Genomic DNA, 57,671 nt, shown 5'->3' with positions numbered 1-57,671 from the left:
GCGCTATCTGCGAGACCGCTACTGCGGGCTTCTCCAACTGCTCGCACCGCACACCGTCCTCGACTTCGGGCGATGCTGGGAGGACGGCTGGGAGCAGAACGTCGCAGAAGAGAACACGAGTAGTGGAAAGGCTGCGACCGAGCTTGAGTTCGAAGCCTTCTTCGTCACCCCCGAAGAGCTTGAGGCCGTCCTGAAGGACAGATCGAGCAAGCCGCACGCCAATCGCGCGCAGATGATCTGGAAGCCGCATGCCGAGGCGCTCGGCCTCTCGCTCTCGATCGACCTGCGTCAGATCCGCCGGCAAGACGCAGCGCAGCCGACCCATCTGATCTCCGGGCGCATCCACCAGAACCGGGCAAGCCGCAGCGCAGCGCCAAGCACAGTTGACCTCGCGCAGCGAAGTTCCGTATCGGACGCGTTTCAACAGAGTGAAGGCCTGCTCGCAAACCCCGGGCGCGAGGAGAACCGGATCGACATCACCTGGCCTAGGTCACTCGCTGCCATCGTCGACCAGGGTGTAATCACCCCAGATCAGGGGCAGGAACTTCGTTCCGCATACGACGCGTTCGTGGCATCCTACGGAGCCGCGCTGGATGCATTAGTGCGTGGCACCGGCATCGGGGCCGAGGAGATACTGCTCCAAGCCGAACTCTACGGCGACCTGCTACGAAGCGTCATGACCATAGCGCCGCAGGAGCTATGCATCCGGGACCTTCTCTCGCCGCTGGTGAGCATCGGGCTCATCACCGTCGAGGGCGAGACGCCATCGGCCATCTTGACTGCCTGGCACCCGCTGCGGCTCGCTGAGATTGGCGCCAAGGCCCGCCAGCTGGCAGACGCCATGACCGCAGTCGTTATGAGCGATCCCAAACAGCGGAGCGGGATAGAGGATTTCGTCGGTGACCGAATCGCAACGCTCGGCCGCACATACTATGGCGACATTGCCTTGTTGCCTGGCCTCGATGCTCAGCTTATCGCCGAGACCCAGGCGATCATGGGCTATAGTTTGCTGGAGCCGATTTCTGGCGGCATGCAGCACGGTGTTACCAACGAACCTGCAGATGCGGCTATCGCGGCGTTCGACCGCGTTGCCGACGAATACCTCAAGCTTCGCCCACATGAGCGCGCAAACTTCTCGGTGGTGATTCTCAACGCCGATTCCGAGAACCTTCCACTCGCCATGGCCAACGGGCTGTCGAGGCGCGTCGAGGACGATAGCGAGATCAGATGCGAACTCGTGGTAACTGATGACGACCCGATTAGACTGCGCCAGGTTTACGAGCGGCAGAACCGCCGCATAAGTCACGAGATCGACACCAGCCTCGCCAGCGAGGCAGCCCGTAACTTTCTGTCGCGCCTGCGCGTGGGAATCTTTAGCCCCGAGACGCTCGCGCAGGAAAGCCAGAAGGCGAACGACGTCGTCGTACTGCAGGACGTGATCGCGCGGAGCAGCAAGGTGCGCTGGACGAAGGGGTTCGACGACGGCACCAGTGAGGAAATCGCCACCTTCGTCCCGACGGCCCGCTCGAAGCGGCGTCCGTTTCGGAAAGGGAACACAACTTCCGCATTGTACCTCACCGCGCCGAGGCAGCCACTCGCTGGCCGGATATACGTCGACGCGCTACGCACGATCATGATGCGGGACGTGGCGACCAACCCGGAACCATGGCTGCCCGTCCAGGAAGTCGAGTTCAAGGCGGGAGAGGTCAGCCAGATCCTTGCCAAGGCCCACAAGCTCGGCAACTGGGTGATGACCTTCGACCGCGTCGCGGATCGGCGACTGATCGCCACCGACGAACGCCGCATTATCCGCTACTTCAGCGTGCCGGGATCAACGCACAACGTCATCGTGTCGACCGAGATCACCGAGCGCGAACTCGGCGACTGCATCGACACAGACGTCGGCGTCCTGCTCCAGGGGCTGGACTCAGACACGTTGTCGGCTCTTCGCCACGAGCTGTTCACACGCGCGGCACAGCTCTCGGGCGGTGTGGTGATGCGTGGCGCGCAGTGGGCTAACTACGCGCACGAACTCCTCGGCCTCGTGCTCTCCCAGCGCGAACTCGACCGCCTGCTCCGCGTGCATCGCGAGAACAGGACCGCGTGGTTCTTCCTTGACGACTACCGGGAGTGGCTGGATTTGACCGGCGAGATGGCCGACATCCTCGCAATCGACTTAGCCGTCGGTGCGAATGGACCAGAGATTCGTGTTGTGGTTGCCGAGGCCAAGTATGTCGGCCAGGACGGCATCTCCGACCACCGGAAGCGTTCGGCCAGCCAGCTCGAAGCGACGTGGACGGCGCTCAACCATCGCCTGCTCGGCGGTTCGGCCAATCTAGATCCCGCCATATGGCGGCACCGGCTCGCGGACATGGTCCTTGAGCATATGGAACCGTTCGACCAGGTCGGCGGGATCGGACAGGACCGATGGCTTGAGGGGTTGCGAGAGGGCACGTTCCCTATCTCAGTCGACGGGTATTCGATGGTGTTCAGCCACGAGCTCGACACCGTCTTCGAGCCGATGCCCCATCTACCCGACGAGGCAAAAGTGATTGCGGAACGCCGACGTCTAGCTCAGTGGGTGTTCTCAAGAGCAGAGACGGCTGAGGCTCTTCGGGGCCTCGCGAACGACACGCTGCCCGCAATGATTCACGTACCAGCTGGCTGGCCTCAGCCGAACACGGGAGCCGAATCTGGCGAATCGAAGGTGGCTTCGACGCCGCAAGGTAACTCGAGCCATGGGAGCAATAGGCCGTCGGGCGATGCACCGCCGCCACCAACGCCCGAACCTGAACCCAACAAGCCTTCGCCGACGAGCGGTGAAGCAACCGCCGAGTCGGACGATGTCAAAGTCGCGGACGAGCCGCGCGCAGCCGCTGGCCCCTGGAGCCCGCAGATCATGAAAGTCCTTGACCGTCTGCGCAACACTGGCGACGAGGCGGAAGGCCGCACCTGGCTGACCGGGCAGATCGACGCGCTGCGGGCGGCACTGCAGGCTGAGGGTATGGACGCACCAGTCATGGGTCAGCGGCTCACTCCTAATACGGGCCTTGTGTACGTGGGTGGCCGTACCCTGACGGTGGCCTGGCTTGAGCGGAAGCGCACAGATCTGCTCACGCGCTACGGCCTCGACATCGTCCGCATATCGCCTATGCCGGGTCAGATCGCCATTGGACTGCGCCGGCCAGCACGCGCGATTCTGCACCTTGCCGATGCTTGGCTTAGGCGCGCGGCGGATCCGGTCGAAGCTCAACGCACCTCGCCGCTGCTCGGTGAGAAAGAGGATGACGGCACACTCTGTTACCTGCCGCTGGCCAGTTCCTATATCGCGCAGGAACGTGCGGCCCCCCACAGCCTAATTTCGGGCACAACCGGAAGCGGCAAGGGTATCCTCGTCACTAACCTAATGCTCGATCTTTGTGCGCTCAACAGCCCGGGCGAGCTGGAGATGCACCTGATCGATCCCAAGCGCGGCGTCGACTACGCTTGGGCCCGTCGCCTGCCGCACCTCAAGGGCGGAATCATCGACGACCAAGAAGAGGCGATGCGGCTGCTCGAACGGCTGGTCGGCGACATGGACCGGCGGTACGACGAGATTAGCCGGGAGAACTGCCGGAACATTGATCAGTACAACCGCAAGATGCCGCCCGGCCGGCGGATGCCCCGCATAGTAATATTCTTCGATGAAGTCGCCAACTGGATGCAGGACGACGATTTCAAGAAGGTGGTCGATGGCCTGATTAACAAAATTGCGACCAAGTCCCGTGCCGCCGGTTTCCATCTCTTCATGGTATATCAGAGGGCCGACAACCACGTCATGACTATGCAACTGAGGACGAACCTTGGCAATAAGATGATCCTACGCCTAGGCGACGAGGGAAGTTCGCGGATCGCCCTTGGCGAGGCAGGTGCTGACCGCTTGCTCGGCAAGGGGCATCTGATCGCCAAGCTCGACACCGACGACAAGATCTATCTGCAGGTTCCGTTTATCGGCGACGACGAGGTTGAGGAGCTGGCCGACGCCGTAATCGCGACGTGGCTGGAGGCGCGCCAGGAAGCGGGGGGGTAGATGGCGCTCGGAAAGTTCGTCCGTGGCGCGCTATACGTCCACCGCGAGGCGATCGACGGTCTGGCGGAAGAAACGCGGGCGAAGGTCGACCAAGCGGTTGCGGCAGCATGTCCGCCACGGTGGAATGTTGCCCGGGTCGAAGGGGATGTCGTCGGACTGCTCGAGTACGAGGACTTCGACATCGCCGCATTCCCGTGTCTGATCGCTTCGACGCGCGTGGACCTTGCAACAGGCCGTCACACTCGGACGGACTTCAGCCGATCTAACAATCCGCTGGTGCTCCATCGCAAGGAGCAGTTGCTGATGCCGCACGATCCGCGGGTGGCCCGGTGGACCGAGAGGACTCGAAAACTCGTGGCGAAGGGCATGTTCAAGGACAGCCACGCCATCGGGCGACACAAGGCGTGGACCGAGCGGCTCGCTCAGGCGGGCCTCGCCGTCGTTGGGGATGAGGTGGTGCCCGCATGACCAGCGCGACCGTCTATCGTCATCGCACCGCGATGGTACGGCACACGTTGTCGCAGCCCATGTCCCTCGCCGTGCGGCACGGCCTCATCCGGCCAGGCGTCACGGTGTTCGACTATGGGTGCGGGCAGGGCGACGACCTTCGGGCGCTCGCCGTAGCGGGTGTGGAAGCCACCGGATGGGATCCCCACTTCGCGCCTGGAATAAGCCTGCAGGATGCCGAGATCGTCAACCTCGGCTTTGTCCTGAACGTGATCGAGGATCCGGCCGAGCGGGTGGTCGCCCTCAAAGCGGCGTGGGAGCTCGCTCGCCGTGTATTGCTCGTCTCGGTTCTGATCGTCGGTGCAGCACCCGTGGACGGCCTACGGCGATTTGGGGATGGCTACCTGACCGCCCGCGGCACCTTCCAGAAGTACTTTGAGCAGTCTGAATTCAAAGTGGTCCTGTCCCAAACCGCCGGAGTGGACCCGATCGCCCTGGCGCCTGGCATCTTCGCGCTGTTCCGCTCACCTGAGGACGAGCAGGACTTCCTGCTCGAACGACGTCGTGGGCGGCGGACATCCACGAGCAAATACCGGACCGACCGTCGGGCAAAAGTGTTCAGCGCCAAACCCGATCTTCCCGATAGGATAGGGAATGCGATCGACGCGATAGCTAAGTTCGCGCTGCAGCGCGGGCGGCTGCCTCATCCCGACGAAGTGCCGTCCGATGTGCATGATCTGCTTGCGGCGGAGCGCGTCTCATTCGCCAGAGCGCAAGGCGTCAGCCAGGGCACTCGCATCGACGAGCGGCTGTTCGAACGGGCGGCAACCGACCGTCGTGAGGACTTGCTGGTTCACCAGGCGTTGAATCTCCTTAACGGCTCACGATCGGCCTCCCGTCCTAGCCCGTCAATGGTGCGGGACATCCGCCATCACTTCGGCAGTCAGCAGCAATTTGCCGAGCAGACGCTCGAATACCTTCATGCTCTTGCGGATCCACAGCGGACCGCAGCCGCCATGCGCCGCGCCGCTGATAACGGCCTCGGGGCGATCGACGAGGATGGTCGCCTGGTTATCGACAGCAGACGCGTCGTCGACCTAGAGGGTGTGCTCAGGTGCTACGTGGGGTGCGCGGTGCACCTTTCGGGTGACATCGACCACGAGCATATCGTCCGGCTAGACCCATTGCGCCGTCGCACGACACTCTTTTCTCTCACGGCCAAGCGCCAGCCGTTTCCGGAGACGAGCACGTCGATCACGATCGACCTGAAGCGGCAGGACGTGATAATCCGCGACGACCCCCGCTTGTTGGTCCGCAAAGCGGACGTCTTCGGGATGGCCCCTCTATCGCGGCAGCGGTCGGCCGAAGCGGATCGGCGCAAATTAGGCGGTTACGATGAAGATCGAGTGCTAGTCCGAATGTGACTTCGGGGCGCCTTACTGTGCAAAGTTGGGCTATTATCACCAAAGTCTGCGACACTTCTCCCACGTGCGCTAAGCACCTCGCACACGAGCGTGGTAGAAGCAGGGCTTACGACCAAATATCCTGGACATTGTCCGATTCTAACCCGCCGATCCTAGGAAGGTCGGCTGCTACTTCGTCGCCGTCACGGCAGGATATGCTCCGAAGTGACATAACATAGTCTGACGCTGACCATGTAGGATCTGGGTAATGATAGCGGTTGCGACGGTGTAGTCCCGGGCCGAAACCTTAAGGTGACACCCTTACGAGCGAAATCGGTTACGCGTCGTAGGTCCCCGTCCAGCATCGTATCCGTCGCCCTGCTACCCCATGTGTGCCGAAACACTGCACCGGTCGTTCCAAGGAAACTCCGTGTTTTCCGACAACGGTTCCAGTGCGGAATTATTCTTTCAGACTAATGCCCTTCAGGCCGCCTGCCAGACTTGGTTCAATATCCGCGCAGCAAGTGCGGCTTTGTCTTGCGGCAGAAAACGACCGTAGTGGTGCGCCACCATGTCGGGCGTGTCCTGGATCGCGTAGCTTGCCTGCTCATATGAACCGGTCTGTTTCAGTATGTGGGTCGCCAGAACGTCACGCACATTGTGCGGCCCGTGAGGGAGAAGGCCGGCGATCACGCCGCGCTGCGTATATGGATTGTAGATGCCATATCGCTGGATGACTGCGTGTTTCGGTAAATCCCGGACGCCGATTTCACTAAGTCCCGGACAGTGATTTCAGTAAGTCGCGGACAGCATTTCCGCTAAGTCCCGGACAGTTTCCGGGGCGGATTTGACGGTCGGTTCTCGGCTGCGCCGTTCTGGCATTTTGACCTCTCACGATGACGTTGAGAGGGGCCATGCCAAGACGGAAGCAAACGAGACAGACGACGGTGAAGGACATCCGAGCGATCTTGCGCCTGACGCATGAGCATGGCCTTTCGGTGCGTGCGGTATCGGAACGGCTGAAGATCAGCAAGACGACGGTTTCGACCTATCTGTTACGCGCGAGCGAGGCGGGGCTTTCGCGTTGGCCGTTGCCGCCCGGCTACGACGACGATGCCGCGCTCGAGCGGCTTCTGTTCCGCCGGATGGGCCGGCCGCCACAGGATCTGAGTGAGCCCGACTGGGCGCTGATCGTCCGGGAGCTGAAGCGCAAGGGCGTGACGCTGACGCTGTTATGGCAGGAGTATCGCGCTGCCCATCCCGACGGTTACGGCTACACCTGGTTCTGCGAGCACTTCGCCGCTTTCGAGCGCCGGACGAGCGCAACGTTCCGCAATCGGCATGCGGCGGGCGCGGTGATGCAAACCGACTATGCCGGGCAGACGGTGCCGATCATCGATCCTGCTACCGGCGTCATCCACGCCGCCCAGATCTTTGTCGCGGTGCTGGGCGCCTCCAATCTGACCTTCGCCTTTGCCAGCTCCAGCCAGAAGCTGCCGGACTGGATCGAGGGCCAGATGCGGGCGCTTGCCTTCTTCGGCGGAGTCACCAAGGCGATCGTCTGCGACAACCTGAAGGCTGGCGTGGCCAAGGCGATGTGGTTCGAGCCGACGCTGAACACGACCTTTGCGGCGATGGCCGAGCATTACGACACCACCATCTTGCCGACCCGCAGCCGAAAGCCGCGCGACAAGGCCAAGGTCGAAGGCGCGGTGCTGATCGTCGAGCGCTGGATTCTGGCCCGGCTCCGGAATCGCTCTTTCTTCTCGCTGGCTGAGCTCAATGCGGCGATCGCCGAGCTGCTCGAGGAGCTGAACAACCGGCCGATGCGCCATGTCGGCAAAAGCCGCCGCGAACTGTTCGAGGAGATCGAGCGGGTGGCCTTGAGGCCGCTGCCGGCGACGCCGTTCGAATATGCCGAGTGGAAATCGGCGAAGGTGCATCCCGATTACCATGTCGAGATCGACAAGACCTTCTACTCGGTGCCGCACCGGCTGATCGGGCGCACCGTCGACGTGCGGCTCACCCACCGGGTGGTCGAGATCTTCCACGATCACCAGCGCGTCGCCTGCCATGTCCGTCGCTCGCAGCGTTCCGGCCATGTCACCGTCAATGAACACATGCCCAAGGCGCATCAGCGCTACGCCAACACCACGCCGGCCAGCCTGATTGGCCGGGCGGTCAGGATCGGCCCCAACGCCGCCATCCTGGTCGAGCGCATGATGCGCGACCGGCCGCATCCGGAACAGGGATACCGCTCGGCCATGGGCATTCTGTCGCTGGCTCCACGTTATGGACCGGAGCGTCTCGATGCCGCCTGCGAGCGGGCGCTGCTGATCAACGCGATCGCCTACTCCTCCGTCACCGCCATCCTCAAATCCGGCCTCGACCAGGCAAGACCGCAGACCGAGCCGGCAAAGCCGACACCGCCGCACACCAACATCCGCGGCAGCACCTATTACCAGTGAAGGAAAGGAAGAAAGAATGCTGACAAACCCCACCCTCGACCAGATGCAGACCCTCGGCCTGGCCGGCATGGCCACCGCCTGGCGCGAGCTGGCCGAACAGAACAACGCCAATGAGCTCAGCCGCGACGAGTGGCTCGGCCTGATGCTCGACCGCGAGGTCGCCATGCGTGCCGACAAGCGCGTCAAGAACCGGCTCGCCTCAGCCAAGCTGCGCTTTCCCGAAGCCTGCATCGAGGACATTGATTTTGCCGCGACGCGCGGGCTCGACCGGCGCAGCACCATGGCGCTCGCCCAAGGTGAATGGCTGAAGGCGCATGAGAACCTGATCGTCACCGGCCAGACCGGCACCGGCAAGTCATGGCTGGCCTGCGCCTTCGGTCGGCAAGCGGCGCGGCTTGATCATTCCGTGCTCTATGTGCGCGTGCCGCGCCTGTTCGAGGATCTGGCGCTCGCCCGCCTAGATGGCCGCTTCCCGCGCCTCATCGACAAACTCACCCGCGCGCAACTGCTCATCCTCGATGACTTTGGAACCCACAGCCTCACCGACCAGAAGCGCTTCCATCTGTTCGAAATCGTCGAGGAACGCTATCGGCGCAAATCCACCCTGATCACCGCCCAGGCCCCCGTGGCCAAATGGCATGACCTGATTGCCGACCCCACCGTCGCCGACGCCATTCTCGACAGGATCGTCCACAACGCCCACCGCATCGTGCTCCAGGGCGACAGCATGCGAAAGCAAAAAGCCGCGCCCCTCTTGACCGGCGCTGAAAACGGCGAAATCAATCATCCATGAACGCAACAAGGCACCCGAGAACCGACACCGCCAAACTGTCCGCGACTTAATGAAACAGCTGTCCGCGACTTAGCGGAATCACTGTCCGGCTTTTGCGAAATGCGCAGGATGACCAAGCGCCATGCCTCATAGAACGTATTTCGATCGTACGAAGCGTTCTTGCTGGTCGCCTTCACCGTCTTGATGAAGAAGGTACCGTGGTCCTCCGTCCCTCCAAGCAGCACTTGGCGGTGGCGATCGATATATGCTTCGATATGCTCGTATAGACCACCTAGGTTCGGCAGGATGAGCCGAAATGGTTTGCTCCCAAAAAAAGATGAATTCGCGTTCTTGAATGCTACCGAAGGAATAAGCACCTCCCAGCCTTTTTCACGTTCGCTCCAGCGGAGTTCCCCGCGCTTCATGTCGGCAAGCTGGCGCTCAGAGCGAGGCAACCTCCCGCGTTCACTGACCATCAGTTGACGCAGGTTCTTCTGCCGCAACCCAAGATGCAGTCCGAACCGAAGCATTAGGAACGAGCGGACAGCTTCTGCGGCAGGACGGCGATAAATGCGTTCATCTGGCATGAGCCGGAGGATCTCTTCTGTGATCTTTCGATACTCGCCGACTGGGCTATCGGCCTCGAGCACCGGCATGATTGGTTCAAAAGGATCGCGATGTACGCGCGCGACGCGCTGAATCTCTTTCACGCGGGAGGTGGCGTGCTTGAAGTAGACATTGCAGGCGTCCTCCCAGTCTCCGCAGGCGCGATCAATATCGGTCTGTGAAACCAGTCCGTTAATGGGGCGGATGCGCGACGCCATATGCGGTTGCTGCCTAAGCCAGCCCGTCTCCTTGCGGGTCAGCGCAAGCGAGATTCGCAGCATGTCCACCTCCCATGAGGTGTAGAATCCCCGCCGCCTCTCGCGCCATTGGACATACCAGTCCCACACAGACGGGAAGACGAGCAGACCAAACGTCACATGCTGCATCGGAACGCCACAGCCGCGTACTGGTCCGCGCGGATGCGCGGCCAACGCGCCGAACATCAAACCGAGATGCTCAACTTTCTGCGATGCGGTCTCCTCGCCCCAAACACCGTTGCGCTGCAAACCAAACGCAGTGAGCGTCGCCGTCTCGAAGCGGATCAAATCCGCCATTTCCATGCCAAGCACAGGCGGCGCCTCTATGACGCCGGACATCAGGTCGGGGTCCGTGAACTGGGCACCATCATCATCCTGTTGCTCGCGCCGAACTCGATAGCCGTCATTTGCGGCATCCGACTGACCATAGGTGATACCCGGGAAACGGATGGCATAACGCTGTTTCAACGCGGCCGCCTGGAATTTCCGGTAATCAGTTGACCCACTGATAATCACGCGCCGAACCCATTCCAAGATTTCTTCCTGCTCCTCGGAACGACGCGTGTTGAAGTCGTCAGGCAAGTGCCACGCAAGCCGCCGGCGTTCAGCCGAGCCGATGTCATCGAGAAATGTGGCCGGAGGCGGAGCGCGTCTGAAGCGGGAGTCTCGCTTTAAAATAACCTGCTGAAAGACGATAACGACGCTCGATTCGAGCTAGTACTTCCATGCTCGCCACGCTGCGCGGCGATTTTGATCCCTGCAGCCAGTGACGAATTGTCGAGCGGTCTAGACTTTCGTCGTCTCGCACAACAGCGCGATGAAGATGCCAATAGCTATCGCCATGGCGACGCATCTGAAAATCCAGTGCCGCCTGGAAGCTCGGGTGATCGAACGTTTCCTCAAAAAGGGGTTTCGGGAACTCCTCAACAGCGCGCGGCTTAATACCAGGCTTCTGCTGGTCCACTGCAGCCTCCCGCTCCGACCGATCGAGCTTCTTATGACGATTAAAAGTTGGCGCCTTCCCTGCCGGCGACTGCGGACGTTCCCGCTCATGACGCTGCGGTTTAGTGTTGCGACGGCCCGCGATGGTCGCCCGCTTCGGCACAGTTTTCGTATTTCGAGCGATCATCGCGTCCAATGCTGGCTCGATTGCGGTTCGAGCAGATCGAAGCGTTTCACCGTCGAGGTCGCAAAGAGTGCCTATTTCGTGCCAATCATAGCCGCGCAGTTTTCGCGGTGGTGTGTTCGCACGGGAGATAAGGTCGAGAAGAAACGCTCTGATGCGAGCGCTTTCTTGAGGGTGGAACAGAGGGTCGAGACGAAGACGGCAGTAATCAGAGATTTTGCGAGAGAGCAGTCTGGTATGCGAAGTTTCAGTCATGCGAGCAAGCGATGCGGTTCGTCAGCGACGGTGAGTGGAGGAGTGCGCGCACATACGCGATTCTTGTCGCTGGGAGGACCAAAGCGCATGCATCTGACAGAAATATTGCAAAAGCGTTATATGAGCAGGAGCTGGAGCTTAAGGGCGCCACGCCGGACCCACTTCCGAATCAAACCCGCAGTGGAAGGCGTGATCAGATCCCGTCGTGGCAGCTCTTTCATGCTCCGACCTCGCTTGCGAGCACGCGCAATTCGGTTGGTGCAGCATGGCAGAAAGTTCGAAAAGCTTCCAGGAACCCCAGCCAAATTGGATGCCTCGTCAGCGACACATCCCCGCGAGCTCGGCAGCGGCTACAGCCTTTGGGACCAGTTTGTTCAATTGGTCTACAGATATAGACAGCGGACGCTTCATGGGTTCCTCCTCGCTATTTTGCCAAAAGACGTTTTGCGACGACATGCTCGGCCGGCCAAAATGAAATGCGGTTTCTGAATCGTGACGCGTCCGAATCCTTCTAAAAAGGAAAGGGCCACGGCGATGGCTGGCCGTCACTGAGCGTTGCAACTGTCGGATCGCCGGCAGGAATACTGGCTAGAGGCGCGAATCCAAGCTGCATGGCCTTGTGGAGGTCCGGTGTAGGAATCTCGTAGACGTTGATCTGGCCGGTCAGAGCTCCGCACAAGGCAATGTGCAACAATCCGTCGGAGGATTTGTGGCTTGAAATGACCAACACGCCGGCATCGACCAACTCCTGGGCCATCTCTGTCAAAGGGATTTCCTGGCCGAGTCCGCACTGTAACGTCCCATCATATTTATAGACGCTGGTCGCAGGCGTATCGTAGAGCCACTCCGCGAAGCCAGCCGGCCCGACGAAGCTTCTTAGGATGAATTCCCATTCTGCTGCTTTGATGACATAGGTATTTGCACGCCCGGTCGGCGCCCCACAAACTTCAGGAACGCGCACCGGGATTATGCGTTTTTCAGCGGATATTGCGTGCCCGCCAAGTGCTGACAGGACCTCCTGGTCTTCCTTAAGCGTTCGGGCTCGCCCGAGTCCGCATTGAAGGCTTCCGTCCGGACGATAAACACGAACGACTTTATCGGGCATCGTTTTTGTCCTTTCTGGAAATATCGATTGTGGCCAGCAGCGCTTCGCGAGATTGGCTTCCGCCATTCGATGCGAGGCTTTGTGGGCCTTCCTTCGTGCTATTTGCTGGTGCAGCTCTTGTCTGGATTAGGCTTCCATTCTGCGGCCTTGAGCAGATCTCCCTGCTGGCACGGGTCGGCGTCGCTGGATACCGTTCCGGTTGCCGTCCCATATGTCCCCACCACGGGCTTCGGGGCGGCATGGGTTATATTGTAGAGCTTGTCACCGTCTTTGAGGATAACGCAGCCGGCTTCAACGCCAGCTTCAGCGCATCCCGATGCTGTGACTTGCTGGGCATGTGCGCCAGTCATTTGGCCGAATAATACAACTGCAGAGGTAATCACCAGTGCGTATCTCATTATTTTCTCCCAATTTAGTCGTTGTTATGCCGATGCGTGTCGCTTGTTATTTGTGCTTTCGATGAACGGCAGTTGAATTCCGCGGTGAACCAGCAGCGAATGGTCGATGCCAAGGATCTTGCGGACGCTCGCCAGCGCCGCCTCGTTCACATCGATGTAGGCGACGATGTACCATTCGCCGTTTTCTTCGCGCTCCATGCCCATCGGCTCGGCCCGCCATTTGAGCGCACCGTGATGGGGCATGAAGTAGGTTTCCTGGACACCGCCCACCGCGCTGAGACCCTCGTCAAGCGCGTATTCCATCACCGCGCAGCACAGCTGCGTCAGCGTGCCCCGTAGCCCGGTCGAGCGTTTGTCGGGGACGACGAAGGTGCGCGTCCATTCGCCCCAATCGGGACGTCTTGGGACGCCCGATCTCTCGCACATGTGAGAAAAGACCTCCGAGACCATGTGCGGCTCGCTTGTTGGGATCAATCGAGCCGAGGTCACCACGCGACCGTCTTCGGCAAATGCTGAAATCCATGCTCTAAGGGCCGTGGGCTGCCCAATCATGCGAACGACGAGATGAGCAGTAAAATTCCGACCATGGCCTTTTAATATATTTCCTTGAATACTGTGCAAGAACGCCTCTGCGTCAGGTTCATCGAGATCAAGCGGCTGGTCCAAGGAGATCATCTTATTTTACCGTATGTAAAAAGAGGTTTCACAATTCTTACTCTATCTCAAGGAGCTATTGACGGTCCCCGGCAAAGCTATCGAAGCCAGAAAAGGGTCTTCCGCCGTTCCAGAGGTGACAATCTGAGGACATCTGAAGCACGCCGCAAATCCCTCCTGTAAGAACCACCTGCAGCTTCTGCGTATCGTACGCGCCGGAAGCTTCTCGGTTACCGCTGGGAGTTGCGTGGCAATACGAGATGCCAAGTTACATTTGCCGCCATTGAAATGGAGGCATCTGTGCTCCTCGCAAACGGCCGCAAGCCGAAAAATTTGTGTCGCCGGTATCGGTGCGGCAGTCGCGAGCACCTCGTCCGTCGCAGGAAGAGGCTCATTCAGATAAGCTACTTCGCTCCCACCTTCGATCGGAAGAACGACGCCCAACACGAGCGCTTCCCTCATGCCCGGCTGTGTGCTCGGACATCTGGTTACCGCGACAGAGTACTGGCTCGACATCACAGCGCCTAATCACGTTCGACCGGAAAAAATCCTTATGGATATTGAGCTCGCACGTACCATTTGCGCCTCCATGGCAGAGGTTATGACTACAAGGCGGTGTATCCGTGTTCCCGGATCAAGAACGTTTGCTGCGAGGCGCCCACCAAGGAAACGGCCATGGCAAGGGCATACCCTCTCCAGCGAGCGCGGCCTGCGTAGGCTTCTCTGCACGCGAAACCATCTCCTCGATTTCGTTAGTCGAACTGTGGACACGGATGCCGACGACCCACGCAGGAATTGCAAAGGCCTTGGTCACGCTGATGGGACAAATGACCTGGAGTACTAAACCGGTCGGATGGGTCGCAACGAAATCAAGATCGAGGATGCCGTCTTTGGGTGGAACTATGTACACCCACGGCGCGAGATCGGGCTGCGTCCATCCGGTTGTAGGGACAGTCCCCCGCGCCGATACCGCTATTGCAGGAGGATTCTCGGGGATCACTATCAAGCTTTCGACGTGGACTTCGTCAACGGAATAGACGCGCGACTGCATAACTTCCTCCCTGTGCGATTATTGTGTTACCCACCTCTATGCCGTTTGTTTTTCCAGTCTATCGACTTCCATGAACGGCAGTTGTTTCCCGCGGCGAACGAGCAGCGAATGATCGATACCTAGTATTTTTCGGACACTTGCAAGAGCTCGCTCATCCACTTCAATGTATGCGACGATGTACCATTCACCATTCACTTCTTGTGCCATCCCCATTGGTTCCGCTCGCCATTTGAGCGCGCCATGATGCGGCATGAAGTAGGTTTCTTGCACCCCGCCCACGGCTGTGAGGCCCTCATCGAGGGAGTACTCCATCACCGCGCAGCAGAGCTCTGTCAGCGTCCCGCGCAGCCCGGACGAGCGCTTGTCGGGTACGACATATGTGCGGGTCCATTCTGCCCAATCCGGTCGCCGTGGGACGCCGGATTTCTCACAAAGATGGGGAAAGATTTCGGAGACCATGTGCGGCTTGGTCGTTGGGATCAGCCGGGCCGAGGTCACCACCCGTTCATCCTCAATTCCAAGGATGTATGTGGCCGCGCCGGTATCGAATTGATCTACTTCCCGACCATCTGGGCTTGGCGGGCGCCAACCTTTCTGATGCACGAAGAAGTCGTGCCGACGCCGCAGAAATTCATCGAACTCGGTCTCGTAGAGATGCTTGTTCTGCGCATTGACAACATGAGCCGCTATCATCGCGCAATCCCCCACATAGTTGCCGGGGGATAATCGCAGTGGCGCTAATATGCGTCACCTGTCCGATCGAACAGTTGACAGTATTTAGGGATGGATGAGGCGGCGACGCACGGCCTCGACAACTGCCTGCGTCGTTGTCGCGACACCGAATGCTTCGCGCGCTCTTGTAGCGTGCCATTTGATCGTGCGCTCAGCGAGACCAAGAATCTGCGACGTTTCCGACGACGTTTTGCCTGCTGCGGCCCACAGCAGCACCTCTTTTTCCCGATCTGTCAGGATATCATCAACGCCGTGTTCATCGGTATTGGACAGCGCCTGAATCGACATCCCGGCATACACCGCCATCGTCACCAATTGGACCTGGTCGCGCGGGGACACGCTGCATGCTTTTGCAGAGGATGCGAACGACAGCACCGATTGCCAATGATTCACGCTCAGCATCGGCACTGCAAATCCACTCGAGATGCCAAACTCCGTCGCCTCACTCGCAACCCGTCTCGATGCATCCGTATCAGACCATTTCGGTGGAACGTCAGCCCAGAAGAACGGCTTCAGCGTCTTAGCCGAGTAGATGCACACGCCATCAACGGCGGCGTGCTCTGCTTCAAGGTAGCGCTCAAACCAGCCGGCGGGCCAGCCATTCAATTCAACCATGGGGGCAAGCTTCTGTCCGCCCAAGGGAACTCCGCTCAGAATGAGGTGTTCGAAGCCCAGATTTCTTGCCATATCGAGCAGATCAGTCAACAAAGGCCCTGTCGCCTTGTGCTTTTGACATCGCTCAACAAAGTCAAACACGTCTGAATCAATCATCAGGAGACTCCCCTCGCCTCCACGCTCACAACAAAACACATACTAAATTAGAATAGTCAAATATGTCATTAGCGAGATCTCTCGTCAAAGGCGGGGCGCTCCTTCGAAACTACAAAGAGAGCACGAAGCCTCGGGCGTGCCTGGATGCCGCTGCAACGAGGGATGCGCATCGATTGAGGCTCTCGCGGGAGGCGTGCCGCGCACTTGCAACGCCAAGGCGAACAATGTGGCGCTGCGCTCCGCGATACACGACCGCAATCAAAAGGGACTGCGCGCGATTCACAGCCATCCCTTCGAAGGAATCGACCTTCCCACCCGGCAGTCCCCTATACCCCACCTTGGGGCGTACGTCGGCGCTTAGCCTGCAGGAATTTGCCTCCATAGTTGCGGCGCCGCAGCGACGCAGGGGAAAAGATGATCAGCGCTCATCGCGAGCGATCCACTTGGTTTCGGTTGGAACAAGATAGACGGACAGCAAATCGATCAGCGCTGCCGGATTGTAGGACGCCAGCAGCATTTCCCGGTGCACAGGCTTCAGGAAGGATTCACTTACTACGTGATCGAGGAATTCGAGGAGCTTGTCGTAGAAGCCGAGGACGTTGAGGAGTGCACTTGGCTTACCGCGTTACCGTAATCTTTGTCGTGCTCTTCCTTACTGGACTGGGCTGGACCGGTTTAAATGTCGTTTTCGGCCGTCAAGCTGCAGCCACTGCAATCTACGGGAGTTCTAAGTACCGGTGCCTTGCTGCTGCACAGCCAACAGGGTGCAGATCAAGTGGAATACCCTTAAGAATTTGCGATATCCAAGCACCGGCTTTACCGTAGGCACACTAAGCGAAAAGCCGGGTGCAAATTGCATTCCCGACGGAGATGCGGTCTCGTTTGTGATGCTCCCTTTGAGCGATGGCAATTCACTGTCTGCTATTCGGATAAGGGGAGCCGAGGTAAAAGTTGAGTTCCGGTACGCGCAATGGGCCGACTTTACCGACACCGCAGAAACTCAACGTTGGCGCAATGACGGGATTGGCTACCGTAGGGTTGCGCCCTAGGTTCACGACCCATTGATGTCTGGTGCGCTATAGGTTCCATAGCTGACCTTGATGAGCGGGCCCTCATCACACATGCGAGCTAGATCGCAATGGGGAATACCAATGCTTGTGAAATCGCGCGTTCGCACTAGCCCCCGCTCTTGGGCGAGTACGACTGCCCGTTGTCTCAGCGATGGTCTTGGGACACCTGCCAATTCTATGCGCTCCGCACGCTCGCGGTCACGCTTGCGAGTCTTGACGGAGGGTTCTGGCGTAGTCTCGAGGGGGATCGGCAGCTCGTAGTTCGCGGTTTCATTCGGTCCGGGGAGCCGTATCGATCCAAAACTGCGAACGTCAAGTCCCGCCCTATGCACCCAGGGCTTGCCCCTGATTCGATGAGGTGTTGCCGCCCTATATCAATGGCGGGTGAGCGCGTCGATCAAGCTTGTCCCGTACCGGATTCATGCATCCCGACTTCTCTCACAAGTGCCCACAATTCAGCTGGCGGCGCGAAGCAGAAAGTTCGAAAAGCTTCCAGGAACCCCAGCGCGCGCCCTGCCGGAACCTGGCCGAGAATGATGGCGGAGCCGGCAGCAACGAAATTGATGGCCACGCCGGAGACAATCTGGTCCTCCCAATGGGTGAGCGAGGCGAAACTGTGCACCAGCGCGAACAATGACGTCGGTGAACCGCGGCCGCCCAGGCGCCGCAACCGCGAGGCAGGCGAGCAGCAACGGCCCGGAGAACACCAGTTGCTCGGCGGCGATGGTGCGGGTCGCATCCTGCACCGCCATCATGACGGCGCCCGCCGAAGCGAGCATCGCGAGCAATCGGACAGCATGCACAGCATTCAATCCCCGAAGGGTGCAGTCGACATTCGACAAGAGACATATGGCGCGGCGCGAGCGCTGGCGCTGTACAATTGACGAAAGCGGCTCTCAATCCGGGGCGACGCCGTTCTTGATCCGTGTGAGACGGCTTTCGCCTTCCTCCGGGCCGAAGCAGCTTTCGAAATCATTGCATTCCCGGCAACTGGGCGCGCTGCACAGCGAAAAACCTTCGGCCTCGCAGAGCTTGCGGTAAAAGTATTTCTTCCATTTCATGTTTTGGGTGTTGCCGGCCGCCAGCGTCGGAAAATGCCAGGCGAGCAGGCGGCCGAGGTCGGTTCGATTGAAAAGGCCAAGGTCCTGCCAGAGGTGGTCATTGCGCATGGCACGCCGGGCGATGATCTTGGCGAAGCGGGCGCTCGCCGGGTCGCCATGTCGGGCATGCGCCAGCAGCAGTCCATGCAGAAGTTCTTCTTCCAGATCCGGCTCGGGCTCGCTCACCTCTTTCAAGGCAAACGCGTTGATAGGAAAAGCAGGGAAACAGCGGATCAGGACATCGCGCAACTCGGCGCGCGAAAGTCCGGTTGCCTCCGTCGCCGTCGCCTCGCCGGCCTCGATCTCCTCGAGCGCACGTGAAAGCACACAGGCAAGCACATGCTGGTCGAACCTCCTCTCCAGCTCAATGTGCGGCCATTGGCCGGTGCTGAGCCGGGCATAATGTTGGGCAAATATGGTGCGTTCTCCTGGTTTCGTCCTATCAATTCATGCAGCGACCCGGCCTGCCGCAACATGGGTCGGGCAGTTCTTCGGGTGTACGCAGTCGCGGATCGCCTCGCGGTCGAGTAGTTCGGCAATTCTCGTCTGGTCCACTCGGCTCTGTCGCAAATTCTGTGATTGGAAGGAGGCGTTTCGCGAACCGCGGGGCCCTGCCGTTTGCGCCTCACGGGGAACACAGGCGCCGGAAATGCCCCCGCGGGGTGGGACGTGAACCGTGCGGGACAGAGTCGCGTGCTGAGTGCGGCCACATGGTCGGCCCCATTCAAGCCCGCCAGACTCACGGTTGAATGACGTCTGATTCAGAGCGTCAGAGAGTGAGTTCCAGCGCACGTTCAGGACAGGATCGCGCGCCTCGCGATGCAGGCAGCTCCTCCCCTTCCGCAACTTCAATGTCACCGGGCAGGATGTAGCCCTCGTCATCAAGCTTGAAGATGTCCGGCGCTTGCGCCGCGCATCGCGCGTGACCCTGGCATTTGGCCTTTTGGACGATGATGCGCATGGCGCTGCCTCCATTGTCTGTGCCCCGGCTCGGGGCCGGCCTAAGACCAGTCCAGGATCAAATTTTCGATCCCGAACACATGGCCGCCAGAAGCTATCGGCGCCGTACCCTGCTTGATCCTGAAAGCCGGGACGCGCGCCAGCCACTCCTCCAGGCCAATGACAATCTCCCGCCGGGCAAGGTGTGAGCCAAGGCAACGGTGGGGACCATAGCCAAACGCTGCGTGGCGGTTGTCCTCCCGCTCTAAATCAATCGTGTTGGGGCATTCGAATTCCGCCGGATCACGATTGGCAATCATCGTGGCGCAGGAAACATAGTCCCCCTTCCGGATCGGCGCGCCTTCGAAGTCGATATCTTTCGTGGCCACGCGGATCAACTGAATGGGCGGATAGGCCCGCAGTAATTCTTCGGTTGCGAGCGGGATGCGGTCCGGTTCGCTCCGCAGCAATTGCTGATCTTTGAGGTTGCGTGCGAGGTACGCCAAGTCAAAGCCTATAGCTGCTGCGACCGTGTCGAGCCCAGCGACGAAGACAAGCACGCCGATGCCGCGGACTTGGGTGTCCGTCAGCCGGCGGCCCTCGACCTGTGCCTGCACGATAAAGGTCATGAAATCGTCAACCGCCTCGTCGCGGCGCATGGCTGCAAGTTCGTCGATGAATGCCACGATCGTCCGGGCAGCCACAGGTCGTTCCTTATCGTCGCCGTGGAGCAGATCTTTCCCCCAGCCGACGAATGTATCGAGTCGGTCATCAGGCAACCCCAGAAAGCGAAGAAAGGTGCTCACCGCGAAAGGAAAGGCAAAATCCTTCATCACGTCGCAGCTTGTGCCCGACGCGGCGATCCTTTCGATCAGCTCGACCGCCCGTTCGCGGACAGCCGGTTCCAAAGCCAACACCCGCTTTGGCGAAAGCAGCGGATTGAGCAGTGAGCGAAAGACGCCATGGGCCGGTGGATCGAGCTCAAGCGGGATCGTCGGCCAGTTTTCACCCAGTATGGAGGAGAAGATGCTGCGATGGCTGGAAAAAGTCTCTGCGTCCTGCAGCACCCTCCGCTGGTCCGCGGCACGGGTGATGACCCAGGTACCCCGGCCATCTTGCGTGTTGTAGCGGGAGTAAAAGATCGGAGGCCCGTCATGTACGCAAGCGACAGCTGCGTGTGGATCCCCGTCGGGTGTTGGTGGCATCCCTGGCGATGTAAACAGGCTGAAGTCCCTCACCATTTCGGGTGGGACATGATCTGGAACGGGGTTGGTCGCCATTTTGTTTTCTCTACATTGGCGTTCATGGCTCGATTGAGATTGCACGGCTGTTCATAAATTCGATTTCCAGCATGGGCACGTCTCTTGTCGGGCGCCTTCTAGATTCTGTCGCCTGATACAGCCCACCTGCACCAGCGCGGATGAGATCGGTTGCGAAGTCGATCAGAAGGGGCATCTCCGCCGCTCTGCGGTCATGAAGCAAAGCCGCCGCTATCCCCGTTGGGGTTGAGAGGCTGGTCAATCACCTCTGAGCTCCGTGACGCACTGCTGATGCCCTGCTGATCAAATCGTCGAAGCAAGTCGCGTGCCGGATAGGCGTACCCATGGCGCTGCACCAAGCAATGCCAGCCTGCACTGGGCCCGCCGCTGGGATCACCTGTCCATCATTCTTAGGACAACGTCCGACAACCGACATCCGTGGTCGGTTTTGTCGAGTCCGCGACATCAAGCTGTTCGGCTTGGCTGCTGCTGCACAGCCTTCCGGTCGACGAGCGAGGAGATCGCTCGCACGGCCCGGATTGAGCAACGACGCGATCCAGCGCAGGATCGACTGCGGTCCGACAAGACCCGACGGCGCTTGCGCGCGATGATCGGAATATCAACAAGGTCGAGCCGCGCTTCGGTTCGGCGTTGATGGCGTATGCGTTTTATCGCTCGCAGGCGCTGCAAGGATTTTCGGTCAGACGGCGATGCACTCGTGCGCACCGGTCCGGCCGGCGACCAGCTTGACTGTATCGATGCGGTCCATTCCGGCGTGCATCACCTGACCGTGCGCATCCGCTACGACGGCAAGCCTTTCCGCTCATGGACCTAAATTTCCTCGCGAGCCGCTGTCGGAACGTGGTGCCGAGTCCTATGGCGGCCGGTTCAATCCGAGGGCCTGTCGGCACACTCTATATATCCCTGTCGCTCTGACCGGGAATGCGTGGCAGACTCTCGGCCAGAAACCGCCAGTCGCTGCGCTCGCGTTCGCCTTCCTTGCGCGTGCCGAAGAACTGGATGATCATCTTGCCGTCGGCGCCATAGGCTTCAATGGACGTGACGTGACCGTCCCTCGTCGGCTTGCGCACGGCCCAGACCTCGCGGATGTGATGGGTCCTCAGATGCAGATGGAAGGTCTCGTCGAGCACATTGATCCGCGGCCCGATCTGCTTGACCGACTTGATCGGGCCGGAATGGATCTGGATGCAACCACGATTGCCGACAAAGCACATGATCGGCATCTCGTCTTCGGCCGCCTGTTGGAACAGGGCGCCAACGGCATCATTGTCGAGCAGCCAAGCGTAATCTTCGTCGGCCATACGCATTGCCTGGCAGCGGCTGAGCTTCAGTGTCTTCAACATATGGTAGAACTGATGCACGTCGCTCAGCCGGCTCCAGTGCTCGCGTAGGTCGTCGGCCGTGGCGGCTTGGTCTGGACTCACTGCGTTATCGCGCGCACGGCCCGCTTCGACCGATATGATCGGCTCCTGGTCGGAGGATACCAGCTCTGCCGCCAGATCCTGATAGGCGTGCAGGTTCGAGGCGGGCCTGAGATGTACTTTGTGAATCGCCTCGCCGGCGGCATCAAAGAATTGCAGGCTGCGGCGGATCTCGGCTCCCTCGCGCTTCTCGACGGCGAAGCCATACGCCCACGCTTTCGGGAAGATGCGCAGGTCGATGTCGTCGCCGAGCACCATGGCATGCTGGTTGCCGGTGACCACTTTGTCGTAGACGCCGATCTTTTGGTGCACGGCACTTTCGTTGCGGGTGAGCGCCATCACCTCGCCGACCGCTTCGAGGCCCGTCAGCAGATCATCGACGCGCGGCTCGATGCGCACCGCGCCGTGACCACAATGCGCCGCGACCAATTCGGCTTCCGTAATGCCCAATCGAGCGGCGAGATCATGCTCCCGGATCTTCGGATTGTCTTCGCACGCCCACCGTATTTCATCCGGCGACGGTTTCTCGCGCTGGTCCATGTCTTACCCCTGATTCTACCTACGTGTAAGGATCAGCTGCCCTGCCGGGGAATCTTCAGCCGATAGGGCGGCCGTAATGCTCGTCCCTGATCTGCTGCTGGCCCATGAACAAAGTGTCGCTGGACAGCGTGCACACGGCGTCGCACCCGCGCGAAAACCGGCGAGCAGGCTCATGCCGATGGCATCCCGTTGAGCCGGTCGGCGGCTACTGGGCGGTGGTGAGCGAGTGTGGGTGTTGTCGCAATCGGCCAAGCGGGCATTCGGATGCCACGGGCGGCGCTGCTTTGCCAAGCGAGGCGTATCTGACCCGGTCCTGACATGTTGCTCCCTTGCTTCGCCCCATCCATCGCGAGGGCACCCACGGCATGATTGTAGATCGGCATGCTCTTGCCGCCTCGCCAAACGGAGCCTCAAAAACCGTGCCAATTGCGCCGAAGCAAGCTCAGAAGAAGTTCTGTATTTGGTGATGTGAGTTCAACCAAGAACTCAGGCCCAATATCCCTCGTGGCAGACCCGACAAACCCGACAGTACGTGTCGGTTGGCCGACAGCTTCGCAGCAATGCACTCACAAGAAGCACGGCAGTGTCAGAGATGCCGCGCTGTGTTGAAACGTTTTTTTCGCTTTGGCACGGTGCATGCGACGTGATGCGCAAGCAGGTCCAGGACTGAGGAGAATGGAGCCATGATTACGCTCACCGACAACGCTGTTGCCGCCTTCAAGACTGCTCTTTCCCGCGCCAGCGAGCCGGCGGAAGGTTTTCGCATCATGGTCGAGGCCGGCGGCTGCGCCGGCTTCAAATACTTAATGGGCCTGGAGAGCGTGTCGCGCGAGGGCGACGCGATCACTGGCACAAATGGGATCAAGCTGTTCGTAGACGCGGGTTCCCAACCCCATGTAGCTGGCATGACCGTTGACTTCCTCACCGGGCTCGAATCTTCCGGCTTTGTCTTCGATAACCCCAATGCGCGCGAGAAGTGCGGCTGCGGCAAGTCGTTCAGTTAAACGCCCGAAGCGCCTGTGCGGCCGACAGACTGATTTTGCGGCAGAGGAGACTTATATGGCCGGCACGACAGATGTCCCCGTCCTAAAGAACAAGGAAAACGGATCTCGGGACCGCCATTCGCTTCCGGTAGGGTGCAAAGAAGGCCGCCTCCCGAAACAGCTCGGGTCCTGGTGTCACCCGAGCTGCTTGCGGACAGATCGCGCTGCTGTGCCAAATTCGGCTCATCGAAGACCTTATCGCGTTCGGGCCGTCCTTACCTGCGGACTGACGGCGGCCACTGCGAACATGTCCATCTCGACGGAGATCCGGTCTGCGTCAAACACTCCGGGCGTCTGCGCGGGCTGCCAGTTCAGGCCCATTATCATCAACGGCATGCGCCAGAGGCTCAACGAGTCGGTCCGCGCCGCGTCATTCTGGTCAACTGAGGATCGCACCTATGAAGCCTGTCTACCTCGACAACAACGCAACCACACGGGTCGATCCTGCGGTCCTGCAAGCGATGTTGCCGTTCTTTAGGGATCAATTCGCCAACCCTTCGTCAGCGCACGCTCTTGGCGCCTCAGTCAATGCGGCGGTGACAAAGGCGCGGAGGCAGTTGCAAGCGCTGATCGGCGCGGAGTTCGACGATGAGATCACCTTCACCTCGGGTGGGACAGAAAGCGACAATGCAGCGCTTCTTTCAGCGCTCGAGGCGGCGCCCAACCGAACCGAGATCGTTACGTCCGCGGTCGAGCATCCCGCCGTGCTGACGCTCTGCGCGCATCTTGAGAAGACCCGCCGCGTCAAGGTGCACAGGATCCCGGTGGATTGTCGTGGCCGGCTCGACCTCGACGCCTATATGGCCGCCCTCACACCACAGGTGGCAATCGTATCAATAATGTGGGCGAACAACGAGACTGGTGTGATCTTCCCCGTGGCCAGGCTTGCCGAGTTGGCCAAGGAAGTGGGCGCCCTATTCCATACCGATGCTGTGCAGGCGGTCGGCAAGCTTTCGATGGACCTGAAGTCGACCGCAATCGACATGCTGTCGCTCTCCGGCCACAAGCTGCACGGGCCGAAAGGGATCGGCGCGCTTTTCGTAAAACGTGGCGTCAATTTCCATTCGCTCATCAAGGGGGGTCACCAAGAACACAACCGGCGTGCTGGTACCGAGAATACGCCCGGCATAGCCGGGCTCGGGACGGCGGCCGAACTCGCCTTGAAATTCATGGGCGACGAGACCACTCGGGTGAAGTCGCTCCGCGATCGCCTGGAGGGCGGGATCCTCCAGTGCATCCCAAGCACCTGTGTCACTGGTGATCCCCTGCAACGGTTGCCCAATACCGCAAACATCTCCTTCGAACATGTCGACAGTGATGGAATTCCACTTCTCCTCAGCCGCATTGGCATCGCGTGTTCCTCTGGCTCGGCCTGCACCTCCGGCTCTCTGGAACCAAGCCATGTCCTAAGCGCGATGAAAACGCCGCACGCGGCAGTCCGCTTCTCCTTGGCGCGGGACAACAGCGAAGAGGATATCGACCGGGTGCTCGAGGTCATGCCGGCAATCGTGGGGAAGCTGCGCAGCTTTTTCGGTTCTGGGCCGGGTAATCCGGTCTATGCGTGAGCGGCAGAAGAACAGGCTACCGGTCATGACCCGTCATGTCTCTCTCAACGATACGACCTTGCGCGATGGCGAGCAGGCGCCGGGCGTCGCCTTTACCACGACGGAAAAGCTGGAGATCGCCCAGTCTCTTGCGGCGGCCGGCGTGACAGAGATCGAGATCGGCACGCCGGTCATGGGCGTCGACGAGATCGAAACAATTCGCGCCGTGGTCGCGCGGCGTCTCCCGGTTCGGCTCATGGCTTGGTGCCGGATGACGTCGCTGGATCTCGATGCAGCGATCGAGAGCGGTGTCCACGCCGTCAATCTATCGCTGCCAGCGTCGGACATCCAACTTGCCGCCAAGCTCGGCCTCGACAAGGCGGGAGCGCTCCAGGTCATCGATCATATGGTCAGGCGCGCCGCCGCCGCCGGCTTCTTTGTCGCGGTGGGCTGCGAGGATGCCTCGCGGGCCAATCGGGATCATCTCGCCCGCGTCATCGAGACGGCTGCACGCGCTGGCGCAAGCCGCGTCAGGCTAGCCGACACGGTCGGTGTTCTCGACCCGTTTTCGACCTTTGAACTAGTCGCCCAGCTAGTGGCGCAGTCTCCAATCGACCTTGAATTTCATGCGCACAACGATCTCGGACTTGCTGGCGCCAACACGCTAGCCGCGATCCGCGCAGGCGCGCGCCATGCCTCCGTCACCGTCCTGGGGCTCGGCGAGCGTGCGGGCAATGCCGCGCTGGAAGAGGTGGCCGCCGCGATGGCGGTCTTCGGCGGCGCGGATACCGGCATCGAGCTGACCGCATTGCCCGGCCTCGCCGCCGAGGTGGCCTGGGCCGCCCGCCGGCAGACCGCGGCCACTAAGCCGGTCGTCGGCGCCGATGTTTTCACCCACGAATCCGGCATTCACGTCGCAGGGCTGCTGAAGGATTCGCGTACTTATCAGGGGCTTGATCCGGCTCTCGTGGGCCGCTGCCGGCGGATCGTCATCGGCAAGCATTCCGGCGCCACTGCGATTGCCCATGTGCTGAGCGAAAGCGGTCGCGATCTCGACCCGGATCTGGCAGCCGCGATGGTGGCCCGCGTCCGGCGCGAGGCGGCCGAGACCAAATCGACGCTCACTGCAACTCAACTGGTCGAGCTCTACGATAAAATGTGCAGCGAGGCGTCCCTCTTCGAGCTGTGCGGGTCCAGGTCAGCCGTGCGCGCGCGCGCAAAGGCCACAGTTTTGCGACCAGGGAGAATGCAATGAATTGTTCCGCTGACAGCCGCCCCATCGATGTCACAGACATCCTCGCACGACTGAAGCGCCTGTCGGCCGCGGAGGAGTTCTTCTCAGTCCTTGGCGTCTCCTATGACCCGAAGGTGCTGAATGTCTCGCGGCTCCATATAATGAAACGCGTGGGCCAATACCTTGCCGACGAAGATTTCTCCGGTCTGCCCGACCAGGTGATTGCCGCGAGGGTGCGCGCGACGCTCGAACGCGCTTACGAGGACTTTGCGATTTCCTCGCCGCTCACGCATCGGGTCTTCAAGGTGCTCAAAGACCACGATCCGAACAAACCTGCCGCGCCGGGTCACACCTTTGTCCCGTTCGACTCGGTACTGAAGCGGTTCGGACGGGAATGAGCGGCGACAAGGGTTGCGACGCGACAATGTCGAGCAGCCGACAAATCCGGTCATCACCACAGCGCCGTCAGAAGCAACCAGCCCAAGTTGTAGGAAAGGGGGCAGCGCAAGAGACTTGGCACGAATTATGCGGATCAAGGAGATAACCGCAATGCCCGCACCCGGACAGGAGCCTAGAGAAACCGCCAATGCACATCGTAATCTGCATCAAGCAGGTGCCGGACTCGGCACAGATAAGGGTCCATCCGGTGACGAACACAATCATGCGCCAGGGTGTTCCGACCATCATCAACCCTTACGACCTGTTCGCCCTCGAAGAAGCGCTCAGACTGCGCGATGCGTATGGCGGCGAAGTCACTGTGCTCACCATGGGTCCGCCCATGGCAGAGGACGCGCTGCGCAAGGCGCTCGGCTACGGCGCCGACCGAGCGGTGCTCTTGACCGACCGCTATTTTGCCGGCTCCGACACGCTGGCGACCTCGTTCGCCCTTTCACAGGCAATCGCGAAGGTCGGCGAAACGTTCGGCACGCCAGATCTCGTCTTCACCGGCAAGCAGACGATCGATGGCGACACCGCCCAGGTCGGGCCCGGCATCGCCAAGCGCCTCGGACTCCTGCAACTGACCTATGTCGCGAAGATCCCCTCTATTGACCTTGCTGCAGGCGAGATCAAGGTCGAGCGCCGCTCCGAAGGCGGCACACAGATGCTGAAGAGCAGGCTGCCTTGCCTCATCACCATGCTGGAAGGCACAAACGAGATCCGCCGGGGCTCGATCCACGACGCCTTGTGCGCCGCGCGCAGCCAGGTCTTGAAATGGAGCGCGGCCGACGCCGGCATCGAGGATCTCACCAAATGCGGCCTGCGCGGCTCACCGACGGTCGTCAAGCGTGTTTTCGCCCCTGCTGCGCGAGCTGAAAAGGCGGCACTAATCGACACCGCCGAGAAGGCCTTGCGCGATGTCGCTGACGAACTCATCACCGCAATCTTCACCCGCCAGCCGGCGCTGGAACATGAGCTCGCCTTCAACGGCGGCGCGTGACGGCAAGGAGTAAAACGATGTCGACCGCGAACCGAGAAACCCCTCGCCCTGCCGCCGGCCGCGCCGGCATAAAGAAGGAGCTGCCCGCCCATTTCAAGGACTACCGGCACGTCTGGGTTTTCATCGAGCTCGAACGCGGCCAGGTCCATCCCGTATCATTCGAACTGCTCGGCGAAGGCCGCAAATTAGCAGACAAGCTTCAGGTCCAGCTTGCAGGCGTCGTGCTCGGACCGCCGGGAGAGGCCGTCGGGAACGCCGTTGCCGAAGCATTCGCTTATGGTGCTGACCTTGTCTACATCGCCGAGGCGCCCCTGCTCGCCGACTATCGGAACGAGCCTTTCACCAAGGCGATGACGGATCTGGTCGATACCCACAAACCCGAAATCCTTCTTCTCGGTGCCACCACACTCGGCAGGGATCTTGCCGGCTCCGTGGCGACGACCTTGCAGACAGGGCTCACGGCCGACTGCACCGAACTCGATGTGGATACCGACAGTTCGCTCGCCGCCACGCGTCCGACTTTCGGCGGTTCCTTGTTGTGCACGATCTATACGCTCAATTTCCGCCCTCAGATGGCGACAGTGCGGCCAAGGGTCATGCCCATGCCGCAGCGGACGGATAAACCGGTCGGGCGTGTCATCCGGCACAAGCTCTCGCTTGCCGAGGACGAGATCGCTACCAAAGTCCTCGGCTTCCTGCCGGACAATCAGTCGGCAAAGGCAAACCTTGCCTATGCCGACGTCGTGGTTGCGGGAGGCCTTGGTCTTGGCGCGGCGGAGAACCTGCAGCTTGTGAAGAACCTCGCGCGAGCAATCGGCGCCGAGCATGGCTGTTCGCGCCCGTTAGTCCAGAAGAGCTGGATGCCAGCTGATCGGCAGATCGGCCAAACTGGCAAGACCATCCGGCCGAAGCTTTACATAGCGGCCGGGATTTCCGGCGCCGTCCAGCATCGGGTTGGCGTCGAGGGGGCGGATCTCATCGTGGCCATCAATACCGACCCGAACGCGCCGATTTTCGATTTCGCTCACCTCGGAATCGTCACCGACGCGATCCGCTTCCTGCCCGCACTGACGGAAGCCTTCACCCGGCGGCTGTCGCCCCACAGTCGCGATAAGCTTGCGAGCTAAGGGACGGACATGATCGAGGAAAACTTCGACGCCATTGTTGTTGGGGCAGGCATGTCCGGAAACGCAGCTGCTTACACCATGGCCAGCCATGGCCTAAAGGTGCTGCAGTTGGAGCGCGGTGAATATCCGGGCTCCAAGAATGTCCAAGGTGCCATCATGTACGCGAACATGCTGGAGAAGATCATCCCGGATTTCAGGGACGATGCGCCTCTCGAGCGGCATTTGGTTGAACAGCGGCTTTGGGTGATGGACGACACATCCCATACCGGGATTCACTATCGGTCGGACGACTTCAATGAGGCCAAGCCCAACCGATACACAATCATCCGTGCCCAGTTCGACAAATGGTTTTCGCGTAAGGTGCGCGAGGCCGGCGCGACGGTTCTGTGCGAGACGACCGTGACGGAGCTCATCCGTGACGCCAAGGACAGGGTGATTGGCGTGCGCACAGACCGGGCCGGCGGAGCCATCTACGCGGACGTGGTCGTTCTCGCAGAAGGTGTCTGCGGACTGCTTGGCACGCGAGCCGGCCTGCGGCAGATGCCGAAGCCACAAACCGTGGCGCTCGCCGTCAAGGAAATGCATTTCCTGCCCGAAGAGGTCATTGAGCAGCGGTTCGGCGTCAAGGGCGATGAAGGCTGCGTGATCGAGGCGGTGGGCACGACCTCCCGCAGCATGGCCGGGCTCGGCTTCCTCTACACCAACAAGGAGTCGATCTCACTGGGCATTGGCTGCCTCGTCTCCGATTTCGCCGCGATGGTCGAGAGCCCCTACGTTCTCCTCGACGCCTTAAAGAGCCATCCTTCGATCCGGCCGCTGATCGCCGGCTCGGAAGTGAAAGAATATTCCGCACACCTCATTCCCGAAGGCGGCTACAAGGCTATTCCGCAGCTGTTTGGCGACGGTTGGGTCGTGGTCGGCGATGCCGCGCAACTGAACAACGCCATTCACCGCGAGGGTTCGAACCTCGCCATGACCTCCGGCCGCATCGCGGCTGAGGCAATCATCGAGGTCAACAGCCGCAACGCTCCTATGACCAAACGAAATCTCGCTCTTTACAAAGCCATGCTGGACAAGTCCTTCGTGGTCAAGGACCTAAAGAAATACAAAGATATGCCGGCCTTGCTCCACACCAATTCCTGCAATTACTTCACAACTTATCCGCGGTTGATGTCGCAAGCCGCGCAGAACTTCATGCGTGTCGACGGCACGCCGAAGATCGAGAAGGAAAAGGCGACCACGGCGGCCTTCATCAAGGCGCGCTCGCGTTGGGGGCTGGTCAGCGACGCGGTCCGCCTTGCATTGGCGTGGCGCTGAAGGGAGACGAAATGACGATCGCAGTGACAAAGTCACGTGTCGAGGACAAGCTTTACCAGAACCGCTACTTGGTGGATTCCGGCCGCCCGCATATCAAAGTGCGACCGCACGAGAGGCCAAGCGCGAACTTGCTCGCGCTTACCCACGTCTGCCCGGCGAAATGTTATGAGTTGAACGACAAAGGTCAAGTGGAGATCACTGCTGACGGCTGCATGGAGTGCGGCACCTGCCGGATTTTGTGTGAGACCAGTGGCGAGATCGAGTGGAACTATCCACGCGGCGGTTTCGGAGTCCTCTTCAAATTCGGATGACCGACGCACGCACGTATTAAGAGGGTTGATCTTGATACAGTTTAGGTCTCGCCCAACGCCAAGTCTATCTTCGTTGCTTCGATCGTCGCTTTGACGAAGAGAAGCTCGTGAATACTGTGCTTTCAGAATTCAGATAAAAAAGGAGGAGCACTCTGGACCACAACCCCTGAGGTGTTTCCATGACCCACGGACCGCAAGATCGGGTCGACGAGGTTGGACCTCGGGAGACCCGCCCTGAACCGCCCATCAAAAGCATGCCCCAATCAGATATCGCGCTCAGAGGACTCTACGAGATATCGAAGGTGCTGACCGCCCCCAGCGAGCTGGAGATTACGCTCGCCAATGTCGTGAACGTCCTGCCTTCATTTCTGCAGATGCGTCACGGAGCAATCGTCGTCCTGGACGCTGAAGGAGAGCTGGAGATTGCCGCGACTGCCGGCAATACCCACGTACGTCAATCAGGCACTCGCCGCGTCATACCACAGGCCGTAACAGATCAAATCGTCGCTACGGGGACGCCGCTCTTCATACCGGACGTGCGCAAGTCCCAACTATTTCAGGCTGACCTTCAAACGTCTTCGAGCATCGGAACCATCCCAATTGCCTTTATCGGTATCCCGCTAAAGGCTGATCATAAGATCCTTGGGACATTGTCGATCGACCGCGCCGGAGACGGCGCCACCGACTTTCGCGACGACGAGGACATTTATTTCCTGACGATGGTCGCCAACCTTGTCGGCCGGACCATCCGCCTCCATCGCGCCCTGAGTACAGATCGTCAGCGGTGTGGCCATGAGCAATCGGGACCGGAGAAATCGCCCAACGAGGGGAGGACCTACGGCCCTGCCCGGCATGCGGATGCCAAAATCGACGGGATCATCGGGGAAAGCCCCGCACTCAAGCAGGTGCTCGAAACCGTCTCGGTCGTAGCAGGGACCAATTCCACCGTGCTTCTGCGGGGTGAAAGCGGCACCGGCAAGGAATTCTTTGCGCAGGCCATCCATAAGCTCTCACGTCGGAGGAAGAAGTCTTTCGTCAAATTGAACTGCGCCGCACTGTCTGAAAGCGTTCTGGAGTCAGAACTGTTTGGGCATGAAAAGGGCGCTTTCACGGGTGCTATCTCCCAGCGCGCCGGTCGTTTTGAATTGGCAAATGAGGGAACGCTGCTACTTGACGAAATCGGCGAGATTTCGCCGGCCTTTCAAGCCAAGCTGTTGCGTGTCTTGCAGGAAGGCGAGTTGGAGCGAGTCGGCGGCAACAAAACGCTACAGGTCGACGTGCGCCTCATATGCGCCACCAACAAGGACCTCGAGACGGCCGTCATAAAAGGGGAGTTCAGGGCCGACCTTTATTACCGCATCAATGTCGTGCCAATTATCCTGCCGCCGCTCAGAGAGCGACCCGGCGATATTCCACGTCTTGCGAACGCCTTCCTCAACCGGTTCAACAAGGAGAACGATCGCGCACTAGCCTTCGCGGCGCCGGCGCTTGACCTGATCTCGCAATGTTACTTCCCTGGTAACGTCCGCGAGCTGGAGAACTGCGTCCAAAGGACGGCCACACTTGCGCGCTCAAGGACGATCACTCCATCCGATTTCGCCTGTAAAAAGGGCCAGTGCCTTTCCTGGCTCCTCTGGAAGCGAGCCGACCGCTCGAATGGCGGCAATGCCATCGACGATCTCGCACGGGTCAACGCAGTGCCGGTCGGATTGCGGCTGCCGGCCAGTTGCATCGGTGCCTCCGCAGGCAAGATATCTCCCCTTACGGCCGGCGATCCGAACGATCCCGCTTGTCCCCCGCGTCTGGCGGAACGCGACCGGGTGATCGACGCGATGGACAAGGCCGGTTGGGTTCAGGCCAGGGCGGCTCGTATCCTCGGCCTCACGCCGCGGCAAGTCGGCTACGCCCTGCGTCGGCATGGTATCGTGGTGAAGAAATTCTAGACGTCGTGATGACGTCAACCGTAAGCAGCCCGGAGTGGTCTCGCTCACACTCTGCGCGCCCGAGGCTGCTAGCCTCGCGACCCTATTTGCTTGTCCACTGTCGTAAGCCCGACAAAGGTGTGTCGGAGCAATCCGAAGGAATCTGACACGACAAGCCTATTCGTGAACCGAAACAGCTCTTTGAGCTGGCATAGCTCTTGCGCTTTGAACTGCGACATCACGCAGCAATGGAGCCGTTCATGTCTGCACCGGCAATTTCGCTTGAGAGCCTCAGCACGACATTCGGTGACCAGTTGCTTGGCACCATGAAACCCGGGGGCTGCGCGTCTTCGTCCTGCGGCTCGTCGACAAAGCCCGACGACACGGATCCGGCTGTCTGGGAGAAGATCAAGGATCACCCCTGCTTTTCAGAAGAGGCGCATCACTATTTTGCGCGCATGCACGTCGCGGTCGCGCCGGGCTGCAACATCCAGTGCAACTACTGCAATCGCAAATATGACTGCGCCAACGAAAGCCGGCCTGGGGTGGCCTCCGAAAAGCTGACGCCCGACCAGGCGCTACGCAAGGCGATCGCGGTCGCCAGCGAGGTGCCGCAGCTTTCCGTGCTCGGCATCGCCGGACCGGGCGACGCCTGCTACGACTGGAAGAAGACGAAGGCGACCTTCGCCAGGGTCGCCAGGGAAATCCCAGACATCAAGTTTTGCATCTCCACGAATGGGCTCGCGCTACCGGACCATGTCGATGAGCTTGCTGACATGAATGTCGATCACGTGACGATCACCATCAACATGGTCGACCCTGAGGTCGGTGCAAAGATCTATCCTTGGATCTTTTACGACCATCGCCGCTACGTCGGCATCGAAGCCGCCCGGATCCTGCACGAGCGGCAGATGTTGGGCCTGGAGATGCTGACCGCGCGCGGCATCCTCACCAAAATCAATTCGGTGATGATTCCTGGCGTGAACGATGAGCATCTGATCGAGGTGAATAGATGGGTCAAGGAGCGAGGCGCGTTCCTGCACAACCTCATGCCGCTGATTTCGGACCCGGCGCACGGCACGCACTACGGACTGAGTGGGCAGCGCGGCCCAAACGCAAAGGAGCTGAAGGCTCTTCAGGATCGTCTCGAAGGCGGCGCCCAGTTGATGCGCCACTGCCGGCAGTGCCGGGCAGATGCCGTCGGCATGCTTGGCGAGGATCGTGGCCAGGAATTCACGGCCGACCGGATTCCCGGCGAGGTCACCTACGATGCCAGCAAACGCAAGGCTTATCGGGAGTTGGTCGCGCAGGAGCGCCGTGATCACGTGGCGGCCAGAAGTGAAGCGATCGGATTGGTCAAGGCAGCGAGGCCCGGCAAATCCGTCCTCTTCGCGGTGGCGACCAAGGGCGGCGGCCGCGTCAACGAACATTTCGGCCATGCGAAGGAATTCCAGGTTTACGAAGCCTCGCCGAGAGGCATCAGCTTTGTCGGCCATCGCAAGGTCGAGCAGTATTGTCTCGGCGGCTGGAGCGCAGAGGCCACCCTCGATGGCATCATCGCAGCCCTTCAAGGCATAGATATCGTGCTGTGCGCCAGGATTGGAACTTGCCCGCAGGATCAGCTCGCGGAGGCTGGAATCCAAGCGACCGATGCTTTTGCCCATGACTATATCGAGACGGCAATCAGCGCGATTTACACCGCCACGTCAGGGGCCCCCGCACTCGCGGCGACGGCCTGAGCTGTCTCATCCATTCGGACCAGGAGTTAAAATGGCTTTCAAGATCATCGCATCCCAATGCACCCAATGCGGCGCCTGCGAATTCGAATGTCCTTCCGGCGCGATCAAGTTCAAAGGCGAGAGCTACGTGATCGAGTCACAGAAGTGCACCGAATGCGAGGGGGTCTTCGATGCGCAGCAATGTGCCTCGGTATGTCCGGTGCCGAAGACCTGCGTTCCTGCGTGACCCCATGGGCTGCCGACATGGTTGGGGTTGCCTACGCAGCACGCCAGGAACGCCTTGTTCACAATCTGCAGCCCCAAGAGAAATCAGGGAACGGACATGTCGCTCGGACGCGAAGAGGAGATCGAAATCCGCACGCCGCCACGCTTCATGCCGGGAGAGCGGGTACGTGCTACTCGCCACATAAAGAATGACGGCACCTATCCCGGCAGGGAGATCGGCGAAAATCTCGTGCGCAAGGGCGACGAGGGATATGTGCGCGACATCGGCACCTTTCTCCAGCAGTTCTTCATCTATGCGGTCGAGTGGATCGACCGTGGCACCGTCGTCGGCATGCGAGCGCGTGAACTGATGAGCCTCGACAAAGCCGAGGCGTCCTGCAGTGCTGAAAGCAATTCCAATGAAGGGACGGCCAGATGAAAGTCATGATCCGCAGGACCGATGCTGGCTTGTCGGCGTATGTCCCCAAAAAAGACCTCGAAGAGCCGATCATCAAGCTCGAGAAGGAAGAGTTGTGGGGCGGAACTATCACGCTCCGGAACGGGTGGCGGCTCCTCCTACCCGATCTTCCACGGGATACGCGTCTGCCGATCACTGTCGAGGCAAGGAAGGTTTCCGAAGAGGACTGATGCTGCCCCTAGGTGCGTCGCGAGGAAACGAGCATGAACACGATCCTGACATCGGACCACCTCGTCATCGTGCGGGACAGTTTTGCCGATAAGCTGCTTGACTTGGCGAAGGAAGCGCTCGCCGCCGATGAGGTGATCCCCTATCTCGGTCCGGGTCTTCTTGGGTTGAACTGTGCGGAACCGCCAGTGCCGCATACTCCGGAGGTCGTTGCCGCGGCACTCAATGCACGGGCGCCCGCCCCTTCCAGGATCCGCACCAATATGTGGTCGGTTGCGCAGTTCATCGAACAGCGCCGGCATCGCCGGACGCTTCAAGCTTGGATGACCGAGATATTCGCAGCGCCGGTGAGGCCAACCCTCCTCCACGCCTGGCTCGCAAGGCTGCCGCTCTCCCTCATCATCGACAGCTGGTATGACAGCGCGATGCGCACGGCTCTCGTGGAGACCGGCCGAACGGACGTCGTTGAGATACAAGGCGTCACGCGGGCGAACGAAATCGGCAACATTTGGACGAAAACCTACGATTTGTCCGGGAGGGAGCTCGACGCTCGATCGGGGGCAAAGACGGTCCTCTATGCACCTCACGGGAGTAGTAGGCCCTCGCAAAACTTTCTCGTCGCAGATTCCGACTATGTCGAAGTCCTGACCGAAATTGATATCCAGACACCGATCCCAGACGTGGTGAAGGAACGGCGCATCACCCGTGGATTTTTCTTCGTTGGCTGCCGCTTCAACGATCAGATGCTGCGCACCTACGCCAGACAGATCATGAAGCGCTCCCGCGGTCCCTACTGCACTGTAATGGACGCGGAAACCCTGACCAGAAACGAAGCGCGTTTCCTTGCGGCAAGCGGAATCACGGTGATCGACATGCCAGTAGGTGAAGCGGCGGCTCGGCTTCTGGGAACGGGCAAGGCTGCAGGTTGTGGACAGGATTAAAATGGCGGTCGCCTTTGATGATGCGTCCTTCGGCTTTCCTCGAAGGCGCAAAATGCAGTCGGGAATACACCCGTGAACAGTGATGCTGTCGGCAGCGCAACGAACGCTCTGAATTCGTTGACCCATGTTGAAGCGGCGCGCTGGGGCCGGGATTTGAGTACGCTGTTGCGCATAACGCGTATGAATTTTCGGCATCCCTGGCAGGTCGCCTTCGCTATGGGCTCGACGATCATGGCGGCAATCCTCCAGTTGCTCATTCCCCAGCTTCTCGGCCGGGCTGTCGACCAGGCCCAGACAGCCATCGGGGGCGGCGGGAGCGCGGCAGGGCAAGCGCTCTGGACCCCGGCTCTCCTGCTGCTCGCCGTCAGCGCGCTACGCGGCCTTTTCACGATGGCGCAGAACTATTTTGCCGAAGCCGTCGGGCATCATGTCGCGTACGAACTGCGGCTCGCCTACTACGACAAGATCCAGCGTCTCAGCTTTTCCTTTCACGATCGGGTCCATTCAGGCGATCTGATCACCATCGGAATGCTCGATCTCCAAGGGGTGCGGATGTATTTTTCCACCGCGCTCGTTCGCGTGGTCCTGCTCACCATGCTGATCGGGATCGGCGCCTACATGATGATCTCGATCGATCTCATGCTCGGCCTGGTCGCGCTGAGCTTCGTGCCTTTTGTCGCCTGGCGCTCATCGACCACACAGCTTAGGCTGCGCGCCACCTGGCTCGACCTCTATGAGCGCCTTTCGGTACTAAGCCGCGTGATGAAGGAAAATCTCGCAGGCATCCGCGTGGTCCGCGCTTTTGCGGCTCAATCCTATGAGATGCTGAAGTTCGACCGCGCTTCCAAGACCGCGCTCGGCCTCGCCAACGATCTCGTTGACATCTACGTACCCAGCACGTCGGCGATGACCTTGTCCTTCTTTTTCGCAATGGGATTGGTGCTTTGGATCGGTGGCAACAAGCTCATCGCTGGCGAGATCAGCGTCGGAACGATGGCGACCTTCCTGACCTTCATGACCATCCTGCAAATGCCAGTCCGCCAGATCGGCCTCATGGTCAATGCCTTTGCCCGCGCTTCCAGCTGCGGTTCGCGGCTTTTCGGTCTCCTCGATCAGGAGATCACGATCAGGGATGCTCTCGAGGCCAGACTGCTTGAGATAAGCGACGGCACTCTGCGCTTCCACAATGTCTCATTTGCGTACCCCAATGTCGAAAACCGCGCCATTCTGAAGAACCTCAGCTTTGAGGCCCGGAGAGGCGAGACGATCGCGATCGTCGGTCCGCAGGGTTCCGGCAAATCGACGATGGCTCATCTGATCCCCCGCTTTTACGACGTGACCGGTGGCGCCATCACGTTGGACGGCCAGGACATACGCAATGTCACCCTCGAGAGCCTTCGCAAGGCGGTTGCCGTTGTACAGCAGGATGCGTTCCTGTTCACCACCACGATTGAGAACAACATCGCTTATGGCGACCCCTGGGCGAAGAGACAGCGAATTGAACGCGCTGGCGAATTCGCCCAGCTCCACAACTACATCCTCGGGCTCCCAGCAGGGTATGAGACGGTCGTGGGCGAACGCGGCGTCTCTCTCTCTGGCGGCCAGCGCCAGCGTCTCACGATTGCTCGCACCATGATGCTGCGCCCCTCTGTCGTCGTTTTCGACGACTCGATGGCCGCGATCGATGCCGGCACCGAGCAGCGCATTCGCGCGGCGACGCGGCGCTTCGCCAAGGATCGGGTGACGATCATCATCGCGCACCGGCTGAGTGCGCTTATGCATGCCGATCAGATCCTTTTTGTCGATAACGGCGAAATCGTAGAACGCGGCACGCATGAAGAGCTTCTGGCGAAGCGGGGACGCTACAGGGCCCTTTACGATCTCCAGACGCGCCCAGGTGTTAGCATATGACCCAGTATGGGGGCGCCCGCTGATGGACCAGGGCCCCGGCGAACTCGAAGCCGAACGTGACGACGGCAGACGCCCTCCGCGCGCGGTCGTCGGCTCGCACCGGATCGAGGAGGAGATGTTCGGCCGGGCTTTCGACAAGAGCATCCTCCGCCGGATCTGGGGCTTCGTCCATCCCTATCGGGCAAAGGTAGTTGTCACGATTGTCGCGATGTTGATCTTCACCGGGACGCAGCTTCTCATCCCCTTGATCATCCGCTACGCGATCGACCAGGGCATGAACCCGGCAGCGAGCGATCGCTCAGCCCAGCTTGCGGCCGTCGGCGCGTTCCTTTCGGCGATTTTGGTCAATTTCGCCGCCGGTTACATGCAGGAAACCTTGGATGGGAAAATTGCCGAAACTGTCCTGTTCGACATCCGCCGCGCCATGTTTGGCCATCTGCAAAAGGTTTCGCTCTCTTTCATGGACAAGACTGAGGTCGGACGCCTGATGTCGCGGCTGCAAGGCGACGTTAACTCCATACAGGAGTTCCTGGAAACCTCGGTATATTCCCTAGGCGATGTTGCGCTTCTCTTCGGCATCGTTTTCGTAATGCTGTGGCTCGACTTTCGCCTCGGCCTCCTGACGCTGTCGGTTCTACCGATCCTGGTGATCGTCCGCATTGTCTGGCTGCCGCGTGCCCGCGACGCCTTCATGGCTGCACACGAAACCAATTCCGTCGTTAATGGCGCGCTGGCCGAAGCCATTCACGGCGTGCGGACCATACAGTCGATGGATCGCCAGCAGGTGAATTTCATTCTTTTCGACGACCAGGCCCATGCCAACCTCAGGACCCAACTGATCGCTGCCAGATATGCACTGGTCATGGTGCCTATCGTCGATGGCCTCACGGGCCTCGCCTTGGCCGCCGTTATTGTGGTCGGCGGCTCGATGGTCGTGAATAGCCGTATAGATGTGGGCGTGTTGGTAGCCTACCTGTTTTACATCCAGCGCTTCTTTGACCCGATCCGCTCACTCACCTTGCAATATTCGATCATGCAGCGCGCCATGGCCTCAGGCAAGCGCCTGACCGATGTGCTCGATGTCAAGATCGATGTTCAGGACAAACCCAATGCCGAGGTACTTTCGCCCGAAATGGACGGCTCGGTCGAGTTTAGGGACGTCACATTCGGCTACGATCCGAACCGTTCGGTTCTGAAAAATGTCTCCTTCAGGGTCAACCCCGGCGAGACGGTCGCACTGGTCGGACCGAGCGGTTCTGGCAAATCGAGTGCGATGGCCCTGGTCCACCGCTTCTATGATGTTCAGCAGGGTCAGGTGCTGGTCGGCGGGCATGATGTGCGCGACCTCACCCAAGAATCGCTCGGCCGCCAGGTCGCCATGGTGCTGCAGGAGCCATTCCTGTTCACCGGGACGGTCTTCGAGAACATTCGATACCAGAAGACGGAAGCCACGCGCGACAAGGTGATCGAGGCGGCGACGGCGGTCGGCGCGCATGACTTCGTCATGAGCCTCGCCGACGGGTATGAGACCCAACTTGGCGAACGCGGCGACAACTTATCTCTTGGCCAGCGCCAGCTTATCAGTTTCGCCCGGGCCCTCGTCGCTGACGCCAAGATCCTCGTGCTCGACGAAGCTACCGCCAACATCGACAGCTACACGGAATTGCAGATTCAGAAGGCTCTGATCAAGCTGCTTGAAGGGCGGACTGGCCTCGTCATCGCCCACCGCCTCGCCACGATCCGGGGGGCCGACCGCATCATCGTGCTTCAGAATGGCCAAGTTGTTGCGACTGGCAACCACGATGAGCTAATAGCCATGGGCGGCCTGTATTCCAAACTCTACTATCTCAACTATGCCTCCTTCGACGACATCCCCGAACACGAGACCACCGTGCAAGCTGGCTCCCAGACCTGACTTTTTGGCGGCCTTGTGGTAGTGGCGTTGACTTTCGGGCGTGTCGGCGGACCACTCAGGCACCGCAGACGGCCAGCAGGCAGCATTCAAGGACAAGCACTCCTCGCAGTTCGTGAAGACCGGCTGCGAACGATTTCCTCCAGCATCGTATCCCGACCGCGGTGCACCCCATCATCGGGCGAGCTCGCTCCTGGTGGTGGCTGGGCGTAGCAAAGCCGCTCGCGAGCGCGCCCTCAACAGCGCCGAAGCGAGTGGCGGCTTTGCTACCGCCGGGCCGCTGATGAAGCTGGAGGTGCCGCACCGACGCCGCCCCGGGCGAGAAGAACCTCTGCCGCGGGCTATGGGCAACGGCTAGCGCGAGCGGGACGAGCAGACGCGTGCCTGCATTGTGACGCGCTCGGCCATCATCTCCTTAGGATCATGCAGGTTCACAAGATGGCCCAGACGCCAGCCAACGCACAAACCTGGTATTCTGTGCCGCCGGCTCGTCGTCAGTTTGGCCTCCCTCCCGATTGCCCGTCCCCACCACGTGCACGCTAGAGCACGTGGATGTGAGGGAGCGCTGTACAACGATTCAACCTCAGACTGCGAATTTCATGGTCAGCCAAGTCGAGCCATGATTTCGGATTGGATGGTCGTCGCAGTGTACAGGGAAGCATCTAGCGGCAGATTTCCAAATGCCAGTTGACAAAGCAGGTAGTTGGCACCTGCCTCTTCCAACTGACCTAACAGAGCTTTTCGCACAGATTCTGCTGATCCTACCACGCACAATTCACTCTCGACCGCCGCATCGAAGGTCAGCGGCAGGTTTGGTGGAGTGGGGATAGCGTTAAGCTCGTAAAGGAATTGGAAGCTCTTGAGCCAGCGTTCGTAAGCAGGTGCCGCGAGCGAATAGGCATGTGTGTCACAACGCCCAACCACGACCATGCGGAGCAATCCGATAAATTGCGCCTGATCCCCCGCGCCAGCGTTGTCCTCTCGATAGGCGCGGAACGCATCAGTAGTTTTGCGAACAGAAGAGGAAGGTCCTACACACGCGATATTTGTTCCATTCGCAGCCGCCCAAGCTGCGGACTCGGGTCGAGTGGCAGCGACCCATGTCGGCGGATGTGGACGCTGATGAGGTCTTAACGTCAAAGGAACGTCATTGAGATCAAAATGGCGGCCTTGATAGCATAGCGTGCCGACCTTCATCGGATTAACAAGTATTTCCATGAGGATTTCGCTGGCTTCGGCATAACGGCCCGGCACCGCGTCCGCACCAATCCCGAAGTAGCCCAATTCGATCGGGAGAGCACCGCGCCCTATGCCCAGTTCGAGCCTGCCACCGCTCAACTGGTCCAGCATACAGATCTCTTCGAACGCACGCAGCGGATGATAAAGCGCAAGCAGCATCACCAAGGGTCCGAGACGCAAGCGCCGGGTGCGCTGGGCGACGCTCGATAAGAACAGATTCGGCGATGGACCTCTCCCATGGGGAGTACAGTGATGTTCTGCGAGATGATAGGCATAGAACCCTAGCTGATCGCACGCCTCTGCTAATATCAGGCGATCTTCGTATTGCCGACCGATGTCGCGGCCATCCTCGTCCAGATGATCGAAGATGCCGAACGCTAGGTTTGAAGGAAAGACGTTTGTCACTCGATAAGTCCCCGATTTTAAAAGCAGGCTGTTCTCTTGCTGGGATGACCAACCAAGCAAGTGGGAAGAGATGTGTGTGATCGCCGATTAGCGTCAGCGTAACGAAGAAGCAGAGCCTGACGCTTCCCTGCCCTTGGAGCTTGGCACCGTTAAGCTTCCAGCAATGTCGCCAGCGGCAGCAAGAAATGCATCCATCTGCTCTTTTGTGCCGATGCTGACGCGGATGCAGTGTTCCAAGCCTTTGTCCGGAAAAAACGCGACAAGTATCTTTTGCCTTTCCAATGCTGCTTGCCACCATGAGCCGTCCTGTCCCGCGGGCACACGGGCCAGCAAGAAATTTGCGCGGGAGGGCGTTACGGAAAATCCGAGTTGCGACAGCGCGACTGTCACTCGCTCTCGTTCATCCTTGATGTGCTTGTGGTTCTCTGCGTAGGCGCCGCGATGCGCAAGCACGCTGATACCAACGGCATGCCCGATGACGTTCATGTTGAAGACGTTCTGGATGTTTCGCAGCCTGCCAATAATTTCAGGGTGACCGAAACCGAAACCGACGCGAATGCCGGCGGCGGCATAGCTTTTCGAGAATGACCTCAAGATCAGAACGTTCGGATACTGGTTGATGAGGCGCAGGCCATGATCGGGTGCAAAGTCGACGTAGGCTTCATCAAGGACAACCAAGCGGTCTGATTGTGCTACGAGGCGTTCGATATCGCTTATCGGGAGGAATGTTCCGGTCGGATTGTTTGGATTGGCCAACATAATGAACTTGGCGTCTTTTGCCGGACCGGAAAGCAATTGCTCCATTGGCAGGGAATGAGCTTGACATCCGATTTCGAGAAACTCGGCGCCCTGAATCATGGCAAGTTTGCGGTTGAACGAAAACCCTGGCGACATCATCGCAACCTTGTCGCCAGGCGCGAGGAAAGCTCTGTAGATGAGTCCGAGCAGTTCAGACGACCCGTTGCCTGCGATGACCTGATCCCTGGAAACGCCATAGGTGCTGGACGCCGCTTCCCTCAAGCTGATGTTATCGTCATCCGGATATAGATACTGGCACTTGAGGGCCGCCACTGCACTTTGCATTATGATTGGCGGCAACGGAAACGGGTTCTCATTCGTATTCAGCTTGACAAAATTTCCGTCCGGCGCTGGTCCGTTGGACGGCAGAGCATCTAACTGTCGCGTCACTGGCGGAAGAGCCGAAAGCACAGTTTGCAGTTTTGCATCGGACATATTTTAACTCCGTTTCATTCACCAGGGGCATCCGTATGAGCTCGCAACGAGAGCAACATGGCGGACAGGATTGACGATGGAAGCGTTGCCTCTCACACGATGGTCGCAACGCAGACACGGGAATTCGGCCAGGCTGTCCTCGATGAATCGAGTGGAAGCGGACGCGGACCTGCATCGCTGCCGCAAGGCGCTAAGCAGCTCAGCTCATCTCCTCGGTTTCAGATACGCTTGATCTCGACGCCGTATTTCCTCAGCACGTAGCCAATCTGGCGCGGGGTCAGTCCAAGGAGGCGCGCTGCCTTTGCCTGCACCCAGCCACATCTTTCCATGGCAGCAATGACGCGCTCTATGTCGGGAGTCCTCGCGCCAATTGGGTGTGTTGCGCCGGCACGCGGGACTGTAGTCGCGGCCGAACAGGCGGCCGCCTCCGGCGGCGTGGCCGGATTCGCTGACTCCGGCAGGATCGGCGCTGGTTGCAGCGCGGCCTTGCCCGATCTGCACTTCCACAGCGCCTCGGCAAAGCATTGGCCTTGGGAGCAGGCAAAGTCGTTTCTCCCGATTGATAGTCCCTCGGCCAGGATCGCTGTCCGGTGCACGCAATTTTCAAGCTCGCGAATGTTGCCGGGAAACTCACATTTCATCAGCACTTCAATCGCACACGGATCGAAGGTAAGCGTACAGCCGTTCTCGTCGTTGAACTTCTTGAGAAACTCAGCTGCGAGCAGCGGAATATCGCTGCGCCTCTGGCGCAATGCTGGCACCAGCAAGGGAACCACGTTGATGCGGTAGTATAGGTCGGCGCGGAACTCATTCCTTGCAACCGCCTCTTCCAGGTTCCTGTTCGTGGCGGCAATCACGCGAACATCGACCTTAATGGTCTGATTGCTGCCGACGCGCTCAAACTCCTGCTCCTGCAGCACGCGCAGTAGCTTTGCCTGGAACGAGGCCGAGATCTCGCCAATCTCATCCAGAAACAACGTCCCCTTGTCAGCGAGCTCAAAGCGCCCCTTGCGGGAATTGAATGCGCTTGTGAAGGCACCCTTCTCATGACCGAACAATTCGGATTCCAGGACTGTCTCTGGGAGCGCTGCACAATTGAGTTTAACGAAGGGCCGCTTGGCGCGCGGCGACAACTCGTGAATTGCCTTGGCAGCCAGCTCCTTCCCGGTACCGGACTCGCCTCGCAACAGAACCGTGGTTTTTGCCTTGGCTACGATCGCGATCTTCTCCAGCAGCGCGCTTATCGCCGGACTGTCACCAATCATCCCCTCGACATGAACTTTTTTGCGCCGGGGTGCAGGGTGCTTAACATCTGAAAATTTCGTTTGCAGCCGATCTTCCAACTCCGGCGGTCGCTCGCGGTCACCCGCGCAGAAGCGGTGCAACTTGACTGTCTGTCCCACCATGTTGGCAATCATGGTGAGCAGTCGGACATCGTAATCGAGCCGATAGCTTGACCTGCTTTCCAAAGCCCTGTCCATAGTCAGCGCGCCTACGGCGTTCCCATCAACACGAATGGGAACGCCGATGAAGGACACGGTGTCGGAGGCCCCAAGCACCTCGATGTCAGCGGCAGTGAAGGCCGGATGCATCGCTATGTCCTCGGCGATGAGCGGCGTGTCCGTCGTCACAATCTGATCGATGGCGTTGCGCGGCACGCGCGACCGGGAGGGCTCATTGCTGTTCGTGTCGCAGTCGCTGGCCACGGTGATGTCCAGTCCGGCCTTGGCATCGCAGAGAGTGATGATGCCGTGCCGCATCTGCACTAACGAGTGCAGGAGATCAACGACCTTGGCCAACGTGAGTTCGAGCCGGGCGGGACCGGTGAGTATTTTCGATAGTTCGAAGATTCCGGTGAGGGCGCGCTCGTGCAATGCCCCATTCGCAGGATTCGTCTCGGACGTTGGGCAACCCCTTATCGCATCCGGCAGCGATATGCCGCACTCGCTGGCATTTTGTTCTGATTTGCGAATGTTGTGGTGCATGTGATCCTCGATCTCGCGCCATCAAACGTAGGCCGGCGGCATGTGCGCCCGCGACGTCGCGAGCAAGCGCGAAAATACTCCGACGTGAACTCGTGCCGCCGCCGTTTGGTCGAGTGCAAAGCGGATCGAACCCTGATGCATCGCTTGGCTCTCCCCTCCACGAAGCTTGGCCATGGTCTCGGCTTGCACCAAGGCAACCACACGTTGTTTTCAACAGACTGGAGTGAGGCGGGATAGTCAATCGAGCTTTCTTTCATTCGTGAAAGGAAACCTCGCGGCATATGATAGAATTCATCAATTCTGTTTTTGCCGTTGAACGACGGAAATACTTGCGCCGGCGATGCGGTGCCCGAGCGGCTGACCGCGACGAGTGTAAAAGCCGGGCCGTGCCATTCACCAGCGCCCGCGAAGGAGGGGCGGAAGTGATAATAACCGCCAACGGCACTGGTCGTTTGCGGCAACCGCCATTTTGCTCGAGTTGATCATGCGGAGGCGGTGTCGCGTGTGAAGGCGCGAAGCTGGCGTCGAGTACGGCTTGGTAGGCGGTGCTCCAATTTCCAGATCGCATCGTCGTGGTCAGCGCCAACGGCGTCATTCTCTACGTCTCGACGTGGCTTTCATGCAGCGGGAGCGCTGCAAAGAGCACAGCCATTCTCGGCTCTGATGCCACCGATGAACCGCGAGCCAGACGGATCGACCGGCAGCACTCTGTCAGTGAACATCAACGGGTCGTGCTGGACCCTCGTCGTTCCCGCCTTGTGGCAGCGCATTCATTCCATCATGGGTGCCACGGCTAGTCAGGGAAAGCGAAGCCCTCGGCCTCCTCTAGACCAACGGATTTCGTCATGTGGCGCAGGCGTTCCGGCGAGAGGAACTCGCCTCTCACAGCGCTTCCGAACAGGGGTAAGTTAGCCTGTCATCTGGACGGGCTTATGAACAGGCGCCCTATTTGGTACGCGCTGGCGCCAGCGATGCGGCCCGGTCCAAAGCCGGCAAAAACGAGGAACCCACACGCTCTGTGCAGCAAACCGCTAGCCAGAGGGATCGACCGGCAGCACTCTGCCAGAGACATCAAGGGCGTGCCGGACCGCGGCCTATCCCGCTGGTCTGACACCGCATTCCTCCATCATTGGCGAGCCCACGTCAGTTCAGGTCATGCGGATTCATCTGGCATGGGTATTGCGGCGGCGTTGGTGCAGCGTTCGACCGGAGCGCCGCGATAGGGAGAAGTCACGCCACCTCGATCCGGTCAGGGAGAGAGAACCAGTGTCAGCTGCACAAGTCCGCGGCGCGAGTCCCGCGCCCCGCAAACCCTTCTACACCAAGCTCTACGCCCAGGTGCTTGCCGCCATCGCGCTCGGCGTCGCAATTGGCTATTTTTATCCGGAGACCGGCGAGAGCCTGAAGCCGCTGGGTGATGCCTTCATCAAGCTGGTCAAGATGATCATCGCGCCTGTCATCTTCCTGACAATTGCCACCGGCATTGCCGGCATGAACGATCTTCATAAGGTCGGCCGGGTCGCCGGTAAAGCAATGGTCTATTTCCTCACCTTCTCGACGCTCGCGCTGATCGTCGGCCTCATCGTCGCCAATGTCGTCCAGCCTGGCGCCGGCCTCAACATTGATCCGGCCTCGCTCGATGTCCAGGCCGTGAATACCTATGCCGCAAAAGCCAGCGAGCAGTCGGTCACCGGCTTTCTGATGAACATCATCCCGCCAACGATCGTCGGTGCCTTCGCGGAAGGCGACATCCTGCAGGTGCTGTTCTTCTCGGTTCTGTTCGGCATGGCGCTTGCGATGGCCGGCGAGCCGGGCAAGCCTGTCGTTTGCTTCCTTCAGGCGCTCATCGCGCCTGTCTTCAAGCTCGTTGGAATTCTGATGAAGGCCGCGCCGATCGGCGCTTTTGGCGCAATGGCTTTCACCATCGGCAGATATGGCATCGGTTCGGTGGTCCACCTCGCGATGCTGGTCGCGACGTTCTATTTCACCGCCTTCCTCTTCGTGTTCGGGGTTCTCGGCGCGGTCTGTCGCTACAACGGCTTCTCGATCTGTTCTCTCATTCGCTACATCAAGGAAGAGCTGCTGCTTGTCCTCGCAACGTCCTCCTCGGAGGCGGCGCTCCCTTCGCTGATGCAGAAAATGGAGAAGGCGGGCGCCAGGCGTTCGGTTGTGGGTCTCGTCATCCCGGCCGGATACTCATTCAATCTGGACGGCACGAATATCTACATGACGCTGGCGGCCCTCTTCATCGCGCAGGCGACGAACACGGATCTGTCCATCGGCGATCAGGTGCTGCTGCTGCTCGTAGCAATGCTTTCCTCCAAGGGCGCTGCAGGTGTCACAGGCGCGGGCTTCATCACCCTGGCGGCTACGCTCGCCGTAGTTCCGAGTGTTCCCGTTGCTGGGATGGCACTGATACTCGGCATCGACCGCTTCATGTCCGAATGCCGGGCGCTGACGAATTGCGTCGGCAACGCAGTGGCATCCCTCGTCGTCGCCCGCTGGGAAGGAGAATTGGACCGAGCACAGATGAAAGCCGCCTTCCGCGGTCATCAGCTTGCCGAGGCATCAAACCGGCTACCCTCCTCCCAATAAGGTGGGCGGCCCACGACCTGTTAAGTCGCCTAGCTGGTCACATGAACTGAACGACCGACCCGCAGCCTCTAAACGGCTCCTCACGGACCATGTAGCCGAAGCGCTAAATGTGTGAGTGCAAACCGTCACCGCCCTTTAAGCGAATGAGCCTTCCAGTATACCCGGCCGGTTTACGTCTGGAATGATGTTCGTCCAACACGCTGTTGGCCATTCGTATGGGACGTTTTCACTTTGCCACCCGAAACCGAAACGCGTTAGGCGACAGAGAGCCGGCCCGCGTCAAAAACCGATCAGAATAGGACCTATGACCAAGCGCCCCACAATTGCCGATCTCGCCCGCGAAGCCCGAGTCAGCGTAGCAACGATCGATCGGGTTCTGAACGCCCGCCATCCGGTGCGCGAGGAGACCGCGCGGCGGGTCCACGACGCCGCCCACGCGATCGGCTATCATGCTGCCGGGCTGATCAAGCAGCGCTTGCGGCGAGACCTACCGCACTACCGTCTGGGCTTCATCTTGAGAAAACCGGCCCAGCATTTCTACCAAGATTTTGCGCGCGAGGTCGAAGCATCGGTCAATTTGGCCCAGTGCTTCCACGGCATTCCGCTCGTCGAATTCGCCCCGTCACATATGCCGAGCGACCTGATCGCGCGGCTCAAGGATTTGGGCGCACGCTGCCATGCGATCGCGATGGTGGCACCGGACCACCCGAAAATTACAGCAGCGGTTGAGGACCTCAAGGCCAAAGGCATTCCGGTTTTCTCGCTGCTTTCCGACTTCGCCGCCGGCGTGCGACAGGGGTATATCGGCCTTAACAACCGCAAGGTGGGGCGCACGGCCGCTTGGATGGTGTCCAAGGTTGCAAAACGGCCCGGCAAAGTGGCGGTTTTTGTCGGCAGCCATCGTTTCCAGGGGCACGAGCTCCGTGACGTCGGCTTTCGCTCCTATTGCCGTGAGAACGCGCCCACGTTCGAGGTGCTGGATCCAGTCATGAACCTCGAGAAACGGCAGATCACCTACGAGGCAACGCTTGATCTCATGCAGCGAGAGCCCGAGCTCGTCGGCTTCTATGTCGCCGGCGGCGGCATGGAGGGCGCCATCTCCGCGCTCCGAGAAGAGGGCAAAAGTCGCGATCTCGTCGCGATCGTGAATGAAATCACGCCGGAGTCTCGGGCGGCGCTCGCAGATAATATCGTCACGATGGCGGTCGCCACGCCAATGCGCCGACTTTGCCAGGAGCTGATAACGCTGATGACGCGGGCTATCGAGACCGGCACCGCTGAAACACCCGGACAGACATTTCTCCCGTTCGACATCCATCTGCCGGAAAATATATGAAACTCATGGACTCTATCGTAAGTCGGGGAGTTGAATGATGATCCCATCCCGCGGGGTGGCCGCACCCACGGGCCTCAGCCGGGCAGGATGAAGCGCCGATTAGATGAACGGATCGGCCACGCGTTCAGGCAGAAGCGCGGGGTCAATTGCCTGGGTCCGCAGCGTCAAGCTCCACCGGCTTCATTGCCAAGTGCCCGACTTTCTCGGTGCAGGGCACTGTCGTCAACGCCAGTAGCCGAGCGAGGCTGGCACAGATTGGATCGGCGCCATCTCCTCGCCTGGCCGCGCGTGAAAAGCCGCGGCAAGGCCTGCGACGTTGGCATTTAAGTGGGGCTGAGCATCTTCTGGGACTCCGCAAGCAAAATCGGAGGCGGCAGTCATTCAGTAGCAACCCCGGGCGTGTGTTCTGCTCGTTCCTGGGCCTCGTACTTGACAAGCAACTGCGCCGCTCTGCTGGGCAAAGGCCCGGTGTTTAAGTGGGGCTTAACATCTTCCGGGACTTCGCACGCGAAATCGAGGTGGCAGTCGGTACCAACAACCGCAAGGTCGGATCGGCGTGCCCGACACGCTCAATGATTTCAGGCAAAGGCGCCAGGCTAGATGCCTCCTGCAACATCATTTCCCGCATCCACATGCTTGCCGGATCAGTATTGTGAAGCTCAGGCCACTGGACGGCCTCCGTGAATGCGGGAGGAGGAAGTGGCGGCGGAAGTTGGACAATCCGCAGGGGTGTTGTTTTTGCGAAATGCTGCGCCAGCCGTAAGGGCATGGTCCCGATGCGGTTGCTGCCTGACAGGACGGGCGCGATCAGGCTAAAGCCCTGTACGACGACCTCGACACGTCTCTCGAAACCGTGCTCGAGCAAATACCATTCCTCCATGGTGGGCTGCCGGGTGTGCCTGAATTTGAGCACGACATGCCCCATGGACAAGTATCGCTCGAATGTAAGTGGCTCTGACAGCTGCTTGTTCGTGCCGCAGCCTACGCATACGAGCATATCTTCGAACAGGACTGCGCGAGGATGTTTCGACATGAACACTTCCGGCATAATCAGAAAATCAAGGTCGCCGCGCCGGAGAAGCTCCTCGGGGTCGTCGCAAATAGGCAGACATTCAAAGCGAACGGCGGGTGCTTCCCGCGCAGCACGCTCTACGATCTTCTTAAAAAATACGAGCGTGATGTAATCGGAAAGCATCATTCGGAAGAGACGATCCGATTGGGCTGGGTTGAAAGCGTCGGAGGAAATAATCGATAGCTGGATGTGCAGCAATGCCTCCCGGACTGCTGTGGCGAGCCCGTCGGCGCGCGGTGTCAAAATGAGCTCGCGGCCGTTCATCGTAAATAGCTCATCGTTGAAATAGGCGCGTAACCGAGCAACGGCGGCGCTCATGGCCGGCTGGCTCAGGTTGATACTGCGAGCCGCGGCAGTGACTTTACGCTCCCTCATCAGAGCGTCCAGCACAACGAGGAGATTTAGATCGAGTCCCTTGAAACGCATGTCATGTTCTATCCAACGCGTGGATGCGTATCATTCAAACAATCAATTTTACGAATTTACGAGCCATGCATTAGAGGAACGTTAATGAGCGACGTCAAGCTCAAATCGACGACACGGGCCGGAACTTCGAGAGAGCGTCTGGCTCACCTTCGCCAACGACAACGGCTGAATGCAGCCAACAGCGCCGCTTTGGTCGGGTAATGCGGCCGCAAAAAACTAATATGAAGAGAGGTCCTGAATGCGCCATCAGGTGCAGTGGAAGTTGTGCTGGGAAAACGAATTGCAGCTCTCCGATCACGTTGAGCTCGCCGAGTTCTTTCGTGATACGTACGGGCCGACTGGGGCGTCCAACGCAGAACCGTTCGAAGGTAGTCGAAGCTGGGCCGGAGCCAGGCCTGAACTCCGCGTGATCGCCTATGATTCAAGTGGTGTAGCGGCTCACATGGGCATACTGCGCCGTTTCATCAAGGTTGACGCGGTCGACCTGTTGGTGGCTGAGCTGGGCCTGTACGGGGTACGCCCGGACCTTGAGGGTCTCGGAATCGCCCATTCAATCCATGTCATGCTTCCAATACTGCAGGAGCTTGGCGTTCCATTCGCTTTCGGAACGGTCCGGGACGCGCTGCGGAATCATGTTGAGAGGTTCGGGCGGCGATACAGGCCTTTGGCCGTTTTGTCGGGAATTCGCGTGCGCTCGACCCGACCAGAGGCCCGCCTCGACCTGCCGCCCACACGCATCGATGACGCACTCACCATTGTTCTGCCGGTTGGACGGCCGATCAGCGAATGGCCCACGGGCACGATGATAGATCGGAACGGACCAGAGCTATGAGCCGTCCCGATTGCTTGTACGAAGTGCGCCGTGAGTGCTCTGACGGCACCGGCCGTCGCAGCGTTTATCTGACGTTTGACGACGGTCCCAATCGACTTTTCACACCGGAGATTCTCGATGTGTTGGCAGAGCAGCGGGTGCCGGCGACTTTCTTCGTCATCGGCGCCTACGCCTTAGAGCACCCAGATCTAATCCAACGGATGATCGCAGAAGGGCACGAGGTAGGCAACCACACGATGTCTCATCCGGATCTGTACCAATGCGGTTTCGGCGAAGTGCAACGTGAGGTCTTTGAAGCGAACGACGCCATCATGAGAGCGTGCCCGCAGGCCTCGGTGCGCTATGTTCGCGCGCCCTACGGCGCCTGGAGTGAAGAAGTCTTCACAGCGTCACAGATCGCCGGGCTGGCGGCCCTCCATTGGTCCGTCGACCCTCGAGATTGGTCTCGCCCTGGGGTCGACGCGATTATCGATAAAGTGCTCGCCTCTGTCCGGCCGGGCGCAATCGTACTCTTGCACGACGGATGCCCTCCCGGCGAGTTGGGCCGGGGCGCTCACGCCGGTCTGCGCGACCAGACGGTCACGGCGCTGTCCCGGCTGATTCCAGAATTGCGTGAGCGCGGATTTGTAATCCGCTCACTTCCTCAACATCACTGAACAAACGAGATCCCATGACTCTTCTTGGTACAACCAGCACTGTGGCCATATCGCTTTATGCGCTGCTCTCGACTGCTTATAAGAGCATGCAGGGGCTTTATGCTCTGCCGACAAACGACTCATCGGCGTTCGAGGTTCTCGTCGGCTCCGATCAACTGCCCAGCGTGGATGTCATCGTCCCCTGCTTCAACGAGGATCCGCGCACGCTTTCAGAGTGCCTGGCTTCCATTGCCGACCAAGAATACGCCGGAAGACTTCGGGTCTATGTGGTTGATGACGGTTCTGGAAATCGCGAAGCCTTAGGAACTGTCCACGAAGCCTACGCGCGCGACCCTAGGTTCGACATCATTTTGCTTCCCGAGAATGTTGGAAAGCGCAAGGCGCAGATCGCCGCGATACGCCGCTCATCAGGGGATCTGGTGCTTAACGTTGATTCAGACACGCTACTCGCGTCCGACGTCATTGCCAAGCTTGTACCGAAAATGCGAGATTCAGCGGTCGGCGCAGTCATGGGTCAGTTGACGGCCAGTAACCGGACCGAGAGCTGGCTGACCAGGCTGATAGACATGGAGTACTGGCTGGCTTGCAACGAGGAGCGCGCGGCGCAGGCTCGCTTCGGTGCCGTTATGTGCTGTTGCGGCCCATGTGCCATGTACCGCCGGTCTGCGCTCCTTTTGTTACTGGACCAGTACGAGTCGCAGTTTTTTCGGGGCAAGCCAAGCGACTTCGGTGAGGATCGCCATCTTACTATCCTGATGCTGAAAGCAGGCTTTCGAACCGAGTACGTTCCGAGCGCCATCGCGGCCACAGTCGTCCCGAACAGACTCGGACCGTATCTGCGCCAACAACTCCGTTGGGCACGAAGCACATTCCGGGACACGCTGCTTGGGCTGCGCTTGCTGCCCAGCCTGAATAGCTATCTCACGTTGGACGTGGTCGGACAGAATCTCGGCGCGCTACTCCTCGCCGTATCGGTATTAACGGGCCTCGCACATTTCGCACTGACAGGCTCTGTGCCTTGGTGGACAGGACTGATGATTGTGTCCATGACCATGCTCCGATGCAGCGTGGTAGCATTTCGTGCCCGACAGTTTCGATTTCTGGGCTTTTCGCTGCACACGTTCATCAACATCTTTCTCTTGCTTCCGTTGAAAGCCTACGCGCTGTGTACATTGAGCAATAGCGATTGGCTGTCGCGAGGCTCTGCTGTCGCTACATCGAACACTGGGGGAAAACAGGCCCCCACCCAAACTCCGATCACTGGTTCCAGCAGGGCAGAATTCTCGCCGCATGCGGCTCCGCTTCGCAAGCTCAATCTTGCGCGGGATTCTTCGGAATTAGTGCTGTCGGGCAACATTTGCGGCGACGAGTGATCGCTAATTACCTAGTGGACGAGAGGTGCACGAGTTTGACCCAGAACGTGAATCATCAGTTGCTTGATCGGGAATTGGCCGCAGACGATCCGTGGCTTCTCGACGGCAATCCGTTCGAGCGGAAGCGCCACACGCAAATGCTCCAGCTGGCGCTTGCCCAAGGCTCCATTTCAAATGCCCTCGAAGTCGGGTGCGCTGCCGGCGCATTCACGGAAAAACTAGCCCCCTACTGCCAAGGGCTCACCGTCATCGATGTCGTGGCGCAAGCGATTGCTCGAGCACGTCAACGGATAAACGAGCCGTCGCGCATCAACTGGATAGTCTCCGATGTTCAACAGTTTTCGACCGACGAGTTGTTTGACCTGATCGTTGTGGCGGAGGTCCTCTACTATCTCGAAGACATAGCCGAGATGCGCGAGGCCGTCAAAAACCTGGTGCGGGTGCTTGCGCCTGGCGGGCATCTGATCTTCGGATCGGCAAGGGATGCTAATTGCCGTCGCTGGGGTCACGCCGCTGGTGCTGAGCCGGTCATCGCCATGCTGAACGAAACGTTGATCGAGGTAGAGCGTCTTGAGTGTCGGGGCGAGTCGGTCAACGAAGACTGCTTGCTCGTCCGTTTCCGAAACCCGCTTTCCGCTTCCTGATGAATCGAATCTATCGCCGTTAACCTGGAGACACTATGCGCATCTTTGGTATCAAGCTGACCCATGATGGGGCGATCGCCCTGGTCGAGGATGGACGGCTCGTCTTCTGCGTTGACCAGGAAAAGCGGCACAACGATCCGCGTTACCAAGCCATCGATAATTTATACGCAATTGTCGCCGCTTTACCGGAACAGGGGCTAAATCCTTGTGATGTCGATCAGTTCGTTATCGACGGCTGGGATGGCGAAGACGAGTCACAGTTTCAGGTCCGGCAGGCAACCAAGCAACCGCCAGTCTTGGCGTCCCTCTCGGTAAAATGAACCCATGTCCATGGTAGCGATCGATCTTACTGACGTAAGCAAAACTTATGACAAGCTCGTTGTCGACAGACTGTCGTTCCGCGTTGCGGCGGGGGAATGCTTCGGGCTCTTGGGACCGAACGGCGCGGGCAAAAGCACGATTGCGCGTATGGTCCTCGGCATGACATCGCCCGATGCGGGGAAGATTACTGTGCTCGGCGTTCCAGTGCCGGCGCGCGCGCGTTTGGCACGTATGCGCATCGGCGTGGTCCCGCAGTTCGACAATCTTGATACCGCGTTCACTGTACGCGAGAACCTGTTGGTGTTCGGGCGCTACTTCCGGATGAGCAGACGCCAGATCGATGCGGTCATACCATCGCTGCTTGAGTTCGCCCGCCTCGAGAACAAAGCGGATGCGCGCGTCGCCGAACTGTCCGGCGGCATGAAGCGGCGCCTGACGCTCGCGCGTGCGCTGATCAATGACCCGCACTTGCTGGTGATGGACGAGCCGACCACCGGCCTCGATCCGCAGGCCCGCCACCTGATCTGGGAACGGCTGCGATCGCTGCTGGCGCGGGGCAAGACTATTCTTTTGACTACCCATTTCATGGAAGAGGCCGAGCGGCTGTGCGATCGGCTGTGCGTTATGGAGGAGGGGCGCAAGATCGCCGAAGGCCGCCCGTCCGCACTCATTGACGAGCAGATCGGCTGTGACGTGGTCGAGGTCTACGGCGGCAATCCGCATGAACTGGGTGCGCTGATCCGGCCGTACGCACAGCGCATTGAGGTGAGCGGTGAGACGCTTTTTTGCTATGCACCCGATCCGGAGCAGGTGCTGGCGCAGCTACGCGGGCGCGCGGGTCTACGCCTTCTGCAGCGTCCTCCCAATCTCGAGGATGTGTTTTTGCGGCTAACCGGGCGCGAGATGGAGGACTGAACAATGGGCGAACGTTATGCGGCGGGCATGCCCGCCAATGCGTGGAATTGGGTCGCGGTTTGGCGCCGCAACTATCTTGGATGGAAGAAAATCGGGCTTGCATCGGTGCTCGGCAACCTCGCCGATCCGATGATCTATCTGTTCGGTCTCGGCTTTGGAATCGGAACAATGATAGGTCCTGTTGAGGGCACCTCGTACATTGCGTTTCTCGCGGCTGGCATGGTTGCCACAAGCGCGATGGCATCGGCGACCGCTGAAACGGTTTACGGGAGTTTCGGCCGCATGGGCGACCAGCGCACCTGGGAAGGAATGCTATGCACTCAGCTGACGCTCGGCGATATCTTACTCGGCGAATTGGCGTGGGCAGCCACCAAGGCCATAATGGCGGGCACAGCAATCACTATTGTTGCCACCACGCTAGGCTACGCATCGTGGCCATCCATCCTCTGCTTGCTGCCAGTCATCGCTCTCAGTGGCCTCGCCTTCGCGAGTCTAGCGATGGTCGTCACGGCGCTTGCGCCCAGTTATGAATATTTCATATTTTATAATACGCTTGTTATAACACCCATGCTGTTCCTTTGCGGCGCGATGTTTCCGGTCAACCAATTGCCCGGCGCTTTTCAGGACGTCGCCTCCTTGTTGCCGCTCGCACATGCAATTGACCTCATTCGTCCGGCGATGCTTGGCCGTCCCGCCGGCAGCATGGGCCTGCATATCGGCGCGCTTTGCATATACACGGTTTTGCCGTTCTTCCTATCGGTTGCTCTGTTTCGTCGTCGGCTGATGCGTTGACGCTCTCACCATTCGTGAAATTGATTGTTTGGGCGATACCCATCCACGCATCGGATAGGTCAATGCATGCGTTTTAAGGGACTCGATCTAAATCTGCTCGTTGTGCTGGACGCTTTGATCAGGGAGCGTAAAGTCACCGCCGCAGCCCGCAGTATTAACCTGAGTCAGCCGGCCATGAGCGCCGCCGTCGGTCGGTTACGCGCCTATTTCAGCGATGAGCTATTTACGATGAACGGCCGCGAACTCATTTTGACACCGCGCGCGGAGGGGCTCGCCACAGCAGTCCGGGAGGCATTGCTGCACATCCAGCTGTCGATTATTTCCTGGGACCCCTTTAACCCGGTCGGATCGGATCGTCGCTTCCGCATCATCCTTTCCGATTACCTCACACTCGTATTTTTTAAGAAAATCGTAAAGCGTGCTGCGCGGGAAGCTCCCGCCGTCCGCTTCGAATGTCTGCCTATTTCCGACGACCCCGAGGAGCTTCTCCGGCGCGGCGACGTTGATTTTCTGATTATGCCGGAAGTGTTCATGTCGAAACATCCTCGCGCAGCCCTGTTCGAAGATATGCTCGTATGCGTAGGCTGCGGCACGAACAAGCAGCTGTCAGAGCCACTTACATTCGACCGATACTTGTCGATGGGGCAGGTTGTGCTTAAATTCGGGGACACCCGGCAGCCCTCCATCGAGGAATGGTATTTGCTCGAGAACGGTTTCGAGAGACGTATCGAGGTCGTCGTACACGGCTTTAGCATGATCCCGCCCCTTCTATCAGGCACCAGCCGCATCGGGACCATGCCGTTGCGGCTGGCGCAGCATTTCGCGAAATTAACACCCTTGCGGATTGTCGAACTTCCGCCGCCACTTCCTGCCGCATTCACGGAGGCCGTCCAATGGCCTGCGCTTCACAATAATGATCCGGCAAGCCTATGGATGCGGGAAATGATGTTGCAGGAGGCATCTCGTATGATTGCCCTGCCTAAGAGCACCGGACGTCTCAGTTGTCGGCCGAATTGAGAAACTGACCCCTCGGTTATGAGAGGAGGCATGGATGGCGATTGGGATTGGGCGATTCCTGCATTGTCGAGAACGATGCAGGGAGAGCAGATCCTTCAGCCTGAAGAGGTGGCAGCGATGCTGCGGCGGCATGAGGTTGGCGGGGAACCGACGGGCGAAGGAATTCGGGTGCGCGCGCAACACCGTGCCTCGGCATCTAAGCGAGGGCGGGACTGTTCCGTTCGCAAGCCCGTGCGGCCGACGGCGTTTGACGGACTGGACGATTGGCTGCGGGAGCGCTTCTTCCCCCATGGGTCGAGCCGGATGACGATCTCGACCCGCTCCAGATGCACCGGGAACGCCTTGCGCGGTCGCGCAGCACGTCGCGGCTCGCCTGTCGGTCTTGCGGTCTTGCGGCCTCGAGTTCGGACTCAATCGCGCCGAGCCCGGTCTGGATTCGAAGGCGAAGGCCTGCTGGGCACGTTCGAGCTTCTCGGAGCTGCGACCGAAGCGGCGCGCTCCAGCTGCTTGACGATCCCTGAAGGTCGGCGAGCCTCTCCTGGGCACGCTCGTTGAGTGTCGCCATCCGGACGATCTCGGCCTTGAGTGTTCGCTCCGGAGTTATTGCAGTTCGGCCTTCTCCGCCGCCATGGGGACGAATATCGCCTTGAGCGGAACGATTTCGTGGAGACGGGCCAAAGCGCTTCTCGTCATGACGCCGACAAAAGCTTATTTTGCACGGCCAGAGGCCCGCCTTTTGCGCCTGAGTCACTTCGCCACGGCCTATCCGGCCGACGTCGGACGCCGTCTCCGTTCGGCTTAACCGCGCCAGTCCATGCCTTCGACGAGCGCCATCAGTTGGGCGCGGCAAGCCGGATCACGCCGTTCTCCACCCGCGGCCAGCGGAACTTGTCCTCGTCCAGCGAGGCGCAGGTCGGGGAGTATGGTGAGCGCAAGGTGGCGGCTGAACAGGAACTGCGACGGATCGATATCGTCGCGCCGCAGTCAGGCACCCATTCAACAACTCGCAGTTCATACGGTCGGCGGAGTGATTACGCCCGCCGATCCGATCATGCTAATCGTGCCGGAAGGCGACGA

The 57,671-nt window shown here is 59.7% G+C and carries 46 protein-coding genes and 6 pseudogenes (1 of these 52 running past the window's edge); 33 read left to right on the top strand and 19 right to left on the bottom strand.

Annotated features, from left to right (window positions below):
* The 3 genes in view from NKI73_RS16020 to NKI73_RS16010 are tightly spaced (each overlapping or abutting the next) and all read left to right on the top strand, a layout consistent with a single transcriptional unit that may run on beyond the window.
* A protein-coding gene (locus NKI73_RS16020; protein WP_352631253.1) for an FtsK/SpoIIIE domain-containing protein crosses the window boundary here: on the top strand, positions 1-4,069 show its 3' portion. 1,283 nt of this gene lie to the left of the window's left edge; only the last 4,069 of its 5,352 coding nucleotides appear in the window; its start codon lies beyond the left edge, outside the window; the stop codon is at positions 4,067-4,069.
* A complete protein-coding gene (locus tag NKI73_RS16015) occupies positions 4,070-4,537 on the top strand; it encodes a class I SAM-dependent methyltransferase (RefSeq protein ID WP_352631251.1) in 468 nt (155 codons plus the stop codon). It abuts the gene before it with no gap.
* Entirely contained in the window at positions 4,534-5,940 is a 1,407-nt protein-coding gene (locus NKI73_RS16010) for a DNA phosphorothioation-associated putative methyltransferase (protein ID WP_352631249.1), read from the top strand. The genes NKI73_RS16015 and NKI73_RS16010 overlap by 4 nt, the downstream gene beginning before the upstream one ends.
* 462 nt (positions 5,941-6,402) lie before the next feature.
* On the opposite strand, the pseudogene NKI73_RS16005 reads toward NKI73_RS16010, so the two are convergent.
* Positions 6,403-6,657, bottom strand: a pseudogene (locus NKI73_RS16005) (hypothetical protein); the annotation flags it as partial.
* Between the two features lie 176 nt (positions 6,658-6,833).
* On the opposite strand from NKI73_RS16005, the gene istA reads away from it, so the two are divergent.
* Together istA and istB are read left to right on the top strand one after the other, a co-directional pair.
* Positions 6,834-8,387 carry an IS21 family transposase gene (gene istA, locus NKI73_RS16000; protein WP_352631247.1) on the top strand — a complete coding sequence of 518 codons (1,554 nt, stop codon included), beginning with the start codon at positions 6,834-6,836 and terminating at the stop codon, positions 8,385-8,387.
* A 16-nt stretch (positions 8,388-8,403) separates the two neighbouring features.
* Positions 8,404-9,180, top strand: coding sequence for an IS21-like element helper ATPase IstB (gene istB / locus NKI73_RS15995; RefSeq protein ID WP_352631245.1), 777 nt, complete (start codon positions 8,404-8,406; stop codon positions 9,178-9,180).
* A 101-nt stretch (positions 9,181-9,281) separates the two neighbouring features.
* Here istB and NKI73_RS33655 read toward each other — a convergent pair.
* The 12 genes and pseudogenes from NKI73_RS33655 to NKI73_RS15930 form a co-directional block, all read right to left on the bottom strand.
* A pseudogene (locus NKI73_RS33655) lies at positions 9,282-11,403 on the bottom strand (hypothetical protein); the annotation flags it as partial.
* Between the two features lie 511 nt (positions 11,404-11,914).
* Positions 11,915-12,508, bottom strand: coding sequence for a hypothetical protein (locus tag NKI73_RS15980; RefSeq protein ID WP_352631239.1), 594 nt, complete (start codon positions 12,506-12,508; stop codon positions 11,915-11,917).
* Positions 12,509-12,606: 98 nt separating this feature from the next.
* Positions 12,607-12,906 carry a hypothetical protein gene (locus tag NKI73_RS15975; RefSeq protein ID WP_352631237.1) on the bottom strand — a complete coding sequence of 100 codons (300 nt, stop codon included), beginning with the start codon at positions 12,904-12,906 and terminating at the stop codon, positions 12,607-12,609.
* A 24-nt stretch (positions 12,907-12,930) separates the two neighbouring features.
* The gene (locus tag NKI73_RS15970; RefSeq protein WP_352631235.1) at positions 12,931-13,572 is read right to left on the bottom strand and encodes an acyl-homoserine-lactone synthase; all 642 of its coding nucleotides are present in this window, start codon (positions 13,570-13,572) and stop codon (positions 12,931-12,933) included.
* A gap of 622 nt (positions 13,573-14,194) precedes the next feature.
* The gene (locus NKI73_RS15965; RefSeq protein WP_352631233.1) at positions 14,195-14,611 is read right to left on the bottom strand and encodes a hypothetical protein; all 417 of its coding nucleotides are present in this window, start codon (positions 14,609-14,611) and stop codon (positions 14,195-14,197) included.
* A gap of 36 nt (positions 14,612-14,647) precedes the next feature.
* Positions 14,648-15,304 (bottom strand): acyl-homoserine-lactone synthase, encoded by a 657-nt coding sequence (locus NKI73_RS15960; protein ID WP_352631231.1) that lies wholly within the window; start codon positions 15,302-15,304, stop codon positions 14,648-14,650.
* 84 nt (positions 15,305-15,388) lie between these two features.
* On the bottom strand, positions 15,389-16,114 hold the full coding sequence (locus NKI73_RS15955; protein ID WP_352631229.1) for a helix-turn-helix transcriptional regulator: 726 nt from the start codon (positions 16,112-16,114) through the stop codon (positions 15,389-15,391).
* Positions 16,115-16,532: 418 nt separating this feature from the next.
* Positions 16,533-16,721 (bottom strand): annotated as a pseudogene (locus NKI73_RS15950) (TIGR00730 family Rossman fold protein); the annotation flags it as partial.
* A gap of 986 nt (positions 16,722-17,707) precedes the next feature.
* Positions 17,708-17,815: pseudogene (locus NKI73_RS15945) on the bottom strand (ABC transporter permease); the annotation flags it as partial.
* 265 nt (positions 17,816-18,080) lie between these two features.
* Entirely contained in the window at positions 18,081-18,701 is a 621-nt protein-coding gene (locus tag NKI73_RS15940) for a nitrogen fixation protein NifQ (protein WP_352631337.1), read from the bottom strand.
* Positions 18,702-19,053: 352 nt separating this feature from the next.
* Entirely contained in the window at positions 19,054-19,245 is a 192-nt protein-coding gene (locus NKI73_RS15935) for a ferredoxin (protein WP_023736308.1), read from the bottom strand.
* 40 nt (positions 19,246-19,285) lie between these two features.
* A complete protein-coding gene (locus NKI73_RS15930) occupies positions 19,286-20,503 on the bottom strand; it encodes a cytochrome P450 (protein WP_352631227.1) in 1,218 nt (405 codons plus the stop codon).
* 640 nt (positions 20,504-21,143) lie between these two features.
* On the opposite strand from NKI73_RS15930, the gene NKI73_RS15925 reads away from it, so the two are divergent.
* Complete coding sequence (locus NKI73_RS15925) at positions 21,144-21,317, top strand: hypothetical protein (RefSeq protein ID WP_023736306.1); 174 nt, start codon at positions 21,144-21,146, stop codon at positions 21,315-21,317.
* 79 nt (positions 21,318-21,396) lie between these two features.
* Here the strand turns inward: NKI73_RS15925 and NKI73_RS15920 are convergent, their stop codons facing one another.
* On the bottom strand, positions 21,397-22,464 hold the full coding sequence (locus tag NKI73_RS15920; protein WP_352631225.1) for a hemin-degrading factor: 1,068 nt from the start codon (positions 22,462-22,464) through the stop codon (positions 21,397-21,399).
* Positions 22,465-23,147: 683 nt separating this feature from the next.
* Between NKI73_RS15920 and NKI73_RS15915 the strand changes: the two genes are divergently transcribed.
* From NKI73_RS15915 to nifA (NKI73_RS15875), 9 genes are all read left to right on the top strand, one after another.
* Positions 23,148-23,468 carry a HesB/IscA family protein gene (locus NKI73_RS15915; protein WP_023766895.1) on the top strand — a complete coding sequence of 107 codons (321 nt, stop codon included), beginning with the start codon at positions 23,148-23,150 and terminating at the stop codon, positions 23,466-23,468.
* A 437-nt stretch (positions 23,469-23,905) separates the two neighbouring features.
* A complete protein-coding gene (gene nifS / locus NKI73_RS15910) occupies positions 23,906-25,072 on the top strand; it encodes a cysteine desulfurase NifS (RefSeq protein ID WP_352631223.1) in 1,167 nt (388 codons plus the stop codon).
* A gap of 25 nt (positions 25,073-25,097) precedes the next feature.
* On the top strand, positions 25,098-26,306 hold the full coding sequence (nifV, locus tag NKI73_RS15905) for a homocitrate synthase (protein ID WP_352631221.1): 1,209 nt from the start codon (positions 25,098-25,100) through the stop codon (positions 26,304-26,306).
* Positions 26,303-26,683: a nitrogenase stabilizing/protective protein NifW gene (gene nifW / locus NKI73_RS15900; RefSeq protein WP_023778148.1), complete on the top strand. Its 381-nt coding sequence runs from the start codon at positions 26,303-26,305 to the stop codon at positions 26,681-26,683. The genes nifV and nifW overlap by 4 nt, the downstream gene beginning before the upstream one ends.
* 188 nt (positions 26,684-26,871) lie before the next feature.
* The gene (locus NKI73_RS15895) at positions 26,872-27,723 is read left to right on the top strand and encodes an electron transfer flavoprotein subunit beta/FixA family protein (RefSeq protein ID WP_023766899.1); all 852 of its coding nucleotides are present in this window, start codon (positions 26,872-26,874) and stop codon (positions 27,721-27,723) included.
* A 17-nt stretch (positions 27,724-27,740) separates the two neighbouring features.
* Positions 27,741-28,850, top strand: a complete 1,110-nt coding sequence (locus tag NKI73_RS15890) for an electron transfer flavoprotein subunit alpha/FixB family protein (protein WP_023766900.1) — start codon at positions 27,741-27,743, stop codon at positions 28,848-28,850.
* Positions 28,851-28,859: 9 nt separating this feature from the next.
* Complete coding sequence (locus NKI73_RS15885) at positions 28,860-30,167, top strand: FAD-binding protein (RefSeq protein ID WP_352631218.1); 1,308 nt, start codon at positions 28,860-28,862, stop codon at positions 30,165-30,167.
* An 11-nt stretch (positions 30,168-30,178) separates the two neighbouring features.
* Entirely contained in the window at positions 30,179-30,478 is a 300-nt protein-coding gene (locus NKI73_RS15880) for a ferredoxin family protein (RefSeq protein ID WP_023678245.1), read from the top strand.
* A gap of 179 nt (positions 30,479-30,657) precedes the next feature.
* Entirely contained in the window at positions 30,658-32,421 is a 1,764-nt protein-coding gene (gene nifA / locus NKI73_RS15875) for a nif-specific transcriptional activator NifA (protein ID WP_502909564.1), read from the top strand.
* A gap of 217 nt (positions 32,422-32,638) precedes the next feature.
* On the opposite strand, the gene NKI73_RS15870 is transcribed toward nifA (NKI73_RS15875), so the two are convergent.
* Positions 32,639-32,812 (bottom strand): hypothetical protein, encoded by a 174-nt coding sequence (locus NKI73_RS15870; protein ID WP_352631346.1) that lies wholly within the window; start codon positions 32,810-32,812, stop codon positions 32,639-32,641.
* Here NKI73_RS15870 and nifB point away from each other — a divergent pair.
* The 7 genes from nifB (at position 32,727) to NKI73_RS15835 (ending at position 39,756) form a co-directional block, all read left to right on the top strand.
* On the top strand, positions 32,727-34,139 hold the full coding sequence (gene nifB, locus NKI73_RS15865) for a nitrogenase cofactor biosynthesis protein NifB (RefSeq protein WP_352631216.1): 1,413 nt from the start codon (positions 32,727-32,729) through the stop codon (positions 34,137-34,139). The two genes, NKI73_RS15870 and nifB, sit on opposite strands and share 86 nt — an antisense overlap.
* A gap of 31 nt (positions 34,140-34,170) precedes the next feature.
* Positions 34,171-34,365 (top strand): 4Fe-4S dicluster domain-containing protein, encoded by a 195-nt coding sequence (locus NKI73_RS15860; protein ID WP_023672218.1) that lies wholly within the window; start codon positions 34,171-34,173, stop codon positions 34,363-34,365.
* Between the two features lie 96 nt (positions 34,366-34,461).
* On the top strand, positions 34,462-34,782 hold the full coding sequence (locus NKI73_RS15855; protein ID WP_352631214.1) for a nitrogen fixation protein NifZ: 321 nt from the start codon (positions 34,462-34,464) through the stop codon (positions 34,780-34,782).
* A complete protein-coding gene (gene nifT / locus NKI73_RS15850; protein WP_023795981.1) occupies positions 34,779-34,991 on the top strand; it encodes a putative nitrogen fixation protein NifT in 213 nt (70 codons plus the stop codon). Before NKI73_RS15855 ends, nifT begins: the two co-directional genes overlap by 4 nt.
* Positions 34,992-35,024: 33 nt before the next feature.
* Positions 35,025-35,930, top strand: coding sequence for an SIR2 family NAD-dependent protein deacylase (locus NKI73_RS15845; protein ID WP_352631211.1), 906 nt, complete (start codon positions 35,025-35,027; stop codon positions 35,928-35,930).
* Between the two features lie 72 nt (positions 35,931-36,002).
* Positions 36,003-37,841 carry an ABC transporter ATP-binding protein gene (locus NKI73_RS15840; protein WP_352631209.1) on the top strand — a complete coding sequence of 613 codons (1,839 nt, stop codon included), beginning with the start codon at positions 36,003-36,005 and terminating at the stop codon, positions 37,839-37,841.
* 22 nt (positions 37,842-37,863) lie between these two features.
* On the top strand, positions 37,864-39,756 hold the full coding sequence (locus NKI73_RS15835) for an ABC transporter ATP-binding protein (RefSeq protein WP_352631334.1): 1,893 nt from the start codon (positions 37,864-37,866) through the stop codon (positions 39,754-39,756).
* Between the two features lie 600 nt (positions 39,757-40,356).
* Here the strand turns inward: NKI73_RS15835 and NKI73_RS15830 are convergent.
* From NKI73_RS15830 to nifA (NKI73_RS15820), 3 genes are all read right to left on the bottom strand, one after another.
* A complete protein-coding gene (locus tag NKI73_RS15830; protein ID WP_352631207.1) occupies positions 40,357-41,397 on the bottom strand; it encodes an LLM class flavin-dependent oxidoreductase in 1,041 nt (346 codons plus the stop codon).
* A gap of 93 nt (positions 41,398-41,490) precedes the next feature.
* Complete coding sequence (gene hisC, locus NKI73_RS15825; RefSeq protein ID WP_352441435.1) at positions 41,491-42,630, bottom strand: histidinol-phosphate transaminase; 1,140 nt, start codon at positions 42,628-42,630, stop codon at positions 41,491-41,493.
* A 218-nt stretch (positions 42,631-42,848) separates the two neighbouring features.
* Positions 42,849-44,615: a nif-specific transcriptional activator NifA gene (gene nifA / locus NKI73_RS15820; RefSeq protein WP_352631205.1), complete on the bottom strand. Its 1,767-nt coding sequence runs from the start codon at positions 44,613-44,615 to the stop codon at positions 42,849-42,851.
* Positions 44,616-45,881: 1,266 nt separating this feature from the next.
* Here nifA (NKI73_RS15820) and NKI73_RS15815 point away from each other — a divergent pair.
* Both NKI73_RS15815 and NKI73_RS15810 read left to right on the top strand, forming a co-directional pair.
* Positions 45,882-47,210 (top strand): dicarboxylate/amino acid:cation symporter, encoded by a 1,329-nt coding sequence (locus tag NKI73_RS15815; RefSeq protein WP_352631203.1) that lies wholly within the window; start codon positions 45,882-45,884, stop codon positions 47,208-47,210.
* A 304-nt stretch (positions 47,211-47,514) separates the two neighbouring features.
* Positions 47,515-48,546, top strand: coding sequence for a LacI family DNA-binding transcriptional regulator (locus NKI73_RS15810; RefSeq protein ID WP_352631201.1), 1,032 nt, complete (start codon positions 47,515-47,517; stop codon positions 48,544-48,546).
* Between the two features lie 472 nt (positions 48,547-49,018).
* Here the strand turns inward: NKI73_RS15810 and NKI73_RS15805 are convergent, their stop codons facing one another.
* A complete protein-coding gene (locus tag NKI73_RS15805) occupies positions 49,019-50,044 on the bottom strand; it encodes a LysR family transcriptional regulator (RefSeq protein ID WP_352631199.1) in 1,026 nt (341 codons plus the stop codon).
* A 238-nt stretch (positions 50,045-50,282) separates the two neighbouring features.
* On the opposite strand from NKI73_RS15805, the gene NKI73_RS15800 reads away from it, so the two are divergent.
* The 9 genes and pseudogenes from NKI73_RS15800 to NKI73_RS15755 form a co-directional block, all read left to right on the top strand.
* Entirely contained in the window at positions 50,283-50,876 is a 594-nt protein-coding gene (locus tag NKI73_RS15800) for a NodA family N-acyltransferase (RefSeq protein WP_023736281.1), read from the top strand.
* Complete coding sequence (nodB, locus tag NKI73_RS15795) at positions 50,873-51,532, top strand: chitooligosaccharide deacetylase NodB (protein WP_352631197.1); 660 nt, start codon at positions 50,873-50,875, stop codon at positions 51,530-51,532. The genes NKI73_RS15800 and nodB overlap by 4 nt, the downstream gene beginning before the upstream one ends.
* Positions 51,533-51,546: 14 nt before the next feature.
* Positions 51,547-52,905: a chitooligosaccharide synthase NodC gene (nodC, locus tag NKI73_RS15790; RefSeq protein ID WP_352631195.1), complete on the top strand. Its 1,359-nt coding sequence runs from the start codon at positions 51,547-51,549 to the stop codon at positions 52,903-52,905.
* A 35-nt stretch (positions 52,906-52,940) separates the two neighbouring features.
* Positions 52,941-53,549, top strand: coding sequence for a nodulation methyltransferase NodS (gene nodS / locus NKI73_RS15785; RefSeq protein WP_023736278.1), 609 nt, complete (start codon positions 52,941-52,943; stop codon positions 53,547-53,549).
* A gap of 35 nt (positions 53,550-53,584) precedes the next feature.
* Positions 53,585-53,830: pseudogene (locus tag NKI73_RS15780) on the top strand (carbamoyltransferase N-terminal domain-containing protein); the annotation flags it as partial.
* A 43-nt stretch (positions 53,831-53,873) separates the two neighbouring features.
* Positions 53,874-54,785 carry a nodulation factor ABC transporter ATP-binding protein NodI gene (gene nodI, locus NKI73_RS15775; protein ID WP_023736276.1) on the top strand — a complete coding sequence of 304 codons (912 nt, stop codon included), beginning with the start codon at positions 53,874-53,876 and terminating at the stop codon, positions 54,783-54,785.
* Positions 54,786-54,788: 3 nt separating this feature from the next.
* Positions 54,789-55,577 carry an ABC transporter permease gene (locus tag NKI73_RS15770; protein ID WP_352631193.1) on the top strand — a complete coding sequence of 263 codons (789 nt, stop codon included), beginning with the start codon at positions 54,789-54,791 and terminating at the stop codon, positions 55,575-55,577.
* Between the two features lie 66 nt (positions 55,578-55,643).
* On the top strand, positions 55,644-56,594 hold the full coding sequence (locus tag NKI73_RS15765) for a LysR family transcriptional regulator (protein ID WP_023736274.1): 951 nt from the start codon (positions 55,644-55,646) through the stop codon (positions 56,592-56,594).
* A gap of 903 nt (positions 56,595-57,497) precedes the next feature.
* Positions 57,498-57,671, top strand: a pseudogene (locus NKI73_RS15755) (HlyD family type I secretion periplasmic adaptor subunit); the annotation flags it as partial.

This window comes from Mesorhizobium sp. M0496 (assembly GCF_040321205.1).
Taxonomy (GTDB): Bacteria; Pseudomonadota; Alphaproteobacteria; order Rhizobiales; family Rhizobiaceae; genus Mesorhizobium.
The sequence above is the reverse complement of the archived record's forward strand: the minus strand, read 5'-3'. Positions and strand labels throughout refer to the sequence as shown.

Bases quoted from the DNA above. Each gene is read 5' to 3' on its own strand.
- NKI73_RS15765 (WP_023736274.1), top strand. From the start codon at position 55,644: ATGCGTTTTAAGGGACTCGATCTAAATCTGCTCGTTGTGCTGGACGCT.
- NKI73_RS15810 (WP_352631201.1), top strand. From the start codon at position 47,515: ATGACCAAGCGCCCCACAATTGCCGATCTCGCCCGCGAAGCCCGAGTC.
- NKI73_RS15895 (WP_023766899.1), top strand. From the start codon at position 26,872: ATGCACATCGTAATCTGCATCAAGCAGGTGCCGGACTCGGCACAGATA.
- NKI73_RS15890 (WP_023766900.1), top strand. From the start codon at position 27,741: ATGTCGACCGCGAACCGAGAAACCCCTCGCCCTGCCGCCGGCCGCGCC.
- NKI73_RS15880 (WP_023678245.1), top strand. From the start codon at position 30,179: ATGACGATCGCAGTGACAAAGTCACGTGTCGAGGACAAGCTTTACCAG.
- nifA (WP_352631205.1), bottom strand. From the start codon at position 44,615: ATGCACCACAACATTCGCAAATCAGAACAAAATGCCAGCGAGTGCGGC.
- nifB (WP_352631216.1), top strand. From the start codon at position 32,727: ATGAAACCCGGGGGCTGCGCGTCTTCGTCCTGCGGCTCGTCGACAAAG.
- hisC (WP_352441435.1), bottom strand. From the start codon at position 42,630: ATGTCCGATGCAAAACTGCAAACTGTGCTTTCGGCTCTTCCGCCAGTG.
- NKI73_RS15935 (WP_023736308.1), bottom strand. From the start codon at position 19,245: ATGCGCATCATCGTCCAAAAGGCCAAATGCCAGGGTCACGCGCGATGC.
- nodB (WP_352631197.1), top strand. From the start codon at position 50,873: ATGAGCCGTCCCGATTGCTTGTACGAAGTGCGCCGTGAGTGCTCTGAC.
- NKI73_RS15920 (WP_352631225.1), bottom strand. From the start codon at position 22,464: ATGGACCAGCGCGAGAAACCGTCGCCGGATGAAATACGGTGGGCGTGC.
- NKI73_RS15960 (WP_352631231.1), bottom strand. From the start codon at position 15,304: ATGATAGCGGCTCATGTTGTCAATGCGCAGAACAAGCATCTCTACGAG.
- NKI73_RS15980 (WP_352631239.1), bottom strand. From the start codon at position 12,508: ATGCCCGATAAAGTCGTTCGTGTTTATCGTCCGGACGGAAGCCTTCAA.
- nodC (WP_352631195.1), top strand. From the start codon at position 51,547: ATGACTCTTCTTGGTACAACCAGCACTGTGGCCATATCGCTTTATGCG.
- NKI73_RS15975 (WP_352631237.1), bottom strand. From the start codon at position 12,906: ATGAGATACGCACTGGTGATTACCTCTGCAGTTGTATTATTCGGCCAA.
- NKI73_RS15965 (WP_352631233.1), bottom strand. From the start codon at position 14,611: ATGCAGTCGCGCGTCTATTCCGTTGACGAAGTCCACGTCGAAAGCTTG.
- NKI73_RS15885 (WP_352631218.1), top strand. From the start codon at position 28,860: ATGATCGAGGAAAACTTCGACGCCATTGTTGTTGGGGCAGGCATGTCC.
- istA (WP_352631247.1), top strand. From the start codon at position 6,834: ATGCCAAGACGGAAGCAAACGAGACAGACGACGGTGAAGGACATCCGA.
- nifT (WP_023795981.1), top strand. From the start codon at position 34,779: ATGAAAGTCATGATCCGCAGGACCGATGCTGGCTTGTCGGCGTATGTC.
- NKI73_RS15770 (WP_352631193.1), top strand. From the start codon at position 54,789: ATGGGCGAACGTTATGCGGCGGGCATGCCCGCCAATGCGTGGAATTGG.
- istB (WP_352631245.1), top strand. From the start codon at position 8,404: ATGCTGACAAACCCCACCCTCGACCAGATGCAGACCCTCGGCCTGGCC.
- NKI73_RS15925 (WP_023736306.1), top strand. From the start codon at position 21,144: ATGCGTTTTATCGCTCGCAGGCGCTGCAAGGATTTTCGGTCAGACGGC.
- NKI73_RS15930 (WP_352631227.1), bottom strand. From the start codon at position 20,503: ATGGCGACCAACCCCGTTCCAGATCATGTCCCACCCGAAATGGTGAGG.
- nifW (WP_023778148.1), top strand. From the start codon at position 26,303: ATGAATTGTTCCGCTGACAGCCGCCCCATCGATGTCACAGACATCCTC.
- NKI73_RS15845 (WP_352631211.1), top strand. From the start codon at position 35,025: ATGAACACGATCCTGACATCGGACCACCTCGTCATCGTGCGGGACAGT.
- nifS (WP_352631223.1), top strand. From the start codon at position 23,906: ATGAAGCCTGTCTACCTCGACAACAACGCAACCACACGGGTCGATCCT.
- NKI73_RS15805 (WP_352631199.1), bottom strand. From the start codon at position 50,044: ATGCGTTTCAAGGGACTCGATCTAAATCTCCTCGTTGTGCTGGACGCT.
- nodI (WP_023736276.1), top strand. From the start codon at position 53,874: ATGTCCATGGTAGCGATCGATCTTACTGACGTAAGCAAAACTTATGAC.
- nifV (WP_352631221.1), top strand. From the start codon at position 25,098: ATGACCCGTCATGTCTCTCTCAACGATACGACCTTGCGCGATGGCGAG.
- NKI73_RS16015 (WP_352631251.1), top strand. From the start codon at position 4,070: ATGGCGCTCGGAAAGTTCGTCCGTGGCGCGCTATACGTCCACCGCGAG.
- nifA (WP_502909564.1), top strand. From the start codon at position 30,658: ATGACCCACGGACCGCAAGATCGGGTCGACGAGGTTGGACCTCGGGAG.
- NKI73_RS16010 (WP_352631249.1), top strand. From the start codon at position 4,534: ATGACCAGCGCGACCGTCTATCGTCATCGCACCGCGATGGTACGGCAC.
- NKI73_RS15955 (WP_352631229.1), bottom strand. From the start codon at position 16,114: ATGATTGATTCAGACGTGTTTGACTTTGTTGAGCGATGTCAAAAGCAC.
- NKI73_RS15915 (WP_023766895.1), top strand. From the start codon at position 23,148: ATGATTACGCTCACCGACAACGCTGTTGCCGCCTTCAAGACTGCTCTT.
- NKI73_RS15860 (WP_023672218.1), top strand. From the start codon at position 34,171: ATGGCTTTCAAGATCATCGCATCCCAATGCACCCAATGCGGCGCCTGC.
- NKI73_RS15835 (WP_352631334.1), top strand. From the start codon at position 37,864: ATGGACCAGGGCCCCGGCGAACTCGAAGCCGAACGTGACGACGGCAGA.
- NKI73_RS15855 (WP_352631214.1), top strand. From the start codon at position 34,462: ATGTCGCTCGGACGCGAAGAGGAGATCGAAATCCGCACGCCGCCACGC.
- NKI73_RS15800 (WP_023736281.1), top strand. From the start codon at position 50,283: ATGCGCCATCAGGTGCAGTGGAAGTTGTGCTGGGAAAACGAATTGCAG.